This is a genomic window from Kribbella sp. NPDC004138 (assembly GCF_053603655.1).
Window position 1 is genome coordinate 282041 of record NZ_JBSGFZ010000007.1, and the last position, 44579, is coordinate 326619.

At 69.1% G+C, this 44579-nt stretch carries 49 protein-coding genes (1 of these 49 cut by a window edge); 27 read left to right on the plus strand and 22 right to left on the minus strand.

The features are described from left to right. The 3 genes in view from ACWEOO_RS12570 to ACWEOO_RS12580 are tightly spaced (at most 15 nt apart) and all read right to left on the minus strand, a layout consistent with a single transcriptional unit that may run on beyond the window. Positions 1-105, minus strand: partial view of an NADP-dependent oxidoreductase gene (locus tag ACWEOO_RS12570; protein WP_452143042.1) — the beginning only. Its footprint begins 939 nt before the window's first position; the window shows 105 of its 1044 coding nt (coding positions 1-105); it begins with the start codon at positions 103-105; the stop codon falls past the left edge of the window. Between the two features lie 15 nt (positions 106-120). Then, positions 121-861, minus strand: coding sequence for an SDR family NAD(P)-dependent oxidoreductase (locus ACWEOO_RS12575; protein WP_452143043.1), 741 nt, complete (start codon positions 859-861; stop codon positions 121-123). Then, complete coding sequence (locus tag ACWEOO_RS12580) at positions 861-1670, minus strand: TIGR03620 family F420-dependent LLM class oxidoreductase (protein WP_452143044.1); 810 nt, start codon at positions 1668-1670, stop codon at positions 861-863. The genes ACWEOO_RS12575 and ACWEOO_RS12580 overlap by 1 nt, the downstream gene beginning before the upstream one ends. Before the next feature lie 91 nt (positions 1671-1761). On the opposite strand from ACWEOO_RS12580, the gene ACWEOO_RS12585 reads away from it, so the two are divergent. Continuing rightward, positions 1762-2361, plus strand: a complete 600-nt coding sequence (locus ACWEOO_RS12585; protein WP_452143045.1) for a TetR/AcrR family transcriptional regulator — start codon at positions 1762-1764, stop codon at positions 2359-2361. A gap of 397 nt (positions 2362-2758) precedes the next feature. On the opposite strand, the gene ACWEOO_RS12590 is transcribed toward ACWEOO_RS12585, so the two are convergent. Beyond that, entirely contained in the window at positions 2759-4387 is a 1629-nt protein-coding gene (locus ACWEOO_RS12590) for an APC family permease (RefSeq protein ID WP_452143046.1), read from the minus strand. A gap of 136 nt (positions 4388-4523) precedes the next feature. Here ACWEOO_RS12590 and ACWEOO_RS12595 point away from each other — a divergent pair, with 136 nt between their 5' ends. The 3 genes from ACWEOO_RS12595 to ACWEOO_RS12605 all read left to right on the plus strand — a co-directional run bounded on the left by ACWEOO_RS12595 (position 4524) and on the right by ACWEOO_RS12605 (position 6479). Next, on the plus strand, positions 4524-5465 hold the full coding sequence (locus ACWEOO_RS12595; RefSeq protein ID WP_452143047.1) for a tyrosine recombinase XerC: 942 nt from the start codon (positions 4524-4526) through the stop codon (positions 5463-5465). Positions 5466-5549: 84 nt separating this feature from the next. Beyond that, positions 5550-6029, plus strand: coding sequence for an RrF2 family transcriptional regulator (locus ACWEOO_RS12600; RefSeq protein WP_355483615.1), 480 nt, complete (start codon positions 5550-5552; stop codon positions 6027-6029). Positions 6030-6080: 51 nt separating this feature from the next. Continuing rightward, positions 6081-6479, plus strand: a complete 399-nt coding sequence (locus tag ACWEOO_RS12605) for a VOC family protein (RefSeq protein WP_359930833.1) — start codon at positions 6081-6083, stop codon at positions 6477-6479. Positions 6480-6482: 3 nt separating this feature from the next. Here the strand turns inward: ACWEOO_RS12605 and ACWEOO_RS12610 are convergent, their stop codons facing one another. Then, complete coding sequence (locus ACWEOO_RS12610) at positions 6483-7076, minus strand: murein hydrolase activator EnvC family protein (protein ID WP_452143048.1); 594 nt, start codon at positions 7074-7076, stop codon at positions 6483-6485. Between the two features lie 285 nt (positions 7077-7361). On the opposite strand from ACWEOO_RS12610, the gene rpsB reads away from it, so the two are divergent. From rpsB to ACWEOO_RS12640, 6 genes are all read left to right on the plus strand, one after another. Continuing rightward, a complete protein-coding gene (rpsB, locus tag ACWEOO_RS12615) occupies positions 7362-8333 on the plus strand; it encodes a 30S ribosomal protein S2 (protein ID WP_452143049.1) in 972 nt (323 codons plus the stop codon). Positions 8334-8453: 120 nt separating this feature from the next. Beyond that, the gene (gene tsf, locus ACWEOO_RS12620) at positions 8454-9272 is read left to right on the plus strand and encodes a translation elongation factor Ts (protein WP_359930842.1); all 819 of its coding nucleotides are present in this window, start codon (positions 8454-8456) and stop codon (positions 9270-9272) included. Positions 9273-9321: 49 nt separating this feature from the next. Further along, a complete protein-coding gene (gene pyrH, locus ACWEOO_RS12625; protein WP_452143050.1) occupies positions 9322-10083 on the plus strand; it encodes a UMP kinase in 762 nt (253 codons plus the stop codon). Between the two features lie 94 nt (positions 10084-10177). Further along, positions 10178-10732 (plus strand): ribosome recycling factor, encoded by a 555-nt coding sequence (gene frr, locus ACWEOO_RS12630; RefSeq protein ID WP_355699360.1) that lies wholly within the window; start codon positions 10178-10180, stop codon positions 10730-10732. Beyond that, on the plus strand, positions 10732-11580 hold the full coding sequence (locus ACWEOO_RS12635) for a phosphatidate cytidylyltransferase (protein ID WP_452143051.1): 849 nt from the start codon (positions 10732-10734) through the stop codon (positions 11578-11580). The genes frr and ACWEOO_RS12635 overlap by 1 nt, the downstream gene beginning before the upstream one ends. Next, positions 11577-12167, plus strand: a complete 591-nt coding sequence (locus ACWEOO_RS12640; RefSeq protein WP_452143052.1) for a GNAT family N-acetyltransferase — start codon at positions 11577-11579, stop codon at positions 12165-12167. The genes ACWEOO_RS12635 and ACWEOO_RS12640 overlap by 4 nt, the downstream gene beginning before the upstream one ends. Here the strand turns inward: ACWEOO_RS12640 and ACWEOO_RS12645 are convergent. Together ACWEOO_RS12645 and ACWEOO_RS12650 are read right to left on the minus strand one after the other, a co-directional pair. Further along, the gene (locus ACWEOO_RS12645; protein ID WP_452143053.1) at positions 12157-13116 is read right to left on the minus strand and encodes an LLM class flavin-dependent oxidoreductase; all 960 of its coding nucleotides are present in this window, start codon (positions 13114-13116) and stop codon (positions 12157-12159) included. The two genes, ACWEOO_RS12640 and ACWEOO_RS12645, sit on opposite strands and share 11 nt — an antisense overlap. A gap of 28 nt (positions 13117-13144) precedes the next feature. Next, entirely contained in the window at positions 13145-13546 is a 402-nt protein-coding gene (locus ACWEOO_RS12650; protein WP_452143054.1) for a MarR family winged helix-turn-helix transcriptional regulator, read from the minus strand. Between the two features lie 61 nt (positions 13547-13607). Between ACWEOO_RS12650 and ACWEOO_RS12655 the strand changes: the two genes are divergently transcribed. The 5 genes from ACWEOO_RS12655 (at position 13608) to ACWEOO_RS12675 (ending at position 17323) form a co-directional block, all read left to right on the plus strand. Beyond that, on the plus strand, positions 13608-14486 hold the full coding sequence (locus ACWEOO_RS12655; RefSeq protein ID WP_452143055.1) for an LLM class flavin-dependent oxidoreductase: 879 nt from the start codon (positions 13608-13610) through the stop codon (positions 14484-14486). Positions 14487-14581: 95 nt separating this feature from the next. Next, positions 14582-15262, plus strand: coding sequence for a C39 family peptidase (locus ACWEOO_RS12660; RefSeq protein WP_355699290.1), 681 nt, complete (start codon positions 14582-14584; stop codon positions 15260-15262). Positions 15263-15345: 83 nt separating this feature from the next. Continuing rightward, complete coding sequence (locus tag ACWEOO_RS12665) at positions 15346-15651, plus strand: SelT/SelW/SelH family protein (RefSeq protein ID WP_452143056.1); 306 nt, start codon at positions 15346-15348, stop codon at positions 15649-15651. A 41-nt stretch (positions 15652-15692) separates the two neighbouring features. Further along, complete coding sequence (rlmN, locus tag ACWEOO_RS12670) at positions 15693-16811, plus strand: 23S rRNA (adenine(2503)-C(2))-methyltransferase RlmN (protein ID WP_355483639.1); 1119 nt, start codon at positions 15693-15695, stop codon at positions 16809-16811. Then, on the plus strand, positions 16811-17323 hold the full coding sequence (locus tag ACWEOO_RS12675; RefSeq protein ID WP_452143057.1) for a DivIVA domain-containing protein: 513 nt from the start codon (positions 16811-16813) through the stop codon (positions 17321-17323). Before rlmN ends, ACWEOO_RS12675 begins: the two co-directional genes overlap by 1 nt. Here the strand turns inward: ACWEOO_RS12675 and ACWEOO_RS12680 are convergent. Further along, a complete protein-coding gene (locus ACWEOO_RS12680; RefSeq protein WP_452143058.1) occupies positions 17307-18002 on the minus strand; it encodes an alpha/beta fold hydrolase in 696 nt (231 codons plus the stop codon). The two genes, ACWEOO_RS12675 and ACWEOO_RS12680, sit on opposite strands and share 17 nt — an antisense overlap. A 77-nt stretch (positions 18003-18079) precedes the next feature. On the opposite strand from ACWEOO_RS12680, the gene pdxY reads away from it, so the two are divergent. After that, a complete protein-coding gene (gene pdxY, locus ACWEOO_RS12685) occupies positions 18080-18931 on the plus strand; it encodes a pyridoxal kinase PdxY (RefSeq protein WP_452143059.1) in 852 nt (283 codons plus the stop codon). 104 nt (positions 18932-19035) lie between these two features. Here the strand turns inward: pdxY and ACWEOO_RS12690 are convergent, their stop codons facing one another. Both ACWEOO_RS12690 and ACWEOO_RS12695 read right to left on the minus strand, forming a co-directional pair. After that, positions 19036-19737 carry an alpha/beta fold hydrolase gene (locus ACWEOO_RS12690; RefSeq protein WP_452143060.1) on the minus strand — a complete coding sequence of 234 codons (702 nt, stop codon included), beginning with the start codon at positions 19735-19737 and terminating at the stop codon, positions 19036-19038. A gap of 11 nt (positions 19738-19748) precedes the next feature. Next, complete coding sequence (locus ACWEOO_RS12695; RefSeq protein ID WP_452143061.1) at positions 19749-20843, minus strand: LOG family protein; 1095 nt, start codon at positions 20841-20843, stop codon at positions 19749-19751. Between the two features lie 65 nt (positions 20844-20908). Here ACWEOO_RS12695 and ACWEOO_RS12700 point away from each other — a divergent pair, with 65 nt between their 5' ends. Further along, a complete protein-coding gene (locus tag ACWEOO_RS12700; RefSeq protein ID WP_452143062.1) occupies positions 20909-22198 on the plus strand; it encodes an aspartate aminotransferase family protein in 1290 nt (429 codons plus the stop codon). On the opposite strand, the gene ACWEOO_RS12705 is transcribed toward ACWEOO_RS12700, so the two are convergent. Then, a complete protein-coding gene (locus ACWEOO_RS12705; protein ID WP_452143063.1) occupies positions 22182-23666 on the minus strand; it encodes an FAD-dependent monooxygenase in 1485 nt (494 codons plus the stop codon). The two genes, ACWEOO_RS12700 and ACWEOO_RS12705, sit on opposite strands and share 17 nt — an antisense overlap. Before the next feature lie 91 nt (positions 23667-23757). On the opposite strand from ACWEOO_RS12705, the gene ACWEOO_RS12710 reads away from it, so the two are divergent. From ACWEOO_RS12710 to ACWEOO_RS12720, 3 genes are all read left to right on the plus strand, one after another. Continuing rightward, positions 23758-24411 (plus strand): TetR/AcrR family transcriptional regulator C-terminal domain-containing protein, encoded by a 654-nt coding sequence (locus ACWEOO_RS12710; protein ID WP_452143064.1) that lies wholly within the window; start codon positions 23758-23760, stop codon positions 24409-24411. A 239-nt stretch (positions 24412-24650) separates the two neighbouring features. Further along, positions 24651-24986, plus strand: coding sequence for a transposase (locus ACWEOO_RS12715; RefSeq protein ID WP_452143065.1), 336 nt, complete (start codon positions 24651-24653; stop codon positions 24984-24986). Beyond that, on the plus strand, positions 24983-25837 hold the full coding sequence (locus tag ACWEOO_RS12720; RefSeq protein WP_452143066.1) for an IS3 family transposase: 855 nt from the start codon (positions 24983-24985) through the stop codon (positions 25835-25837). The genes ACWEOO_RS12715 and ACWEOO_RS12720 overlap by 4 nt, the downstream gene beginning before the upstream one ends. 71 nt (positions 25838-25908) lie before the next feature. Here ACWEOO_RS12720 and ACWEOO_RS12725 read toward each other — a convergent pair whose 3' ends face one another. The 4 genes from ACWEOO_RS12725 to ACWEOO_RS12740 all read right to left on the minus strand — a co-directional run bounded on the left by ACWEOO_RS12725 (position 25909) and on the right by ACWEOO_RS12740 (position 29226). Continuing rightward, positions 25909-26790: an amino acid ABC transporter permease gene (locus ACWEOO_RS12725; protein ID WP_359941853.1), complete on the minus strand. Its 882-nt coding sequence runs from the start codon at positions 26788-26790 to the stop codon at positions 25909-25911. Beyond that, positions 26790-27437, minus strand: a complete 648-nt coding sequence (locus tag ACWEOO_RS12730) for an amino acid ABC transporter permease (protein WP_355483657.1) — start codon at positions 27435-27437, stop codon at positions 26790-26792. Before ACWEOO_RS12730 ends, ACWEOO_RS12725 begins: the two co-directional genes overlap by 1 nt. A 75-nt stretch (positions 27438-27512) precedes the next feature. After that, a complete protein-coding gene (locus ACWEOO_RS12735; RefSeq protein WP_452143067.1) occupies positions 27513-28439 on the minus strand; it encodes a glutamate ABC transporter substrate-binding protein in 927 nt (308 codons plus the stop codon). A gap of 58 nt (positions 28440-28497) precedes the next feature. Beyond that, positions 28498-29226 (minus strand): amino acid ABC transporter ATP-binding protein, encoded by a 729-nt coding sequence (locus ACWEOO_RS12740; RefSeq protein ID WP_359942009.1) that lies wholly within the window; start codon positions 29224-29226, stop codon positions 28498-28500. Positions 29227-29524: 298 nt separating this feature from the next. On the opposite strand from ACWEOO_RS12740, the gene ACWEOO_RS12745 reads away from it, so the two are divergent. Further along, a complete protein-coding gene (locus ACWEOO_RS12745; RefSeq protein ID WP_452143068.1) occupies positions 29525-32200 on the plus strand; it encodes a WD40/YVTN/BNR-like repeat-containing protein in 2676 nt (891 codons plus the stop codon). 77 nt (positions 32201-32277) lie between these two features. Here ACWEOO_RS12745 and ACWEOO_RS12750 read toward each other — a convergent pair whose 3' ends face one another. Then, the gene (locus tag ACWEOO_RS12750; protein ID WP_452143069.1) at positions 32278-33789 is read right to left on the minus strand and encodes an amidohydrolase family protein; all 1512 of its coding nucleotides are present in this window, start codon (positions 33787-33789) and stop codon (positions 32278-32280) included. A gap of 100 nt (positions 33790-33889) precedes the next feature. On the opposite strand from ACWEOO_RS12750, the gene miaB reads away from it, so the two are divergent. Next, positions 33890-35362, plus strand: coding sequence for a tRNA (N6-isopentenyl adenosine(37)-C2)-methylthiotransferase MiaB (miaB, locus tag ACWEOO_RS12755; protein WP_452143070.1), 1473 nt, complete (start codon positions 33890-33892; stop codon positions 35360-35362). Further along, on the plus strand, positions 35359-36021 hold the full coding sequence (locus tag ACWEOO_RS12760; RefSeq protein ID WP_452143071.1) for a phosphotransferase: 663 nt from the start codon (positions 35359-35361) through the stop codon (positions 36019-36021). Before miaB ends, ACWEOO_RS12760 begins: the two co-directional genes overlap by 4 nt. Here ACWEOO_RS12760 and ACWEOO_RS12765 read toward each other — a convergent pair. From ACWEOO_RS12765 to ACWEOO_RS12790, 6 genes are all read right to left on the minus strand, one after another. Beyond that, positions 36018-37820: a LamG-like jellyroll fold domain-containing protein gene (locus ACWEOO_RS12765; RefSeq protein ID WP_452143072.1), complete on the minus strand. Its 1803-nt coding sequence runs from the start codon at positions 37818-37820 to the stop codon at positions 36018-36020. The genes ACWEOO_RS12760 and ACWEOO_RS12765 overlap by 4 nt on opposite strands. A gap of 64 nt (positions 37821-37884) precedes the next feature. Then, positions 37885-38337: an NUDIX hydrolase gene (locus ACWEOO_RS12770; RefSeq protein ID WP_452143073.1), complete on the minus strand. Its 453-nt coding sequence runs from the start codon at positions 38335-38337 to the stop codon at positions 37885-37887. A 68-nt stretch (positions 38338-38405) separates the two neighbouring features. Beyond that, positions 38406-38804, minus strand: coding sequence for a hypothetical protein (locus ACWEOO_RS12775; RefSeq protein ID WP_452143074.1), 399 nt, complete (start codon positions 38802-38804; stop codon positions 38406-38408). Between the two features lie 44 nt (positions 38805-38848). Continuing rightward, entirely contained in the window at positions 38849-39595 is a 747-nt protein-coding gene (locus ACWEOO_RS12780; RefSeq protein WP_452143075.1) for an MBL fold metallo-hydrolase, read from the minus strand. A gap of 69 nt (positions 39596-39664) precedes the next feature. Beyond that, positions 39665-39907 carry an antitoxin gene (locus ACWEOO_RS12785; RefSeq protein WP_452143076.1) on the minus strand — a complete coding sequence of 81 codons (243 nt, stop codon included), beginning with the start codon at positions 39905-39907 and terminating at the stop codon, positions 39665-39667. Positions 39908-40030: 123 nt separating this feature from the next. Continuing rightward, positions 40031-40303 (minus strand): hypothetical protein, encoded by a 273-nt coding sequence (locus ACWEOO_RS12790; RefSeq protein WP_452143077.1) that lies wholly within the window; start codon positions 40301-40303, stop codon positions 40031-40033. Between the two features lie 121 nt (positions 40304-40424). On the opposite strand from ACWEOO_RS12790, the gene miaA reads away from it, so the two are divergent. The 4 genes from miaA (at position 40425) to ggt (ending at position 44513) form a co-directional block, all read left to right on the plus strand. Next, a complete protein-coding gene (gene miaA / locus ACWEOO_RS12795) occupies positions 40425-41429 on the plus strand; it encodes a tRNA (adenosine(37)-N6)-dimethylallyltransferase MiaA (protein ID WP_452143078.1) in 1005 nt (334 codons plus the stop codon). After that, complete coding sequence (locus ACWEOO_RS12800) at positions 41416-41919, plus strand: SigE family RNA polymerase sigma factor (RefSeq protein ID WP_452143079.1); 504 nt, start codon at positions 41416-41418, stop codon at positions 41917-41919. Before miaA ends, ACWEOO_RS12800 begins: the two co-directional genes overlap by 14 nt. A gap of 7 nt (positions 41920-41926) precedes the next feature. Further along, a complete protein-coding gene (locus ACWEOO_RS12805) occupies positions 41927-42610 on the plus strand; it encodes a hypothetical protein (RefSeq protein ID WP_452143080.1) in 684 nt (227 codons plus the stop codon). 91 nt (positions 42611-42701) lie between these two features. Next, on the plus strand, positions 42702-44513 hold the full coding sequence (gene ggt, locus ACWEOO_RS12810) for a gamma-glutamyltransferase (RefSeq protein WP_452143081.1): 1812 nt from the start codon (positions 42702-42704) through the stop codon (positions 44511-44513). Positions 44514-44579: the final 66 nt, after the last annotated feature.

Genomic DNA, 44579 nt, shown 5'->3' on the forward strand with positions numbered 1-44579 from the left:
ACCTAACTGCCCTTCCTGCAGTGGCAGCAGCGAACGACCTTCCAAGCCAACCGCCGCCCGCAGGTCGACAGCAGACCACCTCCGGCCGAACACAAGGTTCTTCAAGGGCTGTCGTCGGGGTCAGACCTGGCTGGCGCCGCCGTCGACGTAGATTTCGGCGCCGGTCATGTAGGCGCTGGCCGGCGTGGCCAGGAACAGGACTGTGGTGGCGATCTCCCCGGGGGCGCCCAGGCGGTTCATCGGGACGCCTGACGCGAGCCCCTTCAGGAGTTGGGCGGCGTCCTCGGGGCTGGGGGCCAGGCCCGAGAGGCCGGGCGTGTTGATCGGGCCGGGGGCGATGGCGTTGACGCGGATACCGCGCTCGACCAGCTCGGCCGCCCAGCTGCGGGTGAACGAGCGTACGGCGGCCTTGGTGGCGGCGTAGATGCTGAAGGCGGGCGCGGCCTTGACGTCGATGTTGGAGCTGGTCAGGATCACCGACGCGCCGGGGTTGAGCAGCGGCAAGGCCTTCTGCACGGTGAAGATCGTGCCGCCCACGTTGGTGTTGAAGGTCGTCGCATAGTGGTCCCAGGTGACATCGGGCAGGGCCGAGAACTCGCCGCCGCCGGCGTTGGCGAAGAGGATGTCCAGGCCCTGGCCGCGGGCGGAGATCGCGGCGTACACGCTGTCCAGGTCGTCGAGGTTGGAGACGTCGGCCTGGATCGGGGTGATGCTGTCGGAGGCCACAGCGTCCAGGGCCTCCTTCCGCCGGCCGGTCACGAAGACGTGTGCGCCCTCGCTGGCCAGCAAGCGGGCGGACGCGAGACCGATGCCAGAGGTGGCGCCGGTGACGAGGGCGGTCTTGCCGTCGAGCTGTCCCATCAGAAGTTCTCCTTGGTGAGTTCGGAAAGGTGGGTGGGAAAGAAGGAGTCGGACCCCAGGACGTGCAGGGCCACGTGGTCGGCGCCGGCCTCGACGTGTGCGCGGACGCGGTCACGGATCTCGGCGACGCCGCCGTGCGCGACCAGAGCGTCGATCAGGCGGTCGCTGCCGCCGGGGACCAGGTCCTGGTCGGTGAAGCCCAGGCGACGCAGGTTGTTGCGGTACGCCGGGAAGCCGATGAACATGCCGATCTCCGCGCGGGCGATCGCTCGCGCCTTGTCCGGATCGGTTTCGAGCACCGCGGCCTGGTGCGGTGCGATCAGCGGGCCCTTGCCGACGCGAGCACGTTCGCGGGCCACATAGGTGGGCGTGACCAGGAACGGATGCCAGCCGGCAGTACGTGCGACCGCCAGATCGATCATCTTGGGCCCGAGGGCGCCGAGCAGCAGGCGATCGGCGGGGATGTCGAGCTGATCGAGGTAGCGGCTCATTGAAGTGATGGGGTTGCCGTAGTGCTGGCCACGCGAGGCAGCGCCGGCGGCGTTGCCGATGCCCAGTCCAACCAACAGTCGGGAGGCGTCGAGTCCGGCGACCCTGTTCGACAGCTCTTCCGGTGACTGACCCCAGATGTTCAGGACGCCCGTGACGATCGTGCTGTGCGGCGCGGCCTTGAGCAGGTGCTCGACGTCGTCCAGGGCGCCCGTGCCGTCGAGACCCGGAATCCAGAAGGTGTCCCAGCCGGCGGCCTCGAGATCGGGCAGCGCCGGGTGGCCCCGGAACCGCATGCTCCAGAGCCCTAAGTGATTCATGGCGATCCTCCAAATTATGTACCGTTCGGTATGGAAAGGAACGTTAGCACCTTCCGGGATATTTCTGTACCGAACGGTTAGAATCAGTGGTGTGACGGTGAAGACACGAGGACGGCCGCGGGCCTTCGACCCGGACGCGGCGCTCGACCGGGCCATCGAGGTGTTCTGGGAGCACGGCTACGAGGGCGCGTCGCTGGCCGATCTGACCGACGCGATGGGGATCAACCGCCCGAGCATGTACGCGGCCTACGGCAACAAGGAGGACCTGTTCCGCCGGGCCGTTGCGCGCTACGCGGAGCACGACATGGCGTACGCCCGGGAGGCGCTCGCGGAGCCGACCGCGTACTCGACCGTCGAAAGGTTCTTGAAGGCGAACGCGGATGCGCTGACACAGCCCGGCCGCCCGGCAGGCTGTCTGTCGATCCAGGGCGGCCTGGCCGGCGGGAGCGACAACGGTCAGGTGGCGCAGTTCTTGGCCACGAGCCGCCTGGCCGGCGAGCAGCAGCTGGCCGAGCGCCTGGCCCGCGCGGTCGACGAGGGCGACCTGCCCGCCGGCACCGACCCGACCGACCTCGCGCGCTACGTGATGACCGTGAGCGAGGGAAACGCGGTCCACGCCGCCGCCGGGGCCGACCGTGCAAGCCTGTACGCCACGGTGGAGATCGCCCTGCGCGCCATTCCCAAACCCTGACTGCTGCGCTCTTCCCAGATCCTGGCGGTGCGCGCTCTTCCTGGGGCGTGGGCGGTGCGCGCTCGTCCTGGGCGTGCGGTGCGCGCCTTTCCCGCTACCTGGGCGCTGCGCGCCCTCCCCAGATCTCGGGCAGTGCATTCGGGCTCAGCGAGCAGCCCGCGAGACGGCGGCACCCGGGGCACGGGCGAGAGCGTCACGCTAGGCCGCCTGTGGCGGTGTGTTCAAGGTGCGCGTCATGATTGGCGGTTCGGTCTACAACCGCCGGGCGCTTCTGGCGTGGCAGGGTGGTCGGTGGCTTGGTCTGGCCGGGCTTGTGTCGTGGCCGCCTAGGGGCGACGCGGTCACCGGTTGGCGCGTCGGTCCGATTGTCTGCGGATGCGTGGCGGTTGGTGGGTGGTCAGTTGCGCATGTGTTTGCCGCGGGTGGGTTTTTGGGGTGCTTCGGGTGGGGTGCGGATGGCTCGGAGTTCGGTGGGGCGGTCGTGGTCGCGGATGGCTTGGAAGCCACCGGTTCCGGGGTCGGTGTCGCCGAGGTCGAAGTCCCAGCTGTCCTCGTTGGCGAGGCGGCTGTGCCAGCGGCCGTAGAGGCCGTAGATCGCGATGCCGATGACCATCCAGACGCCGAACTTGGTCCAGGTGCTGATCTTCAGGTTGAGCATCAGCCAGACCGTCGCGGCCAGCGACAGGAGAGGGATCAGCGGGACCATCGGCACCCGGAAGCCGCGCTCCAGGTTGGGCTCGGAGCGACGCAGGGTGAGGACGCCGATCGCGCAGAACGCGAAGCAGAACAGGGCTCCGATGACCAGCAGCTCCTCGAGCTCTAGGACCTTCGGGTAGAGCGTGAGGGCCAGTGCGGCGATGCCGGCGGCCGTTGCGGCGCGGGCGGGGGAGGAGTAGACCCGGCTGACCCGGCCGAGGCTCTTGGGGAGCAGGCCGTCGCGGCCCATGTTGAACAGGACCCGGCTCTGCGCGATGAGGACCACCATGATGACGGTCATCAACGCGAGCAAGGCGCCCAGGTTGACCACCTTCGCGGCCCATCCGACCCCGACCGCGGCCAGGGCTTCGGAGACGGGTGCGCCGCCGCCGAGCTTGCCGTACGGGCGCATGCCGACCAGGACGACGGCCATCGCGATGTAGAGGATCGTCACGGCGCCGACGCCGAGCAGCATGCCCTGCGGGACGGTCTTGCGTGGGCTGCGGGCGTCCTCGGACGCGGTCGCGATCAGGTCGAAGCCGATGTAGGCGAACACGATCGTGCTCGCGGCGGTGAAGATGCCCATCGTCCCGAACGAACCGAACGACGAGTCCAGGATCCAGCCCAGCAACGTCGGGCTCGCGGTCGCGGGCGCTGCCCGGGCCGGCGGGACGAACGGGTGGTAGTTGTCCATGTTGATGTGCGCGGCACCGACGATCACCACGAGCAGGATCACCGCGACCTTCGCGATCACGACGACGGTCAGCACCCGGGATGACAGCTTGGTGCCCGTCACGATCAGCGCGGTGAGGATCAGCAGCAGCAGCGGGGCGACGAGGTTCACCTTGGCCTCGGGGCCGAAGAACTGCGCCACACCTTCGGGCAGCGTTACTCCGAACCCGTCCAGGGTGGCCAGGAAATACGCCGACCAGACGCGGGCGACGATCGCCGCCGCGGTGACGAGCTCGAGGACCAGTGCCCAGCCGACCAGCCACGCCCACGCCTCGCCGAAGGTGACATAGCTGAACGTATAAGCGCTACCGGAAACCGGGATCGTGGACGACAGCTCGGCGTAACAGGCCGCGGCCAGCACACAGACGATCGCGGCGATGACGAACGACAGGATCACTGCCGGTCCGGCGACATTCGCCGCCTGGACGCCGCTGATGCTGAAGATGCCGGAGCCGATCATCACGCCCAGGCCGAGAACGACCAGGTCGCGACGACCGAACAGGCGCGGCAGACGGTGCCGCGCATCCTCGACTCGAGTGAACGCCGACTCGACCGGCAGGCGCCGGCCTACGGTCTGTCCGTTCGCTGAGGGGGCCATGGTCAGGGGTGCCTCCGTTGCTACTAGGGCAATCGGGCCGAACAGTAGTCGACCGTTGGGCTATCGACCAGACCTCCTCTGCTCGGCGTCCGCGCGGTGGCTTGCGATGCCGGGCCACCTCACGCATCGTCGAGGCATGACGCCGGGCGAAGTCAGTGGAAACCGTTCCTGGCCGGAGGGTTTCGCTGTGTTACTGGCTGACTACGAAAGGCATCTGACGGCGGAAAGAGACCTCAGCACTCACTCGGTGAGAGCCTACATCGGAGACGTCGCGGATTTACTCGAACATTTGATTCGGCTTGGTCACGATGATCTCGGGCAGTTGGACATCCGGGGATTACGGTCCTGGCTGGCCAAACAGCAGAGTCTGGGGAAATCCCGCAGCACGATGGCTCGCCGTGCGACGGCCGCCAGGGTGTTCACGGCGTGGGCGCAGCGGACCGGGCGGATCGATACGGATCCGGGAGCGCTGCTGGCGAGCCCCAAGGCGCACAAGAGTCTCCCCGGGGTGCTCGGCGAGGCCGACACCCGGGTCGTGCTCGACGCAGCCGGAGTCGCGGCGGACGACGGCAGTCCGGTCGGGCTGCGGGATCTCGCGATCATGGAGTTGCTCTACGCAACGGGTATTCGCGTCGGCGAGCTGTGCGCTCTCGATGTCGATGATGTCGACCGGGAACGCCGCGTCGTACGAGTCTTCGGCAAGGGGCGGAAGGAGCGGTCGGTCCCGTACGGGGTGCCGGCCGGTCAGGCGCTGGAGCGATGGCTGTTCGAGGCGCGGCCGAAGCTGGCACGCGAGGGGAGTGGGCCGGCGGCCTTTCTCGGGGCGCGTGGCGGCCGGATCGACCAGCGGACCGTACGGCGGATGGTGCACCAGCGGATCGCCGTCGTCGACGCGCCTGATGTCGGTCCGCACGGACTGCGTCATACCGCGGCCACGCATCTTCTCGAGGGCGGCGCGGACCTGCGGAGCGTCCAGGAGCTCCTCGGGCACGCGTCGCTCGCGACCACGCAGATCTACACCCATGTCTCCACTGATCGCCTTCGGCAGGCCTACCTGCAGGCCCATCCGCGGGCCTGAGAGGACGCGCTCGGGCGGTCCGGGCCGAGGGATGTTCGCGGGTGATGCGGCGTGTGGGCGCCGGGATGCGGCAGACTGCGGGACATGCGGGTTTCGGCGAAGTCTGACTATGCGTTGCGAGCTCTGATCGAGATCACCCAGCGATGGGTCGCGGGCGACCCGGCGGTCGTGTCGGCCGAGGAGCTGAGCCGGGCGCAGGGCATTCCGCACGGGTTCCTCCAGGGCATCCTCGCCGACCTGCGCCGGGCCGGCGTGCTGTCGAGCCAGCGTGGGCAGTCGGGCGGCTGGCGGCTGGCCGTCGACCCGAACGAGATCTCCGTCGCCGACGTGATGCGGGCTGTCGACGGCCCGATCGTGAGCATCTCCGGCGTCCGGCCGGAAAGCGTGACGTACAACGAGCATGCGGTCGTCCTGCAGCGCGTCTGGATCGCGGCGCGCGCCAGTCTGCGGGACGTCCTCGAGAACACCACGCTGGTCGATCTCGCCAAGAACAAGCTGCCGGCCGGCGTGGAGCGCCGCTCGCGCGACGAGGACGCCTGGCAGGCCCGGGTCCCCGGGAGCTGATCCAGTGTTACAGTCATGGCTTATATAAGCCATGACTGAAGGAGATGGGCGATGCAGCAGATCAAGACGTTCCTCATGTTCGAGGGCGGCGCGGAGAAGGCGATGAGCTTCTACCAGTCGCTGTTCGACGATGCCGAGGTCGTGTCGATGGTCAAGTACGGCGCCGAGGGACCGGGGCCCGAGGGCTCCGTCATGGTTGCCGTCTTCCGGCTGGCCGGACAGGAGTTCATGTGCAGTGACAGCTATCTGCATCATGGCTTCACCTTCACTCCTTCGATGTCGTTGTTCGTGGACTGCAGGGACGAGGCGGAGCTCGAGCGGTTGTACGGCGCGCTGAGCGAGGGCGGCGGCGAGCTGATGCCGCTGGGGGACTACGGGTTCAGCAAGAAGTTCGGATGGGTGAACGACCGGTATGGGGTGTCGTGGCAGCTGAACCTGCCGCACGAATGAGCCCTATTCACGCCTGATCAGCAGGCCGGCGGTCAGCGTGAGCGCTGCCGTGGCGGCGATGACGAGCTTGGCCGCGCGCCGGCTGCCGTCGGGCGGGTCGCCTGCCGGTTTGTCCGGCGGGTTGCCGACTGAGTTGACGGCTGGTTCGGCGCTGAGCGGAAGCAGGCGGATCGGGCGACGGGGGAGCAGGGTGAGGGGATTCAGGTACCGCTTGCCCTGCAGGAGGCCCCAGTGCAGGCAGGCTCGGGGCAGGCAATGGGAGCCCGCGGTGGACAGGCGGCCGATGACGGTGCCGGTGGTGACGGTGGCTCCGACGGCGACCTCGGGGACGACCGGTTCGTACGTCGTACGGCGGGGGCCGGTCGCGATCGTGACCACGCCACGGCCGGCGAGCGGGCCGGCGTATGTGACGCGGCCGGGAGTGGCGGCGAGGACGGGCTGGCCGATGCGGCCGGCGAGGTCGACGCCGCGGTGGCCGGGGAGCCAGGGTTTCGCGGGTAGCTCGAAGCCGCGCACGATCTCGGGGCGCGGCTGTAACGGCCAGGTGGCAGGGGGTGCGGGTGGGAGGGCGGCGAGGGTCAGGACGGCGAGGGTCATGCCAGGGAAGATGCCGTGGTGGGGGCCGGATTCGACCGGCCCGATCCGGAATTGTGGACAACGAGGGCCGGTTCGCGTCCGGCGGCCGTGGTCCCGTACACTTCCGGTGGCGCCACACCTAGGTGGGGCGACTACGCATGCCCGCACAAGTGCGTCGGTTCCAGCGGTCCCGGAGTGATCCGGGCGGAGTCGCGCGACGGGCATCAGGAGCTGCGGATCATCCGATCCGAGGCGAGACAACCGAGTAGACCCGGGACGACCCGGGTCGCAATAAGGAGACACCTCATGGCCGTCGTGACCATGAAGCAGCTGCTCGAGAGCGGCGTGCACTTCGGGCACCAGACCCGGCGCTGGAACCCGAAGATGAAGCGCTACATCCTCACCGAGCGCAACGGCATCTACATCATCGACCTGCAGCAGTCGCTGTCCTACATCGACCGCGCGTACGAGTTCGTCCGCAGCACCGTGGCGTCCGGCGGCGCGATCCTGTTCGTCGGCACCAAGAAGCAGGCGCAGGAAGCGATCGCCGAGCAGGCGACCCGGGTCGGGATGCCGTACGTGAACCAGCGCTGGCTGGGCGGCATGCTGACGAACTTCCAGACCGTGAACAAGCGGCTCCAGCGCCTCAAGGAGCTCGAGCTCATCGACTTCGACGACGTCGCCGCCTCCGGTGTCACCAAGAAGGAGCTGCTGCAGAAGCGTCGCGAGCACGACAAGCTGCTCAAGACCCTCGGCGGTATCCGCGACATGGCCCGGGTTCCGGCCGCCGTGTGGATCGTGGACACCAAGAAGGAGCACCTCGCCGTCGACGAGGCGCGCAAGCTGAAGCTGCCGATCATCGGCATCCTGGACACCAACTGCGACCCGGACGAGGTCGACTACCCGATCCCGGGGAACGACGACGCCATCCGCTCGGTCGGCCTGCTGACCCGCGTGGTCGCCGACGCCGTCGCCGACGGCCTGATGGGCCGCTCGGGCCAGGGCGCCGCCGCGGCCGGTGAGGAGCTGGGCCAGGAGGAGCCGCTGGCCGCCTGGGAGCGCGAGCTGCTGGAGAGCCAGAACAGCGCCGCTGAGGCGAAGGCCGCCGAGGCCACCCCGGCGACCGAGGCTGCCCCGGCGACCGACGTGCTGACCGAGCCGGTCGCGACCGACGCTGTGGTGACCGAGGCCAAGGCCGAGGAGACCCCGGCCGTCGAGGAGACCCCGGCCGTCGACGCGCCGAAGGCCGACGAGGCGCCGAAGGCCGACGAGGCCTGACAGCCCGTATGCCGCCCGGTTCACGCCGGGCGGCGCCGGGCTACGCCGCGAGGCCTCGAAGCGGGGCCTTGCGGGCAGCCCGTCCACCCAGCCGCACCAGACAAGACGAGAGAACGAGGAATGGCGAACTACACCGCCGCTGACGTGAAGAAGCTCCGCGACACCACCGGCGCGGGCATGATGGACGCGAAGAAGGCGCTCGAGGCCACCGACGGCGACTTCGAGAAGGCCATCGAGGAGCTGCGCATCAAGGGCGCGGCCAAGGCCCAGAAGCGTGGCGCCGAGCGGTCCGCCACCAACGGCCTGGTGGCCGCGGCGGAGAACGCGCTGGTCCAGCTGAACTGCGAGACCGACTTCGTCGCCAAGAACGAGCAGTTCCAGCAGCTCGCCGCCGACATCGTCGCGCACGCCGCGGCGAGCAAGGTCGGGGACGTCGAGGGTCTGCTCAACGAGAAGCTCACCGACGGCAAGTCGGTCGCCGAGAACATCGAGGCGCTGGCCGCCGTCATCGGCGAGAAGCTGGAGCTCGGCAAGGTGGCCGTCTTCGACGGCAAGGTCACGGCGTACATGCACAAGCGCGCCGCGGACCTGCCGGCCCAGGTCGGCGTGCTCGTCGAGTTCGAGGGCGACGACGTCGAGGCTGCCCGGGGCGCCGCCATGCAGGCCGCCGCGATGCGCCCGCTGTACACCACCCGCGACGAGGTCCCGGCCGAGACGGTCGAGAACGAGAAGCGCATCGCCGAGGCGACCGCGCGCGAGGAGGGCAAGCCGGAAGGCGCCCTGCCGAAGATCGTCGAGGGCCGGGTGAACGGGTTCTTCAAGGACGTCGTGCTGCTGGAGCAGCCGTCGGTCACGGAGAACAAGAAGTCCGTGAAGGCTGTGCTCGACGAGGCCGGTGTCACCGTGAAGCGGTTCGCCCGCTTCGAGGTCGGCGCCTGATCCCGCGAAGGATCTGAGCACACAGTCAACGAACGAGGAGGCCGGAATCGTGACGGAAACCCTGGGTACCGAGACGAGTCCGGCCTCTTCGCCGTTCTCGCCCGCCTATCACCGGGTGCTGGTGAAGCTCTCGGGTGAGGTGTTCGGCGGCGGCAAGCTCGGCGTCGACCCCGACGTGGTGAACTCGATCGCCAAGCAGATCGCCGACGTGGCCCGGTCCGGCGTCCAGGTCGCCGTGGTGGTCGGCGGCGGCAACTTCTTCCGCGGCGCCGAGCTCCAGCAGCGCGGGATGGAGCGCAACCGCGCCGACTACATGGGCATGCTCGGCACCGTGATGAACTGCCTGGCGCTGCAGGACTTCCTGGAGAAGCTCGGCATCGAGACCCGGGTGCAGACCGCGATCACGATGGGCCAGGTCGCGGAGCCGTACATCCCGCGCAAGGCCGAGCGGCACCTGGAGAAGGGCCGCGTGGTGATCTTCGGCGCCGGCTCCGGCATGCCGTACTTCTCCACCGACACGGTCGCCGCCCAGCGGGCGCTGGAGGTCGGCGCCGAGGCCCTGCTGATGGGCAAGCAGGGGGTCGACGGCGTCTACGACTCCGACCCGAAGAAGAACCCGGACGCGGTGAAGTTCGACCAGCTGTCGTACGACGACTTCCTGGCCCGCGGGCTCCGGGTCGCCGACGCCACCGCGATCAGCCTGGCCCGCGACAACGCCCTGCCGATCGTCATCTTCGGTCTCGAGGAGGGCAACATCGCCCGGGTGATCCACGGCGAGAAGATCGGTACTGTCGTCTCCCGGGGGCAATAACCGGGCGTAGCACGGCGTACCACTAGGATCGTTGGACACAGGCGAAGTAGGACCGGCCGCGCCGATGCGGCCTGAGGAAGCGAGGAATGTCGTGATCGACGAAGCTCTCCGCGATGCCGAGCAGAAGATGGCCAAGGCCGTGGAGGTTGCGAAGGACGACTTCGCCGCGATCCGCACCGGCCGGGCGCACCCGCAGATGTTCGCGAGCATCCTGGCCGACTACTACGGCAGCCCGACTCCGCTGCAGCAGCTGGCCGGTTTCCAGGTGCCGGAGCCCCGGACCGTGCTGATCTCGCCGTACGACAAGGGTGCGATGGCGGCGATCGAGAAGGCGATCCGCGACTCGGACCTGGGCGTGAACCCGGGTAACGACGGCGCGGTGATCCGGGTGGTGATGCCGCAGCTGACCGAGGAGCGGCGCAAGGAGTACATCAAGGTCGCGAAGACCAAGGCCGAGGAAGCCAAGGTCTCGATGCGCAACATCCGCCGGCACGCCATGGACCAGGTGCACAAGACCGTCAAGGACGGCGACGCCGGCGAGGACGAGGGCAAGAGTGCTGAGAAGCGCCTCGACGGGTTGACGAAGAAGTACGTCGACTCCATCGACGAGCTGCTCAAGCACAAGGAAGCCGAACTGCTCGAGGTGTGATGGGCGTCGAGAGCACGCCTGCGCCGAGCCCCAGCCCGAGCCGTGCCGGGCGTAATCTGCCTGCGGCGATCGCGGTGGGGGTCGGGCTCGGCGCCCTGATCCTCGGATCGCTGTACTGGCAGAAGGTCCTGTTCGTCGTTCTCGTGCTGGTGGTCGTCCTGGTCGCGGTCGACGAGATGATGAAGGCGCTGCGCACCGGCGGCGCGGTGATCCCGCGGGTCCCGCTGTTCGCCGGTACGGCGGCCATGCTCGTGGCGGCGTATTTCGGTGGACCGATGGCGCTGCTCGTGGCGCTCGGCATGACCGTCCTCGGGACGATCTTCTGGCGGATGCCGGGTGGATCGGTCGGATTCGTCCGGGACGTGAGCGCCGGGGTCTTCCTGATCGGCTACGTTCCGCTGCTCGCCGGGTTCGCGATCCTGCTGGTGCAGCCGGAGGCGGACGGGCCGGGGCGCGTGGTGACGTTCTTCCTGGTCGTGGTCGCCAGCGATGTCGGTGGCTACGTCGCGGGCGTGCTGTTCGGCAAGCATCCGATGGCGCCGACGATCAGTCCGAAGAAGTCCTGGGAGGGCTTCGCCGGTTCGACGCTCGCGTGTATCGGGGCCGGGATCGCGTCCGTCGTCTTCCTGCTGGACGGTGACTGGTGGGCCGGCGCGATCGTCGGCGCGGTCGCGGTGGTGACCGCGACGGTCGGCGACCTCGGCGAGTCGATGATCAAGCGCGACCTGGGCATCAAGGACATGTCGAACCTGCTGCCCGGTCACGGCGGCGTGATGGACCGGCTGGACTCCCTGCTCGCGACGGCGCCGATCGTCTGGCTGCTCCTTCATCTGCTGGTGAAACCGTGACCGTTGCTCCGGACGGACGGTCGCTGGTCGGCGACGTCGTGCGGCTCGATCGGATGCAGAAATCCGACATCGACGAGCTGTATGCCGCGATCGGCAACGAGCAGGTGTACGCCGGTGGGTTCGGCGGCGGGCCGGCCGCGATGCCGGCGAGCGCGGACGAGATGCGCGCGAAGTGGATCCCGGCCGCGGCCAAGCGGTTCGCGTACGTCGTCCGCCTGGTTGCCGACGGCACCGTCGTCGGTACGTCGAGCCTCGGCGACGTCGACGTGCTGAACGAGCGAATCCACCTCGGCTGGACGGGTTACGCGCCGGCTGTCTGGGGTACGGCGGTGAATCCGGCCACGAAGCTCCTGCTGCTCGAGCACGCCTTCGAGGTCTGCGGATTCGGTCGCGTGAAGATCCAGACCGGCTCGAAGAACACCCGCTCCCAGGCGGCGATCGCCAAGCTCGGCGCGACCCGGGAGGGCGTGCTGCGCCGGCACATGCTGATGGCCGACGGCTCGTTCCGCGACACGGTGGTGTTCTCGATCCTGGCCGACGAGTGGCCGGATGTGCGGAAGCGGCTGGAGGACCGGATCAGCCGGTGAGCTTCGCCAGCGCGGCGTAGTTCGCCAGCAACGCGCCGCGGTCGAAGGTGTTCGTGGTGATCAGCAGTTCGTCCGCCGCGGTCCGTCGTACCAGGTCGCCGAGCGCGTCGTCGACGTCCGCGGGCGTTCCGTAGATCTGGCCGCGGAGCGCGTTCTCGAAGAACTCCTGCTCCCGCGCGGTCATCGACTCCGGCACGTCGGGCTGCAGCGGGGGGAACACGCCACGGGTCCGCGAGTACGCCGCTGACCATGCCTCGGGCAGCAAAAGCTGCCGCGCGGCCTCGGTGGAATCGGCGATCGCGGCGGTGACAGCAAGAATGACGTACGGCTCGGACGCCCAGGCGGACGGCCGGAACGTGCTCCGGTAGTCCTCGAGCAGCGCGGCCGAGTCGGGGCGCGCGGCCAGCACCAAAGGCAGGCCCAGCGTCGCCGCGATGGAGGCGCCCTCACCGACGGCCAGGATGAACGGCGGGATGTGCAGCCCTTCGCCTGGTCGGGCGTGAACGTCCGAGGTGCCGGCGAGGTACCCGAGGAGCTCCTGCACCTGCGCGGTGAAGTCCTCCGCCGCGTCCTTGCCGACACCGAGCGCGCGCCGTACGCCGTTGGTGAAGCCGACCGAGCGCCCGAGCCCCATGTCGATCCGGCCCGGGGACAACGACTCCAGTACGCCGAACTGCTCCGCCACGACGAGCGGGTTGTGGTTCGGCAGCATCACGCCGCCGGTGCCGACCCGGATCCGATCCGTGCGGGCGGCAACAGCCGCGGCCAGCACTGTCGGGGCGGAGCCGACCACTCCTGGCACGCTGTGGTGCTCCGAGACCCAGAAACGCTTGAAACCAAGCTCTTCCACCTGCTGAGCGACATCGACGGTCGCCCGCAGTGTCTCCGCCTCGGACTCGCCGGCCCGCGTCCGTGAGCGGTCCAGGACTGACAGCGGCACGGAGAGCATGCAGAGTCCAACTGACGCGCTGGAGCCCTCATTCCCCCAGCAGCAGCCGCAACTCTTCGCGGAACCGCGCGCCGTCCGGGAGGGGAGTGAGGAACTCCCGTTCCACCTCCAGCCGGATCCGCTCGGCCGAAGCGAACGTCGACTCGCCCTGCGGCGTCAGTGCGACGACATTCCGCCGCCGGTCCTCGGCACTGCGCCGGCGTTCGACGAGCCCGCGGTCCTCGAGTCCGTCGAGCAGGTCGCCGATCGACGTCCGGTCCACCCGCAGCCGGGCCGCGACCTCCAGTTGGGACAGCGGCTCGCCGGCCGCGATCGCCGACAGCACGGCCAGGTCCCGCCCGGTCACGCCGTACGGCGCCAAGGCCGCGGTCTGCGCCTCGGTCAGCTGCGCGAGGACGTGTTTCAGCAGGTACCCGAGCCGGTCAGCCATACGTCAAATCTACCGGGCAACTGATCGTCAGTAATCCTGATCATCAGTTATCCTGACGATTATGGAACTGACGTTCGGTCTGAAGACCACCCCGATGCACGTCCCGTACGCCGACATCCGCCGCGTCTGGCTGGAGGCGGACGAGGAGCCGCGGATCCGCGACGCCTGGCTGTGGGACCACTTCCTCCCGCTCGCCGGCCCGAAGAACGGCGACGTCCTCGAGGGCTGGACCCTGCTGACCGCGCTCGCCGCGCAGACCACGCGGCTCCGTCTCGGCCTGCTGGTCACGAGCAACCGGATCCGCCCGCCGGCCGTCCTCGGCAAGATCGCCGGCACCCTGGACGTGATCTCCGGCGGCCGCCTGGTGATGGGGCTCGGCGCCGGCGGCACCCACCAACCCACGGGCCCGAATCCCGCGATCGAGGAGTACGCCGCCTACGGGCTGACGCTCGTGCCGCCGGGGGAGGGGGTCGAGCGGCTGCGTGAAACGATCGAGATCCTGCGCCTGATGTGGAGCGAGGACGAGTTCGACTTCGACGGCCGGTATTACACGCTCGAGCGCACCCGCAGCGCGCCGAAGCCGGTCCAGGCCGGCGGCCCGCCGCTGCTGATCGGCGGCTGGGGAAACCGGATGATGCGGCTGATCGCGGAGTACGCCGACATCTGGAACATCAGCGGCCCGCCGCACACCGACCTCGACACGCTGGCCGATCGGGCCCGCCGCCTGGATCTGGAATGCGAGCGGATCGGACGCGACCCGTCGACGATCAGCCGCTCGCTGCAGCAGATCGTCTCGTACGACGACCCGGCCGGGACCCGCGAGATCGTACGGAAGGCCGTCGGCCTCGGGTTCGACCACATCGTCCTGTCGCTGCCCCGGCCGTACCCGGACCGGGCGGTGCGCTGGCTGGTCCGCGAGTTCATCGAGCCTTTCGACTGATCTGGAAAGGGTTGGTGATTTTTTCACCACACTGCAACACGTCGTGTCAGGATCAAACCGGACGGCCCGCCCCGGTCGTCCAGTGAGGAGCTGACATGATTCCCACGACGAAGTTCAAGGCCGCCCTGTGCGGTCTCGCCCTCATCACGGCCGCGGCGCTTCCGGTGAACGCGGCCACCGCCGCACCGCAAGCTGCCGCACAGGCTGTGTCCGCGGAAGCGATCGCGGCGAGCAAGCCGGTCCCGAAGCTCGGCTACTCGACGCAGACCCTCAAGACGCTGAACATCGACTTCCAGTACCAGCAGACCGGCTACTGGTGCGGCCCGGCCGCGACCCGGATCGCGCTCTCGGCCCGGATCTCCCCGCCGAGCCAGCAGCAACTGGCCAACGAGCTGCCCACCACGACCAACGGCACCGACTGGATCGGTCAGGTCACCCGGGTGCTCAACAACCACCTCGGCACCGGCTGGTACGAGACCAAGGAGATGCCGAACGACCCGCCCACCCAGGCGCAGCGTGACCTGCTCTGGCGCGACGTCGTCCTCGACATCAACAACAACTACCCGATCGTCGCCAACATCGTCGCCCCGGCGAGCAACCACCCGCCGGGCTACCCGAACTACACGATCTACCACTACTTCACGGTGATCGGGTACGACGACAGCGACCAGACCGTCCTGATCGCCGACCCGGCCGGCTTCGCCCCCACCGCGACGTACTGGCTGACCTTCAACCAACTGGCCACCCTCATCCCGCCGAAGGGCTACTCGGCCTGACGCCCGCTTTGTGCACCAGATCTGTACGGCGATCGCGCTGAGACACCGATCTGGTGCACAACGTCGGCCGGTACGGTGAGGGCGTGAGTCGAGCGCCGCGGTTGGAGATCGAGTACTGCACGCAGTGCCGGTGGTTGATGCGGGCGGCGTGGACCGCGCAGGAGCTGCTGACGACCTTCCCGAAGGAGCTCGGCGAAGTGGCGCTCGTGCCGGGGACCGGGGGAGTGTTCGACGTCAGCCTCGACGGGGAGCTGTTGTGGTCGCGGAAGGCCGAGGGCGGGTTCGCCGAGATCCCGTTCCTGAAGCAGCTGGTGCGGGACCGGATCGCTCCGGACCGCAAACTCGGGCACTCCGACCGCAAGCCGGGTGACGCGGGTCATGGGATGTGAATTTGTGAAGCGTCCTGCCGACGGGCGACAATAGGTCGGTTATGTCTACCTCCCTGCCTCTTGTGTTCGATGAGCCGCGCCGCGCCAAGAAGCCGCCGCGGCACCTGGCCGACCTCACCGGGGAGGAACGGCGGACGGCGGTGGCGGCGCTCGGCGAGCCCGCGTTCCGCGCCAAGCAGCTGTCCAACCACTACTTCTCCCGGCTGGTGTCCGACCCCGCCGAGATGACCGACCTGCCGGCCGCGACCCGCGACAAGCTGGTGGCGGACCTGATGCCGCCGCTGCTGACCCGGGTCCGCGACCTGGAGTGCGACAACGGGGAGACCCGCAAGACGCTCTGGAAACTGCTCGACGGCTCGCTGGTCGAGTCCGTCCTGATGCGGTATCCGGGCCGCGCGACGATGTGCGTGTCCTCGCAGGCCGGGTGTGGGATGGCGTGCCCGTTCTGCGCGACCGGCCAGGGCGGCCTGACCCGCAACATGACGACCGCCGAGATCGTCGAGCAGGTCGTCGACGGCGCCCGGGCGCTCGCCCGCGGCGAGATCGCCGGCGGCCCGGGCCGGGTGTCGAACATCGTGTTCATGGGCATGGGCGAGCCGATGGCGAACTACAAGGCCGTGATGGGCGCTGTCCGGCGGTTCACCGATCCGTCGCCCGAGGGCCTCGGGATCTCCGCGCGCGGCGTCACCGTGTCGACGGTCGGGCTCGTGCCGCGGATCAACCAGCTGGCGACCGAGGGGATCCCGGTCACGCTCGCGCTGTCGCTGCACGCGCCGGACGACGAGCTGCGCGACGAGCTGGTGCCGATCAACAATCGCTGGAAGGTCGACGAGGTGCTGGACGCGGCCTGGGGGTACGCGCGGCAGACCAAGCGGCGGGTCTCGATCGAGTACGCGATGATCCGCGACATCAACGACCACGCCTGGCGGGCCGACCTGCTCGCCGAGAAGCTCAACGCCCGCGGCGACTGGGGCTGGGTGCACGTCAATCTGATCCCGCTGAACCCGACACCGGGCTCCAAGTGGACCGCGTCCGACCCGGCCGACGAGCGCGAGTTCGTCCGCCGCCTCGAGGCCGGCGGGATCCCGGTCACCGTCCGCGACACCCGGGGTCAGGAGATCGACGGCGCCTGCGGTCAGCTCGCCGCGAGCGAGTCCTGATGCTGAAGCCCGAGTTCCGGGTGCGCCGGCTCGGGCAGCGCTACGACTGCGGACAGGTGGACGCCCTGGTGGCGCGCATCCTCGCGACAGCCGAACGCCGGTCCGTCGGGCCGGATGTCACCCGCGACGAGATCCGCGGTGCTGCCTTTCGTACGCCGCTGCTCGGCCCTGGGTATCCGGTCGAGGACGTCGACGATTTCCTCGCCGAGGCAGAACGCTGGTTGCCCGGGCGACCGGCGGCTGAGCCCGCGGTCGCGGCGGAGACCGGAGGACGGCCGGCGCCGCAGTTCACCACGGTCCGGCTGCGTGAGGGGTACGCCGTGGACGAGGTGGACGATTTCGTCGACCGCGTGATGGCGACCGTGAACGGCCGCCCGGTCACCCGGCCGGTGACGGCGCAGGAAGTCCGCGGGGCGCAGTTCAGCCCGACGCGGCTCTCCGAGGGGTACGACATCGAAGAGGTCGACGCGTTCCTCGACACCGCGGAGGCATGGCTCAGCGGAGCTCGGTGAGGAGCTTCGCGAGCGCGGCCGGCTGGGAGAACATCGGCCAGTGGCCCGTATCCAGCTCGAGCAGCTCCCAGGACGGGGACGAGAGCTGCTCGACCACGGCCGACGAGGGGGTCGCACCGTCCATCAGGCACTTGATGTACGTCGTGGGCAGCTCGCCGATCGGCTTGGTCAACTGAGCCGGCTCGGTGATCGATCGGCCGGGATGCGGTGTACCACGCTCCAGAATCAACGCGACGCTCTCGTCGGACAGGTCCTGGCCGACATAGTCCTCCGCGGTCAGCGGCGGCCAGTAACCGTCGGCGCTCTCCATCTGGTCGCGCACCCAGGCCTGACCCTCCGCCGACCAGCCGTCCACGAAGGACTGCCCGTCGGCCGGGATGTTCGAGTCGACGTACACCACCCGGCGCAGCCGGTCGCCGATCCGGCCCGCCGCCTGCCCCACCGGGATCCCGGAGTAGCTGTGCCCGGCGAGCACGACGTCGCGCAGGTCGTTGTCCTCGACCACGGCCACGACGTCCTCGACATGCTGCTGCTGCCCCGCGTCCTCGCCGTGCCGCTCAGCCAGCCCGCTCAGGGTCACCGCATACACGTCGTGGCCCTCGGCTCGCAGCACCCCCGCGACCTCGTCCCAGGCCCACGCCCCGAGCCACGCCCCCGGCACCAACACAAAGTTCGCCATGCTGCGCACCGTAAACCACCCCGCCGACAAACCGACCCGCTTGCACGGGCGCCGGTCCGAACGGGCATGATCGAGCGGTGAAGATTCTCTCGATCCAGTCCGCGGTCGCGTACGGGCATGTGGGCAACTCGGCCGCTGTGTTCCCGCTCCAGCGCATCGGCGTGGAGGTGCTGCCGGTCTACACGGTGAACTTCTCGAATCACACCGGGTACGGCGCGTGGCGGGGCCCGTTGATCAGTCCGGACGACGTGCGCGAGGTCCTGCTCGGGATCGAGGAGCGCGGGGTCCTGCCGCAGATCGACGTGATCCTGTCGGGCTACCAGGGCGGCGAGGGGATCGCCGACGTCATCCTGGAGGCGGCGAAGCGGGTCAAGGCGGCCAATCCGGCGGCGGTGTACTCGTGCGACCCGGTGATGGGGAACGCGAAGTCCGGCTGCTTCGTCGCTCCCGCCATCCCGGTGCTGCTGCGCGACCGGGTCGTTCCGGCGGCCGACATCATCACACCCAACCAGTTCGAGCTGGGCTTCCTGACCGGCACCGAGCCGGACACCCTCGAGTCCACGCTGGCCTCGGTGGAGCTGGTGCGCGCGACCGGGCCGCGGACGGTGCTCGTCACGAGCGTCGAGCGTCCCGACCGTGAGGACGGCACGATCGAGATGCTGGCCGTCGACGACAGCGGTGCCTGGCTCGTGCAGACGCCACACATCCCGATGAAGGCGAACGGCTCGGGTGACGTGACGGCAGCGCTCTTCACGGCGCACTACCGCCGGACCGGCGATCTGGCCGAGGCGCTCGCCCGGACGACCTCGAGCGTCTTCGACCTGCTCACGCGCACGCATGAGTCGGGGGAGCGTGAACTGCAGCTCGTCGAGTCGCAGGACGCGTACGCCTCCCCGCAGATGCAGTTCACGCCGCGCCAGGTCGCCTGACTGGTTCGCTGACCCAGACCGCTGACCCAGACCGCTGACCCAGACCGCTGACCCAGACCGCTGACCCAGACCGCTGACCCAGACCGCTGACCCAGACCGCTGGCTCAGACCGCCGCGAGGATCCTCGCCAGCTCGGCCGGTTGGGAGAGCATCGGCCAGTGACCGGTCCGCATCTCGACCAGCTGCCACTGCGGTGACTTCAGCTCCTGCTGTACGTCGGGAGCAGGCTCGTCACCTGCCATGAGGCACTTGACGTACGTCGTCGGCAGCTCACCGATCGGCCTGGCCAGCCGTGCGGGCTCCGTCAGCGTCAGGCCGGGGTGCGGCGTACTGCGGGACACGAGCCGGCTGACAGCCTCGTCGGACAGGTCCTGGTCGACGAAGTGCTCCGCCCCGGCCGGCAGCCAGGTGCCGTCGCCTTCGAGCAACTGCTCCTCCAGCCAGGCCCTGTCGTCGTCCGGCCACCCGTCGGCGAACGAGAGGCCGTCAGCCGGGATGCTCGAGTCGACGTACACGACGTGGCGCAGCCGGTCTCCGATCTGCCCGGCTGCCTGCCCGACCGGGATCCCCGAGTAGCTGTGGCCGACCAGCACCACGTCGTACAAGTCGTTGCCCTCGATCACCGAGACGATGTCGTCGACGTGCTGTTGCTGCCCGACGCGCTCCGAACCCGGCCCCTGCCGCTCCGCCAGTCCGCTCAGAGTCACCGCGTACACCGCATGCCCGCCGTCCCGCAGCCTCTCCGCGACGGCGTCCCAAGCCCAGGCTCCCAGCCGAGCCCCCGGTACCAACACGAACTCACCCATAGAGACCATTTTCAGCCGACGAGGGCGACGGCGTCGTCGATGGTGTCGACGAGGTGGATCGACTGCGCGAGTGCGCGCTTGCCGGCGAGGGACTCCAGGAGCGGCCAGACGGGGAGTCGGACCGTCCAGTGGTCGATGCCTACCAGGATCAGCGGGATCTGGGTGGCGGCGTCGCCGTAGTAGTTGGGGGTGACGGCCTGGAAGACCTCCTGGACTGTGCCGGCGGCGCCGGGGAGGTAGATGATGCCGCCGCGGGCGCGGCCGAGGAGGACGTCTTCGCGCTGGGCGTTCGAGAAGTACTTCGCGATCGATCCGGCGAACACGTTCGGCGGCTCGTGGCCGTAGAACCAGGTCGGGATCGACACGCCGCCGTCGCCGGGGAAGCGGGCGCGCACGCTGAGCCCGGCTGCGGCCCAGGCGCCGATCGACGGCCGGAACGACGGTACGGCGGCCAGCTCGGCCAGCGCGGCCTCGACACCGGAGTCGTCGTACGACGCCAGCGACGCGCCGAGGTTCGCGGCCTCCATCGCGCCCGGCCCGCCGCCGGTGACGACCATCTGGTTGCGACGGGCAAGCGTACGACCGAGCAGCACCGCGGCGCGGTAGTTGTCGTCGCCGCGCAGCACGCCGTGACCGCCCATCACGCCGACCCACGGCTTGTCATCGGGCAGTTCCGCCAGAGCGTCCGCGATCGCGTGGTCGTGCAGCGCGGCGGCGAGCGTCCGGCTCGTGTCGCCCCGCTCGTCGTGCTGGCGGGACCACGCGTAGATCTGCGCGTCGGGCGTGGCGGCGTACCCGTGCTCGATCCCGGCGTACAGCTCGTCGGCGTCGTACAGCCGCCCGCGGTACGCGTCGAACGGCAGCGCCGGGATCGCCGGGAACACCAGCCCGCCGCCGTCGCGGATCCACAGCTCGGCCTTGTCCTCGAGTGCGCAGCCGAGGAACACCGATCCGGTCGGCGTCAGCATCAGCAGCTCCGCCGTCCGGCCGGTCAGATCCACCGACTGCACCCGCCACCCGGCCATCGCGGTGGCGCCCGCGGCCAGCAGCCGGTCGAAGTGCTCCAGGGACTCGATGTCCACATGCGGAATGCTCGGCAACGTCACGCTGAGCACACTAGCGATTGTCCGGCCCGATAGACGTGCTCTATCAGGTGAGGTAATGGTTGGACATGACACATGCGGAGCTCTGGGAGCGTCACAAGGCCGTTATGCCGGCTTGGCTCGCGTTGTACTACGAGGAGCCGATCGAGATCGTGCAGGGGTCCGGCCGCCGGGTCACCGACGGTGAGGGGAACACCTACCTGGACTTCTTCGCGGGGATCCTCACCAACGCGATCGGGTACGACATCGCGGAGATCTCCGACGCGGTCCGTGAGCAGCTCGGGTCCGGGATCGCGCACACCTCGACCGTGTACCTGATCCGCAAGCAGATCGAGCTGGCCGAGCAGATCGCCGAGCTGTCCGGGATCCCGGACGCCAAGGTGTTCTTCGCGAACTCGGGCAGCGAGGCGAACGAGACGGCCCTGCTGCTCGCCACCCAGAACCGCCGCTCCAACCAGGTGCTGGCGATGCGCAACTCGTACCACGGCCGCGCGTTCGGCACCGTCGCGATCACCGGCAACCGGGGCTGGTCCGCGAGCAGCCTGTCGCCGGTGAACGTGCAGTACGTGCAGGGCGCGTACCGGTACCGCAGCCCGTTCCGGGACCTGCCCGACGCCGACTACGTCAAGGTCTGCGTCGACGACCTGCGCAACGTCATCGAGACCACGACTGCGGGTGACGTCGCCTGCCTGATCGCGGAGCCGATCCAGGGCGTCGGCGGGTTCTCCTCACCGCCCGACGGCCTGTACGCCGCGTTCAAGGAGGTCCTGGACGAGTACGGGATCCTGTTCATCTCCGACGAGGTGCAGACCGGGTGGGGCCGGACCGGCGACCATTTCTGGGGGATCCAGGCGCACGGCGTCGTCCCGGACGCGATGACGTTCGCGAAGGGGCTCGGCAACGGGTTCGCGATCGGCGGCGTGGTGGCGCGCGGCGACCTGATGGACAGCATCAAGGCGAACTCGCTGTCGACCTTCGGCGGCAACCCGATCTCGACCAGCGCCGCGAAGGCCACCATCGACTACCTGCTGGACAATGACCTGCAAGCGAACGCCGCCAAGCGCGGCGCGCAGCTCGTCGACGGCCTGCGCGGCATCTCCGACGAGTTCCCCGAGCTCGGCGACGTCCGCGGCAAGGGCCTGATGCTCGCGGCCGAGATCGTCAAGCCCGACGACAACGCCCCCGACGCGGCCGCCACCGCCAAGCTCCAGCAGGAGACCAAGGACCGTGGTCTGCTGGTCGGCAAGGGCGGTCTCTACGGCAACGTCCTCCGGATGGCGCCGCCGATGACGCTGACCGAGGAGGAAGCCGCGGAGGCGGTGGAGATCATCCGCGACTCGTTCAACACGCTGCGCTGACGGTCGCGGGACCGAACCAGGTCGTCATCGCCTCGTCCAGCCCTTCGGCGTCCGGCTCGTCCGTGGCCCAGGCGACGTATCCGTCCGGCCGGATCAGTACCGCGGCCGGCGCGGGCACGTTGCCGACGCCGGGGATCGTCAAGCGCTCGGCGCCGCGCTGCGCCTGGACGCGGTCGACGCGGTCCGCCCACCCGTCGACGGACGGTACGACGCCGTCGTCGAAGGCCAGCAGAACGGGCCGGCCGGCGGTCAGTAGGCGATGGACGCGGGTGGCCTCGCCTCCGACAGTGAGGTCCGCATCCGGGACCCGACGTCCGGTCAGCGGGTGATCGCCCTTCACGTCGTACTCGAGGTCGAGGGCGGTGATCATCAGGCCGATCCGGAAGCGCACGTCGTCGACGTCGAGCAGCCCGGTGAACGTCTCGCGCAACGCGTTCACGTGCGCGCCGGGGCGTGACAGGGCGGTCTGCGCCCGGGTGTTCTGCAGCACGCGCGCAGCGACCGGGAAACGCTCGGCCTCGTAGCTGTCCAGCAGTTCGCCCGGCACCTGGCCGCGTACGACGGCCGCGAGCTTCCAGCCGAGGTTGACCGCATCCTGTACGCCGAGGTTCAGCCCCTGGCCGCCGGCCGGGAAGTGGATGTGCGCCGCGTCCCCGGCCAGGAACACCCGCCCCTCGCGGTACCGGTCGGCCTGCCGTGCCGCGTCGCCGTACTGCGAGACCCACCGCGGGCTGTGCATCCCGAAGTCGGTGCCCGCGACCTCGCGGAAGGATTCCCGGAAGTCCTCGAACGACGGCTCGTGCGCACGATCCAGGACCCGGTCGTACCGCTGCACCATCAGCCGGTGCCAGCCCGGCTGGAACTGGATCACCGAGAAGTCGCCGGGACCGCGCCGCTGCCCGAAGACCGTGCCGGCCGGCGGCTCGGCCAGCTCGACGTCGGCGAGCATGCCGACCATCGTCGCGTCCGTGCCGTCGAACCCGATGCCGGCCAGCTTGCGGACGGTACTGCGCCCGCCGTCGCACCCCACCAGGTACGAGCAGCGGATCAGCCCGCCGTCCGGGCCGCCCACCTCGACCTCGACCCCGTCGTCGTCCTGACGGATCCCGACCACCGGCGAGGACCAGCGGACAGCCGCGCCGAGCTCGGTCGCGTGGGCCTCGAGCTCGCGTTCGATGACCGCCTGCACGATGCCGAGCGTGAACGGGAAGCGGGTCGCGAAGTCCCCGAACTCCATCCGCAGCCCACCGAAGTGGCCCGCCTGGATCGGCCGTCCCAGCGGCAGCAGACGGTCCATCAGGCCGCGCTGGTCGAAGATCTCCATCGTGCGGGCGTGAATGCCGCCGGCCCGCGACTCGCCCGTCCGGGCCGGGAGCGCGTCGACCACCACGACGTCGATCCCGGCCAGCCGCAGCTCGGCGGCCAGCATCAGCCCGGTCGGACCGGCGCCGGCGATCACCACATCCATGAGCGTCTCCTTAACGTTCTTCAATTCTCTTTAACGCTGTTAAGGAAAACAAAACGTTGTTAAGCTTGTCAAGGACGAACAGGAGATCGACGTGAAGCTCGACGCCAGGACCATCGCCACCGCGGCGCTGCCGTTGCTCGACGACGGCGGGGTCGACGGCCTGACCATGCGCAAGGTGGCCACCGCGCTCGGCGTCCAGGCGCCGGCGCTCTACTGGCACGTCAAGAACAAGCGCGAGCTGCTCGACGCGATGGCGCGCGTGCTGTTCGTCAGCGCCGTCGACGGGCTGGAGGCGCCGCGAAGAGGGACGGACTGGCAGGAGTGGCTGGCCGAGCTGGCGGGCCGGCTGCGCAAGACCCTGCTGCGGTACCGGGACGGCGCCCGTGTGCTCGCCGGCACCAACGTCAGCGACGACTCCATGTGGCGGGTGACCGAGTTGACGCTGCGCACGCTCGAGGACGCCGGGTTCTCGGCGCGTGACGTCACGCGGGTGTTCCCGCTCCTGCTGCACTACACGATCGGCTACGTCATCGAGGAGCAGGCGCAGACCGGTGTCGACTACCCGGACGGCAACCCGTACCAGACGGACGAGATCAGGAAATCCGTCGACGCCGAGCGCTACCCGTTGACGGCGCGGATGGTCGTCGACCTCTTCGCGGCCGACCCGGACGCGGAGTTCGACCACGGCGTCCGGGTGATCCTGGCCGGCGTCCGCGCGACGTACGACCTCCGCCCCGGGAACTGAGAAGGCCCCTCCCGGGTTGAACCGCTCCCCAGAAGTTGGACTGAGAAATTCAGTTCCGACTCCTGGGGAGCGTTCGTATGGATGGACGTAGTTCTTTGTCCGTGGGGCAGCGTGAGCGGGCGGTAGCGTGGTTCGAGGAGGGCTTGGGGTATCGCTCGGTGGCGGGGTTGCTGGGTGTGGCAGTCTGGCCGGTCAAGCGGCTGTATCGCCGCTGGCAGGTCTGGGGCAGAGGAGCGCTGGTGACCAAGCCGACGAAGCGCTCGTACTCGTTCGAGTTCAAGCTGGCTGTGGTGAAGAGGTTCCTGGCTGGCGAGTCAGCGACGGTGCTGGCGGCCGAGCATCAACTGTCCGCGCCGGAGCTGGTGAAGAAGTGGGCACGGACGTATCGGCGCGAGGGTGCCGACGGGCTACGGCCGAAGCCGAAGGGCCGGCCACCGAAGGCTGGGCAGGGCCCGGACGCGCCGGTTCGGCTGGAGTCGGAGCTGGAACAGCTCCGCCGCGAGGTCGAGCGGTTGCGGGCAGAGAACGCCTACCTGGGAAAAGTACGGGCCTTGAGGGATCAAGAACGGCGGTGAAGGTTGCCGCCGTGGTCGCCCTCAAGGCTGAACATCGTCTGGACTTGCTGCTGCAGATCGCCGGGCTGGCCCGGTCCACGTTCTTCTACCACCAGGCCCGCCTGGCTCGACCGGATCCGCGCGCCGAGTTGAAGACCGCGATCACGGCCGTGTTCGAGAACAGCCACCGCCGTTACGGGCACCGGCGCGTCCACGCCGTACTGGCCCGGCAGGGCTGGCGGGTGGCGAAGAAGACCGTCCTGAAGCTGATGCGCCGACTCGGACTCCACTGCCCGGTACGGCGCAAGAAGCGCTACAACTCCTACCTGGGTGAGGCCGGCCGGACCGCTCCGAACCTGCTGAACCGGGACTTCACCGCGACCGCCCCGAATCAGAAATGGGTCACCGACGTCACCGAGTTCAGGGTCGGAGACCGCAAGCTCTACTTGTCGCCGGTGATGGACCTGTTCGACCACCAGATCATCGCCTACGCGATCGGCAACTCCCCGAACCTGGCCCTGACCAACAACTCGCTCCGCGAGGCCGTCGCGACCCTGGAACCCAGCCAGGCGCCGCTGGTGCACTCCGACCAAGGGTTCCAGTATCAACACCCCACCTGGCAGCGGCTGCTCGCCGACGCCGGCGCGACCCAATCGATGTCTCGCAAAGCCAACTGCTACGACAACGCCGTCATCGAGAACTGGTTCGGGCACCTCAAAGAAGAACTCTTCAACCACACCCGATACGCCTCCGTCGACGCGCTGGCCGAAGCACTGCACGAGTACGTCGGCTGGTACAACAACCACCGCATCTCCACACAGCTCGAGGGCCTGAGCCCGGTGCACTACCGGACCCAGACCCTCGCAGCCTAGAAACCCTCTATAACCTTTTACTTAACCAGTCCAACTTTCCGGGACCAGTTCAGGTCGGGAGGGGCCTTCGGTCAGATCTTGTCGTCGGCGTCCAGGGTGCTGGCGGCGTCAGGTGCCTCGGTCATCGGCGGCGGGGCGCCGGTGATCTTGCGGCGCCGCCGGGAACGGCCCTCGAGGTAGCGAGCGAGCAGGGACAGCAGCGAACACAGCCCGATGTAGATCAGCGCGACGACGATGTACGTCGGGATGTACGGGAAGCCGTACGTCAACCGGCCGCCCATCTGCTTCGCGACGTACAGCAGTTCGGCGTAGGTGATGATGAAGCCGAGCGCGGTGTCCTTCAGCAGCACGACCAGCTGGCTGACGATCGCCGGCAGCATCGCGCTGATTGCCTGCGGCAACAGCACGAGCCGGACCACCTGGTTCTTCCGCAGCCCGAGCGCGTACGCCGCCTCGCGCTGGCCCTTCGGTACGGCGGCGATACCGGCGCGGAAGATCTCCGCGAGCACCGAGCCGTTGTAGAGGGTCAGGCCGAACACGACCGCCCAGAACGGGCTGAGCCCGAGCTGGAACTGGATGTTGCCGAAGTAGAAGTAGAACATCAGGATCAGCAGCGGGACCGCGCGGAACAGCTCGACGATCAGTGTCGCCGGGGTCCGGATCCACTTGTGGTCGCTGATCCGCGCCGCCGCGAAGACCGCGCCGAACAGCAGCGCGAGCACCGCCGCGAGACCGGCCGCCCGCAGCGTGTTCAGCAGGCCGTCGAGCAGCTGCTGCTGGATCGACGAGTACTGGAACTGCCGCCAGAGCCGGCCCTCGAACTGGCCGTTCTGGTACATCCGGTTGATCAGCCACGCGAGCGCGCCGACCAGGACGACCAGGACCAGGATGTTGGTGATGCGGTTGCGGGCCTTCGCCCGCGGCCCGGGAGTCTCGTACAGGACTGTGCTCATCAGGCCACCGCCGTCCGTCGTTCGGCCCATCGTTGCAGGAAGATCAGCGGCACGATCAGGATCAGGAAGCCGATCGTGATCCACAGCAGCGTGAGCAGCTGGTTCTCACCGCGCTCGGACATCGCGGCCGGGATCGAGCCGGCCTCCGCGACCGAGAACCCGGCCGCGATCGTGGTGTTCTTCAGCAACGCGATGAACACGCTCATCAGCGGCGGGATGATCGCGCGGAACGCCTGCGGCAGGACGACGATCGAGAGCACCTGGTTGAACGACATGCCGATCGCGCGCGCCGCCTCGGCCTGGCCGGGGGCGATCGTGTTGACGCCGGACCGGACCACCTCGCAGACGAATGCCGAGGTGTAGATCGTCAGCGCGCCGACGCCGGTCCAGAACGGGCTCGGCAGCGCGAGCTGCATCTTGGCGGCGCCGAAGAACAGGAACGCGAAGACCAGCGTCAGCGGAGTGTTCCGCAGGACATTCACGTAGCCGGTGCCGATACCGCGCAGGGCCGGCACCGGGGAGACCCGGAACGCTCCCAGGATCGTGCCGAACACCAGACTGAGCACGCCGGACACCACGAACAGGCGGATCGTCAGCCAGAAGCCGTCCCGGAACAGCGGCCAGTTGTCGGTGAGGACCGAGAACATCGCGACCTTCCTCTTGCCTTCAGGAACAGAATCCGGCCGCGGCGCCCGTTGCGGACACCGCGGCCGGCTGATGGATCAGTACTTCTCGAGCGGCGGCGGCGTCGAGTTGGAGCCCGACTTGCCGAGCGTCTCGTCGTAGATCGCCTTCCAGGTGCCGTCGGAGGCCGAGGTCTCGAGGATCGAGTTCACCTTGTCCCGCAGCGCCTTGTCGGCCAGCGGCAGGCCGATGCCGTACTTCTCGGTGCTGAACGGCTTGCCGACCACGCGGAGCTCGTCGGGCGCCGTGGCGGCGTACCCCTTGAGGATCGCGTCGTCGGTGGTGACCGTGTCGACCTTCTTGTCCAGCAGCTGGGAGACGCACTCCGAGTAGGTCTTGAACTCGGAGATGTTGCTCGCCTCGGTCAGGTTCTCGTCCTTGACCCGCTGGATCGGGGTCGAACCGGTCGCGGAGCAGACCTTCTTGCCCTTCAGGGCGGTCTTGCCGGCGTCCATCGAGGTGTCGTCCTTGCGGACCAGGAGGTCCTGACCGGCGATGAAGTACGGGCCGGCGAACGAGACCTGCTTCTTGCGCTTGTCGGTGATCGAGTAGGTGCCGACGTAGTAGTCGATCTCACCACCGGCGATCGCGGTCTCGCGGTTCGCCGACGGGATCTCCTTGTACTCGATCTTCTCCGGGTCGAGCCCGAGGCCGGCCGACACCATCCGGGCCACCTCGATGTCGAACCCGCAGCGCTTGCCGTTGGCGTCCTTGTAGCCGAGGTTCGGCTGGTCGGCCTTGACGCCGACGATCAGGTTGCCGCGGGACTTGGCCTTGCTGAAGGTCTGGCTGCCGGCCACGTCCACGCCGCTCGCGGCGGTGAACTTGTGCAGCTCGCCGCAGGAGTCGGACGCGTTGCCGCCGCTGTTGCCGCCGCCGGCGCTCGGCTCGTCCTTGCCACACGCGGCGGCGGTCAGCGCGAGCGCTGCGACGCCGAACGTGGCGACGAGGGTGCGCATTCTCATGATCAGGTTCCCCTTCGTTTCGTTGCTGGTACAGCCCGCGGGCGGTGTGACTGCCGGATCAGTGCTTCAGGATCTTGCCGAGGAAGTCCTGGGCCCGCCTCGAGGTCGGGTTCGTGAAGAAGGTCTCCGGGTCGGCCTGCTCGACGATCTCGCCGTCGGCCATGAACACCACCCGGTTCGCCGCGGTCCGGGCGAAGCCCATCTCGTGCGTGACGACGACCATCGTCATGCCCTGCTTGGCGAGGTCGATCATCACCTCGAGGACCTCCTGGATCATCTCCGGGTCGAGCGCCGAGGTGGGCTCGTCGAAGAGGATCACCTTCGGGTCCATGGCCAGGGCCCGCGCGATCGCGACGCGCTGCTGCTGGCCGCCGGACAGCTGGGCCGGGTACTTCGCGGCCTGCGAGGCCACCCCCACCCGCTCCAGCAGCTCCATCGCCCGCTTCTCGGCCTGCTTCGGGTCGGTCTTGCGGACCTTGCAGGGACCGAGGGTGACGTTCTGCAGGATCGTCTTGTGCGCGAACAGGTTGAAGGACTGGAAGACCATGCCGACATCCGCGCGCAGCTTGGCCAGCTCCTTGCCCTCGCTGGGCAGCGGCTGCCCGTCGAGCGTGATGCTGCCGGAGTCGATCGGCTCCAGCCGGTTGATCGCGCGGCAGAGCGTCGACTTGCCGGACCCCGACGGGCCGATCACCACGACGACCTCGCCCTGGTCGATGGACAGGTTGATGTCCTTCAGGACGTGCAGTTCGCCGAAATGCTTGTTGACGCCGGTCAGCGCGACCAGACCGGTTTGCGTCAGCGTGTCGGAATCGCTCATGGCCAGAACCTAGCGGAGCGGGGGGCCCGGTCGCAGCGCTGGGTGGTACCACGGTGGTAACGATCTGCAATAAAGGCACGCTCCGTGCCAAGGTCGTCACGGATCGCCGAAATGCATGTTTTCCCTATGTAACTGATGGTCGGAGGACGATCACTTCCACGCCTGCGGGAAGTGGACGTATGGTCCCTCCGGCCCTCGCACGCCAGGGCTACGGGAGCGCCGCCACGTCGACGGCGACCCGCCAAGAACCACACCGGAGTGCGTCATGCGGATCTCGCTGACCAAACGCAGCCGTCAAGTCATCGCCGGCGGGCTGGGAACCGCCCTCGTCGCCGCCGGTATCGGCGCCTACGCCGGCCGCTACGAGCTGAAGGAAGAGTGGCTCAAACATCAGTGGGCCGGGCGGCACTACAACGCCGCCGTGATGGAGAAGGCGCTGATGATCGCCGGCGGAAACCCCGCCGAGATGCAGAGCGAGTCGAAGGAAGCCTTCACGATCGCCGACGAGTTCGAGCAGGCCCGGACCGCGCCGGGCGGCATCGTCGCACCGGGCGCGTACTCGGCCGCCTTCGCCCAGCTCACTGCCCTGCCGCACACGGGCGGTGCGTGGCGTGAGGTCACCAAGGTGCCGTACGACGCCGACGACGCCCGGTACCGCGACTGGTACTCCAACTCCAGCGGTGGCGCCGGCTACGTCACCGGCCGGATCACCGGTCTTGCCGCCGACGACGCCAACCACGTGTACGCCGCCGGCGCGAACGGCGGCGTGTGGCGCTCCAGTACCGGGGGCGGCAACTGGACACCGCTGAGCGACACCTTGCCGTCCCTGAGCGGCGGTGATCTCCAGCTCGCCGGTGACGGCTCGCTCTGGTACGCGACCGGCGAGGCGAACACCGGCGGTACGTCGTACGTCGGATCGGGCGTCTACCGCCTGGCGAATCCCACCACCGGCAGCTACTCGCCGTCCGACCGGGTCGGCGGCAAGGAACTCGAGTCGACCACCGTCGGCCGGCTGCGCTGGGGCGGCGGGCAGGTGTTCGCGGCGACCAACCGCGGCGTCTGGTACCACGACGCGTCGACGACCGCCGGCGCCTGGAAGGTCGCCTTCTACCCGAACCCGGACTTCATGCCGCAGATCAACGACGACGCCGGCAACGTGCTGGTGCCGGCCGGCAGCCAGACCGGCGGCGCGACGAACGCGGCGTACAAGAACATCGTCAACGACATCGCGATCGACCCGAAGAACCCCAAGCACGTGATCGCCGCGATCGGCTGGCGATCGGGTGACACCTACAACGGGTTCTACGAGACCAACGACTACACCGCCGGTCCGTCGAGCTGGAAGCGGCTCGACGTGGTGCTGGGCGGTATCAAGAACAGCACCGACGTCGGCTACACGACGTTCGCGTTCAGCAAGACCGGCGATCGTCTCTACGCGATGGTGCAGCAGCCGAGCAAGATCAACGGCAGCACGAGCCTGGCCGGCATCTTCGTCTCCAAGACCGGCAGTCCGTCGGGTCCGTGGAACAAGATCGCCGACCCGCAGATCCTGCACAACAGCGGCTCCGCTCTGGACCGCAAGGGGTACGCCGTCGGCGTCCAGGCCTGGTACAACCAGTTCCTGACCGTCGATCCGGCCAACGCCGACCACGTCTGGGCCGGGCTGGAGGAAGTGTTCGAGACGACCGACGCCGGCTCGCACTGGGCCACCGTCGGGCCGTACTGGAACTTCGGCTTCCCCTGCTGGAACATCGACGACTCGAAGAACACCTGTCCGATGGCGCCGCACTCCGACCAGCACTCGGTCGCGGTCGGTACGTCGGGCGGCAAGCCGGTCGTCTTCGTCGGCAACGACGGCGGCATCTACCAGCGGCCGGTCAACGGCCAGGTCAACGCGAACAAGAATGGCACCGACTGGAAGTCGCTGACCACCGACGGGACCATGGACGCCCTGCAGTACTACTCGGTGTCGGTCGGCAAGGACACCGAGCACGGCGGCGTCGTGGTGTCCGGCGGTTTGCAGGACAACGGTGTCTCGAACCTGTTCGCCGTACAGCCGAACGGCAGCAACAGTGATACCAAGATGGGCTCCAACTTCGGCGGTGACGGCGGCGACGGGGCAGCCGATCCGCAGAACGGCTGCAACCAGCTGCAGGAGTACGTCGCTCTCGCGGTCAAGATCACCAACAACTGCGCGCTGAACACGGGCGCGCTGAGTGAGGCCGAGGCGAGCTCGTGGAGTCTGGACCCGGGTGACCCGAGCCCGCGGTTCATCGCACCGATCGCGATCGACTCGGCGAACTCGAACGGCTTCATCGCGGGTGGTCAGTACGTCTACACCTCCACCAAGGGCTGGGGCATGCGCAGCGCGTCCGAGTGGACGAAGGCGTTCGATCTCGGAGCAGGGCACTCGGCGACGGCAGTCGCGATGCGCGGCGGCGTCGGCTGGGTCAGCTGGTGCGGCCCGTGCAACAACGCTGGCTTCACCCGCGGCCTGGCCACCAACGCCGGCGGCAGCTGGCACCAGGTGACCTTGCCGTCGGAGTTCCCGAACCGGTACCTCGCGGGCGTCGGCATCGACCCGGCCAACGGACAGCACGCGTACGTCGCCGTGAACGGCTTCTCGCGCCGCTTCACCGAGGGCCCGGGCGCGGGTGTCGGCCACGTCTACGAGACCAAGGACGGCGGCGCCACCTGGTCGGACATCTCGGCGAACCTGCCGGACGTCCCGACGAGCGCCGTCAAGCAGCTGGCGAACGGAGCACTCGTGGTCGGATCGGACCTGGCCACGTTCTACCGGGCGCCGGGCGCGACCAACTGGCAGGTGCTCGGCACCGGCCTGCCGACCACCACGGTGATGGACATCGAGTCCGGCCCCGACGGCAACGTGTACGCGGCCACCCACGGCCGCGGCATCTGGAGCATCACGCCACCCGCGTGACGCCCCAAGCCTGACTTTGAGCACCCACCAACCAATACTCGACGAGGATTTTGGTTGGTGGGTGCACAAAGCAGGTGTCAGGCGGGCCGGTGCGCGCCGCAGCAGCCGCCGGCGGCGAGGGTCGTGACGGCGGGTTCCTTCACGGCCGCCTCGACGTCGGCGAGCATCCGCTGGCGCTGGGCGGGGGAGATCACCCGGCCGCGGGTGACGACCGTGTGGATCCGGCGGGTGTTGCGGATGTCGGTGAGCGGATCCGCGTCCAGTACGACGAGGTCGGCGATCTTGCGTGGCTCGACCGCGCCCGTGTTCAGGCCGAGGAACTTCGCCGGCTCGACGGTGGCGGCGTACAGCGCCTGACGTGGCGTGGCGCCGGCGCCGACCAGGTGCTCGAGCTCGTCGTGCAGAGCGAACCCCGGCACGGAATACGGCGTGCCGGTGTCGGTGCCGGCCAGGATCGGTACGTCGTGCGCGAACAGTTCCCGGACGAACCGCTGCCGCCACGCCCACATCTGCCGCTGGTGGGAGATCTCCTCGGCGGTGCGGTTGGCGGCGTACAGGTTCTGGATGACGTAGTCGTAGGTGCCGATCGAGTCTGCACTGAGGTACTTCGCGAGCGCCGGGTCGAGCTGTGTGTAGTCGATCTGGTCGAGCACGTTGTGCATCGTGAGCGTCGGCGTGACCCGGGTCCGGTTGCGGCGGAGCGTTCCGAACACGTCGGCGGCGCGCGCCGGGCTGTAGGTGTTCGCGGCGATCCACTCGATCGCGTGCAGCTGCCGGAACCAGGCGTTGTAGTCGCCGGTCGGCACAGTGATCGCGAGCAGCATCCGCCGTACCTCGGCCTCGCGGGTCGAGACCGCCAGGCCGAGCGAGTGGATGTGCTCGATGCTGCGCTGGCCGGCGTTGCTGACCTCTTTCGAGGTGACCTGGTCGGGGCCGTGACCGTGGACGGTCAGACCGACCTTGCGGGCCTCGTCGACGATCGCGCGCCAGGACTCCCGGCTCAGCCGCGAGTAGACCTTGACGAAGTCGGCGCCCTCGGACTTCACCCGCCGTACGGCGGCCCGCGCCGCGGCGGCGTCGTCGACCACGATGACCTGGATCAGGTTCGGGTCCCACAGGGTGGGGTCGCCGTCGATGATGTTGCTCGCGACCACCATCCGCGGACCGAGCAGCGTGCCCGCCTCGATCCGGTCGCGCCAGTCGTACAGCATCGGGTTCGTGCCGGCCATCTCGCGGACGGTGGTCAGACCGTTGGCCAGATAGAGAGGTGGCGACACCCGCTCGTCCCCGAGGCTGTGGACGTGCATGTCGGCGAGGCCCGGGATGACGTACTTCCCGCTGAGGCGGATCTCCGCGGCCCCGCGCGGCACCGGGAGCCGCCCGACGCCGATGATCCGGTCGCCGCTGATCAGCACGGTCTGGTGCGGGTTCTTCCGGCCGGTGCCGACGTCGACGACGGTGACGTCGGTGAGGGCGGTGATGCCGGTACGGCGTACTGCGAACGCGGGGGTCGTGGTGAACGCGCCTCCGGCGAGCACGACGGCGCCGGCGGCGGTACGGGCGAGGAACTGACGGCGAGAACTGTTCATGCCCCTCACTATTGTCGCCGGGTGACCGATGGTCAGGGGTGTCAGCCCGCTGGCCCAGGTAGGGAAATCTCCACCGCGGCACGTACTCTTGGTGGCTGTCATGCGTACTTATGAGGTCCGCACCTACGGGTGCCAGATGAATGTCCACGACTCCGAGCGGCTGCGCGGGCTGCTGGAGGACGCGGGCTATGTCCGCGCGCCCGAGGGCGACGAGGCCGACGTGGTCGTCTTCAACACCTGCGCGGTCCGGGAGAACGCCGACAACAAGCTGTACGGCAACCTCGGTCACCTGGCGCCGGTGAAGGCCCGCAAACCCGGCATGCAGATCGCCGTCGGCGGCTGCCTGGCGCAGAAGGACAAGGCGTCCATCACGCGCAAGGCGCCGTGGGTGGACGTGGTCTTCGGGACGCACAACATCGGCTCGCTGCCGGTGCTGCTGGAGCGGGCCCGGATCGAGCAGGAGTCGCAGGTCGAGATCCTCGAGTCGCTCGAGGTGTTCCCGTCGACGCTGCCGACCCGGCGCGAGTCGCCGTACTCGGCCTGGGTGTCGGTGAGCGTGGGCTGCAACAACACCTGCACGTTCTGCATCGTGCCGGCGCTGCGCGGCCGGGAGAAGGACCGCCGGCCGGGCGAGATCCTCTCCGAGGTCGAGGCGCTGGTCGGCGAGGGCGTGCTCGAGGTGACGCTGCTCGGCCAGAACGTGAACTCGTACGGCGTGGAGTTCGGCGACCGGTATGCGTTCTCGAAGCTGCTCCGGGCGTGCGGGGAGATCGACGGGCTGGAGCGCGTCCGGTTCACGTCGCCGCACCCGCGCGACTTCACCGCGGACGTGATCGAGGCGATGGCCGAGACGCCGAACGTGATGCCCTCGCTGCACATGCCGCTGCAGTCCGGCTCGGACACCGTGCTGAAGGCGATGCGCCGGTCGTACCGGCGGGACCGCTACCTGAAGATCATCGAGGACGTGCGCGCGGCGATGCCGGACGCGGCGATCACCACCGACATCATCGTCGGGTTCCCGGGGGAGACCGAGGAGGACTTCCAGGGCACGCTCGACGTGGTCCGGCAGGCGCGGTTCGCGGGGGCGTTCACCTTCCAGTACTCCAAGCGTCCCGGGACGCCGGCCGAGTCGATGGACCACCAGGTCCCGCGCGACGTCGTCCAGGAGCGGTACGAGCGGCTGGTCGCCCTGCAGGACGACATGGCCTGGGCCGAGAACAAGCAGGTCGTCGGCCGGTCCGTCGAGGTGCTCGTGGCCGAGGGGGAGGGGCGCAAGGACGCCACCACCCATCGGCTCAGCGGTCGCGCCGCGGACAACCGGCTCGTCCACTTCGCCGTACCGGAAGGCGCCGAGACGCCGCGACCGGGTGACATGGCAACGGTCGAGGTCACGTACGCCGCGCCGCACCACCTGGTCGCGGACGTGTTCGGCGCCGTCCGCCGGACCCGTGCCGGGGACGCGTGGGAGAGGGCGCAGGGCGCACCGGCCGCCGCACCGGGGGTCATGCTCGGGATGCCGACGGTCGGCGCGAAGCCGATGGAGCCGGCAGTGGGCGGCTGCCAGGCCGGATGAACCTCCCGGCGGACGCGGAGCCGTTCGCCTTCGGCCGGGACGCGGACATCTACGCGATCGACGACGACTGGGTGCTGCGGCGGTACCGCAACGGTCACCCGATCCGCGACGAGGCCGACTTCATGCGGCACGTCGCGCAGCACGGGTATCCGGTGCCCGCGGTCCGCGACGTCGACGGCGCGGACATGGTCATTCAGCGCCTCGACGGACCGACGCTCGGCGACGCCGCGATGGCGGGTGAGCTCAGCGCCGTCGAGATCGGCCGGATCCACGCCGACCTACACCACCGGCTGCAGGCCATCCCGGCCCCGAGCGGTACGCCGGGTCACGTCGTCGTGCACGGCGATCTGCATCCGCTGAACGTGATCGCCACCGCCGGCGGCCCGGTCGTCATCGACTGGCGCAACGCCGAGGAGGGCACGCCAGAGTTCGACGTCGCGATGACCGCGATCATCTTCGCCCAGGTCGCCCTCGACCCGACCTACGAGGCCCTCACCGACCTCCTCCGCGACGCGCTGGCGACGTACCTCGCCAACTCCATCGACCCGACCCCCGGCCTGCCCGACGCGCTCCGCCGACGCGGCAACAACCGCACACTCACACCCGCCGAGCTGGCGTTGCTACCGGCGCAGGAAGCCCTGATCCGCTCGCACCTCTAGGCGTTCAGGAACTGTGAGGGCTCGAGGGGGCGGGTGACGATGCGGAGTTCGCCGATGTGGCCGGCGAAGCCCTGGTCGATCGTGTTGGCGTAGTGGCCGGCGCCGATCAGCCACGGTTGGCCGGTGGGGGCAAGACCGTTGGACGGGGTCGCCGGGTTACGGAGCAGCTCTGAGGAGTCGACGTACACGACGCTGTGCCGGCCGTCGTTCACGATCGCCAGGTGGAACCACTCGCCGGCGCGCTGCTCGTGGCCCCAGTTGGTGAACGTGTCGTTCTTGTCGGCTGGGTACACCGCCCACTGCACCTGCAGACCGCCGGAGAATCCGAGCTTCGCGGCCGGCTCGTCCGGGTCGCTGCCCGTCTTGCCCGCGTCGCGCCCGGTGCCGAGCCGCGTGAACAGCCCTTCCCACGCGTGGTCCTGCCCGTCGTCGGCGAGCTTCACGAACGCCTCGATCGTGTAACCGTTCGCGAAGGTCAGCGCGTTCAGCGGGGCGTCGTCAGCGGTCTTCAGGTAGCCGCCGCGGGCCGGGTTCTTGCCGCCGGGGAACAACCAGCTCGCATGACCTGGCTGATCCGGGTGGTACTCCGCCGATGCCGTCGGCAGGTCGGTGCTGAGCTGCGCCCGGGTCAGGTCGTTGCCGTGACCGGACTGGTCGGCCACCTTGTCCGCGACCGGCCCGTCGAAGCGCCAGTACGCCGCCGTACCGGGGATGACGAGCTGCTTGGCCGGACGCGCCGGACGGACCGGCTCCGGCGCGAACCCGGCGAACCGCTCCGCGAAGTCGACCGGCACGCGGAACCGGTTGACGTCGTCGCTCAGCTCGATCTCCGCCTCGGCGAGCTCGTTGCGCCGGGCCGGGTCCTGGGCCAGGATCCAGGGCGCGATCGTCTCGACGTCGATCGTGTTCCGGGCCAGGTCGAAGTGGTACAGCCGGACCATCCCCGAGCCGCCGTAGTACCGGTCCTGGTAGTTCGTGATGTGCAGGTGCACGTCGTTGCCGGCGGCATTCTTCCGGGTAACGCGGCCGGGCGGCCAGTAGTGGCCGTTGAGCGTGAGGAAGATCTGGTCGCTGCCGTCGACGAGCTGGTTCCAGACCCGGTTTCCGTGGTCGCTGAAGTACGCGACCGGGTTGCCGTGGTCGGCGTTCACCAGTTCGTGGATGGTCAGGATCACCGGCAGCTTCGGGTGCGCCTTGATCACCGCGCGAGCCCAGGCGAAGCTCGCGTCCGACGGCCGCCAGTCCATTGCCAGCAGCAACCACTGGCGACCGGCCGCGCGGAACACGTGGTACGAGTTGTAGCCGTTCGGCGTCGACCCGCCGTACGTCGGCATCCACCGGAACCGCCGCGGGCCGAACGTGTCCAGGTACGGCGACGGGCCGCGGGTGTCGTCCTTCGAGCCGTCGATGTCGTGATTGCCGGCCAGCACCGAGTACGGGAAGCGGGCGCGGTCGAGGATCCGGAACACCGGGTCGGCCTGCGCGAACTCGCTCGCCAGCGCGTTCTCCACGACGTCGCCGAGATGCGCGACGAAGACGATGTTCTGCTCGCCGCGCTGGTCGATCAGGTACTCGAACGTCGCGGTGAGCGGTGCGGCGTCACCGCGGTCCTGGTCGAACTGGTACTGCGTGTCGGGCACGACCGCCAGCGTGAACCGCGGGTGCTCCGTGTCGATCTTGGTGGGGCTCGCCGCGGCGGTCGTGGAACCCAGGACGCCGGGTGCTGCGATCGCGCCCGCCCCGAGTACGCCCGCCTGCAGGAGCCGTCGCCGGCTCGTTCCGTCGTACCGCTCGTTCATCGCCCCACGCTCCTGTGCTCGCTGACACCGCAGCGAACCTCATGGCGGGGGCCCGGCGGTGAACTCAGGCGAAACCCTGGGCGATCACGGCGGGAAGCGCGTCACCGGTCAACGACGCGAGCACCCGCGCCTCGTGCGGGACCACGGGATCCGGCAGGTCGTCCAGCGGATACCAGTCGAGATCGGCCGCCTTGTCCGGCTCCATCAGCCGCGGCTCGCCGCTCCACTTCTCGGTCACGAAGAAGAAGTCGACCCGCTCGTCGATCGGATCCCCGTTGCCGCCCGTGCGGTGCATCGCCGTCACCGGTTGGAGGTCCGACGGGTCGACGTCGATCCCGACCTCTTCCTTGAGCTCCCGCACCGCCGCCGCGAGCACCGACTCACCCCGCTCGACATGCCCTGCGGGCACCGCCCAGTACCCATCCATGTATCCGGTGTCGGCCCGCAGCAACAGCAACACCTCGTCCCCCCGCCGCACAATCACATAAGCCGCCGGCACCACCACAAACCGATCCATACCCGCACCCTAATCACCCCCACCCACCCGCCATCCCTCTGGGGCAGGACGGCACACGCCGGGGGACATCAGTTGCTCGGAGCCACGGTCTTGCTCATGACGCAGTGGTTCTTGCCCTTGGAGCGCTCGTAGGTGAAGCCGGCTTTTTCGAAGAGCGTGCGGGTGCCGTTGTAGAGGAAGGAGGCGGTGATCTTCTTGCCGCCCGTGTCCTGCGGGTAGGCCTCGACGCGCCCGCCGCCGGACTGGGCTATCAGGGTCAGGGCGCCGTGGAGGGCGACGGACGAGACGCCTTGGCGGCGGTAACTACGGTCGGTGAAGAAGCAGGTGAGGCGATAGTCCGGCAGTTGCTCCAGCCCGGCCTCGTACTCCTTGCGGTGGTAGATGTTCGGCAGCTCGGCCGGCGTCCCGTACTCGAGCCACCCGACCGCCCGCTCCCCGTCGAACACGCGTACCACCAGCTCGCCCATGAGCCGAGCGTACGACGCGTACCGGACGATCCCCGTCCGGAACGTCAGACGGTGTACGTGGTACCGGGGGAGGCGTACTCGATCGTCCCCGAAAACCTCTCGGCCGCGCGCGCAACCGCGACAGACGGCGTGAGCGAGCGGCCGATATGCGTGAGAATCAGACGCTTGGCGCGTGCCGCGACCGCCGTGTCGCCGGCCTGCTCGGGAGTGTGGTGCGCCGGCTCCTCGGTGGAGGTGTCCGCCTCGCAGAGCAGTACGTCGCAGTCGGTCGCCAGCGCGGTCAAGCTGTCGCACGGCGCACTGTCACCGGAGTACACAAGCGAGCGCCCACCAGTCTCGACACGTACGGCGTACGCGGGCATGCCGTGCTCGACCGCGCGACTGGTGAGCCGGACCGAGCCGACGGCAACCTGCCCGTCGTACAGCTCGATGACCTCGAACGCCGACTCGATCGGGCTCCGGGCCGGACCGTTGGTGAGGAAGCCCGCGAGCCGGTCCGCGATCCCCGGCGGGCCGTACAGCGGGATCGGCGCACGCAAGCTGATGTCGGCGTACAGCGCCCCGTAGTACGCCGTCAGCAGGTCGGCGCAATGATCCGCATGCAGGTGCGAGATCCAGATCGCGTCGAGCTCGTCGAGCCGCGCGTGCTCCTGCAGCGGACCGAGGGTCCCGCTGCCCGCATCCATCCAGATCCGCGTGCCGCCGGAGGCGACCAGATACCCCGAGCACGGGTTTCCGACCGCCGGGTACGGCGTGGCACACCCCAGCACGGTGAACTGCAGAGCTCCCATGCGCAAACCCTCTCCCGGACACGGCGAAGGGCCGCAAGCGGGGTGCTTGCGGCCCTTCGTGGGTGTGCGTCAGGCGGGGTTCTGCCGATCGGGGATGTCGTCGTTCTGGCCGTCCAGGTTGTCCAACCCTTCCTTGGCCTTGTCGACGCCCGTGTCGATCTTGTCGCTGTACTTGCCGCCCGTCTTCTCGTCGACGAAGTCACCGGCCTTGTCCAGACCTTCACCGACCTTGTCGCCGTGGCTGTCGACCAAGTCGGTGGCCTTGTCCTTCAGGTCCTCGGCCTTGCCCTTGAACTTGTCGAAGATGCCCATCTCGGGGCTCCCATTCCTGCGTAGTTGAGTGCTTACAGACAGCTAGCGTGATCTTCGCACCCCGAACGCCGGAACTGTGGGATCTCCGCGAGCGCCGTACCCAAAACGATGCCGGACAGGCTACTACTCGACGTCGCCGCCGCTGTCCGTCGTGCCACCGCCGGACTCGACGTCGCCGCCCGACTCCACGTCCCCGCCCGACTCCACGTCCCCGCCCGACTCCACGTCCCCGCCGGACTCCACGTCGCCGCCGGAGTCGGTACCGGGCTCGACATCGCCGGCGCTGAACTCGACGTCACCACCACTGCGCTTGGCCGCGGACACGTTGTCCGCCTCGTCCCCCAGGCCGAGCGCGTCCTTGGCCGCGTCCGACTCTTCCTCGAACGGATTCGTCACTTCGTTCCTCCCGTAGAAATGTTGCGAACTGCAGCGTTCCTACCGAACATTCCGGGTCATCCACAAGGCTGGTCCATACCTCTTGGCGAACTCTTCATCACGGTGCTGCCAGACTGGAGCGATGTCTGCTCCACTCGTCGTCGCGGTCGTCGGTCCCACCGCGGCCGGGAAATCCGACCTTGCCGTCGCGCTGTCGCAACGCCTGGGCGGCGAGGTGGTGAACGCGGACGCCATGCAGGTGTACCGCGGGATGGACATCGGTACGGCGAAGATCGGCACCGCGGAGCGCGCCGGCGTACCGCACCACCTGCTGGACATCCTCGACGTGACCGAGACGGCGACCGTGGCCGAGTTCCAGGCGCTCGCCCGGCAGGCGATCGACGACTGCATCGCGCGCTCGAAGGTTCCGGTGCTGGCCGGCGGCTCGGCGCTCTACGTCCGCGCGATCCTCGACGACTTCGTCTTCCCCGGCACCGACCCGGTGGTCCGCGCCCGCCTCGAGGCCGAGCTGGAGGCCCACGGCTCCGGCGCCCTGCACGCGGAGCTGCGCCGGCGGGACCCGAAGGCCGCCGACCAGATCCTGCCCAGCAACGGCCGCCGGATCGTCCGCGCGCTGGAGGTCATCGAGATCACCCAGGGCCCGTACGTCGCGACCTTGCCCGAGCACCGCTACGTCTACGCGGGCGCGGTCCAGCTCGGTCTCGACGTCCCGCGGCCGGTTCTCGACGAGCGGATCGGCCGCCGGGTGGACCGGATGTTCGACGCCGGATTCGTGGCCGAGGTGCGAGGACTGCTGAACAAGGGTTTGATTGAGGGGAAGACTGCCAACCGCGCCCTCGGGTATTCGCAGGTGATCGCGTTGCTGAACGGTGAGATCGACGAAGCGCAGGCCCGCGAGCGGACCGCCCAGGCCACCCGCCGGTTCGCGCGCCGGCAGGACTCGTGGTTCCGTAAGGACCAACGCATCACCTGGCTCCCGTACGACGCCGACGACCTGGTGGAGAAGGCACTCGAAGTGCTCAGTAGAACTGATGTGGCCCAAGGCAACCGCGAAGCCGTCCCCGGCGTAGTCGAGGTGACAACAGGCCCGGGCAACGACACTGGGGCCGTCGATGCGAGGGGGTGACCGTGAGGCCGAGTTCCGTGAGTACCTGCTCGCGGACCGCTCCAGGCTGATGCGTACGGCGTTGCTGCTCACCGCGGGGGATGTGCACACCGCCGAGGATCTGGTCCAGACCGCCTGCACCCGGGTGTACGTGCACTGGCACCGGATCAAGCACGAAGGCGCGGGCCCGTATGCGCACCGCATCCTGGTCAACGCCTTCCTGGACGAGCGCCGCCGCGCCGGCCGCCACCCGGAGGTGGTCACCGCCGAGGCGGTCGAGCCGCGACTGACCGATGTACCGGACCAGGCGGACACCCTCGCCATCCGGGGCGCGTTGCTGGACCTCGCGCCGCGGCAGCGGGCGGTCCTGGTCCTGCGGTACTTCCAGGATCTCGACGTCGCCAGCTGCGCGCGGATCCTGGACTGCACCGAGGGCACGGTGAAGAGCCAGACAGCCAAGGCGCTGAAGCGCCTCAAGGAACTGATGACGGAAGAGACGGGGAGTAGCTGAGAGCCCAGTGGACGAGGTCAAGAAACTACTGGAGGGGTTCGCGGACCGTGCCGCCGAAGGGCTGCCGGACGCGGATATCGACGCGGACGTCAGCCGTGGCCGGCTCGCGCTGCGCAGGATCAAGCGCCGGCGCCGGGTCACCGGGGTGCTGTGCGTCGCCGCGGCGTCGGCCCTCGTGCTCGCGATCGGCAACCAGGTGAAGTGGTGGGGCGGCGGCAACGAAGTAGCCGGCGGCACCGTCGAGCCGGAGACGTCGGCCGCGAGTCCCTCGACGGCACCGCCTGTGACGCCGCAGAGCAGCGAGCCGGTGTCGATGTTCGGCGCGTCCGTCGTCGAGCTGGTGGCGAACAAACAGCCCTGGAGCACGATCACCTGCTCGCTGGCGCCGAAGGGCTGGAGCGCCGAGACCCCGATCGCGACCAACCAGGTCGTGCTGTCCCAGCCGACGATGCGGACCGCGGACGCCGCCGCCAAGGTGATCCTGCAGACCGCGCCGCAGGCCCGCAGCCTGTCGCAGGTCCGGGTGACCGACGCGAGCGGCAAGACCTTCCACATCGGCACCCTCGGCGGCCGGCTGAGCGGTCAGGTGAAGCTTGCCGACCAGTGGCTGCTGGTCGAGCTCCCGGCCGGCACGGTCGAGTGGCCGGACGACGTGCTACGCCGCTTCATGAACTCCTGCACCGCGAACTAGACAGGACCTAGGCGCGCCACAACTGGCGCGCGACCCGCAGGTGGGATAGGCAGGGCTTGTCCCTGTCCCCGAGTCCGTGTGGGGGAAGTTCGTGAAGAAGCTGGTCGCAACCCTGTCCGCAGGCACTCTGATCCTGACTGCCTTCACCGCAACACCAGCCACCGCCGGGGCGCAGGCCCCACCCCGGCAGCCGACCTCGATCGGGTACGGCGGCGCCGTGTCCTCCGTCGATCCCGACGCGACGAACATCGGTCTCGACGTCCTGCGTCGCGGTGGCAACGCCGTCGACGCGGCCGTCGCCACCGCTGCCGCGCTCGGCGTCACCGAGCCGTATTCGGCCGGCATCGGCGGCGGCGGGTACTTCGTGTACTACAACGCCAAGTCCCACAAGGTGTACACGATCGACGGCCGGGAGACCGCGCCCGCGACGATGCCGTCGAACGCGTTCGTCAATCAGGCGACGGGCCAGGCGTATCCGTTCGCGCAACTCGTGACGTCGGGTGTGTCCATCGGCGTACCGGGAACGCTCGCGACGTGGGACCGGGCCCTCAAGCAGTGGGGTTCGCTGTCGCTCGGCAAGGCGCTGAAGCCGGCCGCGGACCTGGCCGACCGCGGTTTCGTGGTGGACCCGACGTTCCGCCTGCAGACGCTGGAGAACAAGGACCGCTTCGCGCAGGTCGTCCCGACCGCCAAGCTGTTCCTGCCGAACGGTGACGCGCCGCAGGTCGGCGCACTGTTCAAGAACCCGGAGCTCGCGGCCACCTACCAGCTGATCGGTCAGCAGGGACCGTCGGCGTTCTACAGCGGAGCGCTGGCCGGTGAGATGGCGGCCGTCGCCAAGAACCCGCCGAAGACCGCGGACGCCACGCTGCCGTTCTTCCCCGGCTACCTGCAGACCAGCGACCTCGCGGCGTACAAGACGATCGACCGCAAGCCGACGAAGGTCAGGTACGACGGCCTGGACGTCTACGGCATGCCGCCGTCGTCCTCGGGCGGCAGCACCGTCGGCGAGGCGCTGAACATCCTGCAGCCGCAGCACATCCGGCAAATGTCGACGACGCAGGCGCTGCACACCTACCTCGAGGCGTCCGCTCTGGCCTTCGCGGATCGCGGCGCGTACGTCGGCGACCCGGCGTACGTCGACGTACCGCTGAAGGAGCTGTTGTCGAAGGGGTTCGGGGCCGAGCGGTCGTGCCTGATCGACCCGCAGCACGCGGCGACCAAGCCGGTCAAGGCGGGTTCGCCCGACGGCGACTACTCGAAGTGCGGCAAGAGCAGTGCGGTCGAGGAGCGTCCGGACACCGAGGGACGGTCGACGACGCACATGGTCGCGGCCGACAAGTGGGGCAACGTGGTGTCGTACACGTTGACGATCGAGCAGACCGGCGGCAGCGGAATCACCGTGCCCGGGCGCGGCTTCCTGCTGAACAACGAGCTCACCGACTTCTCCGCCGTACCGGACCCGAAGGACCCGAACCGGGTCGAGGCCGGGAAGCGGCCGCGGTCGTCGATGTCGCCGACGATCGTGCTGCGCGGCGGGCAGCCGTACATCGCGCTCGGCTCACCGGGCGGCTCGACGATCATCACGACCGTCCTGCAGACGCTGACGAATCGGCTCGACCGCGGCATGACGCTGCCCGAGGCGATCGCGGCGCCGCGGGCATCGCAGCGCAACACCGCCTCGGTGACCGCGGAGCAGGCGTTCATCGACCGGTACGGCGCGGCGCTCGCGCCGTACGGTCACACGTTCACGCCTGCCGGTGCACCGGGAAGCTCGGCCTCCGAGATCGGAGCGGTCGCGGCGCTGGAGTTCTTGCCGGGCGGCGCGATCCTCGCGGCCGCGGAACCGGCCCGGCGCGGTGGGGGAGCGGCCGGAACGGCCTGGCCCTTCAGAGTGCGGTGATGATCGCGGCGACCAGGCCGGCGGGCTCGGCCAGGGTCGCCGCGACGTTCGGTTCGTGGACGGCGT

Bases quoted from the DNA above. Each gene is read 5' to 3' on its own strand.
- ACWEOO_RS12575 (WP_452143043.1), bottom strand. From the start codon at position 861: ATGGGACAGCTCGACGGCAAGACCGCCCTCGTCACCGGCGCCACCTCT.
- ACWEOO_RS12580 (WP_452143044.1), bottom strand. From the start codon at position 1,670: ATGAATCACTTAGGGCTCTGGAGCATGCGGTTCCGGGGCCACCCGGCG.
- ACWEOO_RS12590 (WP_452143046.1), bottom strand. From the start codon at position 4,387: ATGGCCCCCTCAGCGAACGGACAGACCGTAGGCCGGCGCCTGCCGGTC.
- ACWEOO_RS12595 (WP_452143047.1), top strand. From the start codon at position 4,524: ATGACGCCGGGCGAAGTCAGTGGAAACCGTTCCTGGCCGGAGGGTTTC.
- ACWEOO_RS12600 (WP_355483615.1), top strand. From the start codon at position 5,550: ATGCGGGTTTCGGCGAAGTCTGACTATGCGTTGCGAGCTCTGATCGAG.
- ACWEOO_RS12605 (WP_359930833.1), top strand. From the start codon at position 6,081: ATGCAGCAGATCAAGACGTTCCTCATGTTCGAGGGCGGCGCGGAGAAG.
- ACWEOO_RS12610 (WP_452143048.1), bottom strand. From the start codon at position 7,076: ATGACCCTCGCCGTCCTGACCCTCGCCGCCCTCCCACCCGCACCCCCT.
- rpsB (WP_452143049.1), top strand. From the start codon at position 7,362: ATGGCCGTCGTGACCATGAAGCAGCTGCTCGAGAGCGGCGTGCACTTC.
- tsf (WP_359930842.1), top strand. From the start codon at position 8,454: ATGGCGAACTACACCGCCGCTGACGTGAAGAAGCTCCGCGACACCACC.
- ACWEOO_RS12635 (WP_452143051.1), top strand. From the start codon at position 10,732: ATGGGCGTCGAGAGCACGCCTGCGCCGAGCCCCAGCCCGAGCCGTGCC.
- ACWEOO_RS12645 (WP_452143053.1), bottom strand. From the start codon at position 13,116: ATGCTCTCCGTGCCGCTGTCAGTCCTGGACCGCTCACGGACGCGGGCC.
- ACWEOO_RS12650 (WP_452143054.1), bottom strand. From the start codon at position 13,546: ATGGCTGACCGGCTCGGGTACCTGCTGAAACACGTCCTCGCGCAGCTG.
- ACWEOO_RS12655 (WP_452143055.1), top strand. From the start codon at position 13,608: ATGGAACTGACGTTCGGTCTGAAGACCACCCCGATGCACGTCCCGTAC.
- ACWEOO_RS12660 (WP_355699290.1), top strand. From the start codon at position 14,582: ATGATTCCCACGACGAAGTTCAAGGCCGCCCTGTGCGGTCTCGCCCTC.
- rlmN (WP_355483639.1), top strand. From the start codon at position 15,693: ATGTCTACCTCCCTGCCTCTTGTGTTCGATGAGCCGCGCCGCGCCAAG.
- ACWEOO_RS12675 (WP_452143057.1), top strand. From the start codon at position 16,811: ATGCTGAAGCCCGAGTTCCGGGTGCGCCGGCTCGGGCAGCGCTACGAC.
- ACWEOO_RS12680 (WP_452143058.1), bottom strand. From the start codon at position 18,002: ATGGCGAACTTTGTGTTGGTGCCGGGGGCGTGGCTCGGGGCGTGGGCC.
- ACWEOO_RS12690 (WP_452143060.1), bottom strand. From the start codon at position 19,737: ATGGGTGAGTTCGTGTTGGTACCGGGGGCTCGGCTGGGAGCCTGGGCT.
- ACWEOO_RS12700 (WP_452143062.1), top strand. From the start codon at position 20,909: ATGACACATGCGGAGCTCTGGGAGCGTCACAAGGCCGTTATGCCGGCT.
- ACWEOO_RS12705 (WP_452143063.1), bottom strand. From the start codon at position 23,666: ATGGATGTGGTGATCGCCGGCGCCGGTCCGACCGGGCTGATGCTGGCC.
- ACWEOO_RS12725 (WP_359941853.1), bottom strand. From the start codon at position 26,790: ATGAGCACAGTCCTGTACGAGACTCCCGGGCCGCGGGCGAAGGCCCGC.
- ACWEOO_RS12730 (WP_355483657.1), bottom strand. From the start codon at position 27,437: ATGTTCTCGGTCCTCACCGACAACTGGCCGCTGTTCCGGGACGGCTTC.
- ACWEOO_RS12735 (WP_452143067.1), bottom strand. From the start codon at position 28,439: ATGAGAATGCGCACCCTCGTCGCCACGTTCGGCGTCGCAGCGCTCGCG.
- ACWEOO_RS12745 (WP_452143068.1), top strand. From the start codon at position 29,525: ATGCGGATCTCGCTGACCAAACGCAGCCGTCAAGTCATCGCCGGCGGG.
- ACWEOO_RS12750 (WP_452143069.1), bottom strand. From the start codon at position 33,789: ATGAACAGTTCTCGCCGTCAGTTCCTCGCCCGTACCGCCGCCGGCGCC.
- miaB (WP_452143070.1), top strand. From the start codon at position 33,890: ATGCGTACTTATGAGGTCCGCACCTACGGGTGCCAGATGAATGTCCAC.
- ACWEOO_RS12760 (WP_452143071.1), top strand. From the start codon at position 35,359: ATGAACCTCCCGGCGGACGCGGAGCCGTTCGCCTTCGGCCGGGACGCG.
- ACWEOO_RS12765 (WP_452143072.1), bottom strand. From the start codon at position 37,820: ATGAACGAGCGGTACGACGGAACGAGCCGGCGACGGCTCCTGCAGGCG.
- ACWEOO_RS12770 (WP_452143073.1), bottom strand. From the start codon at position 38,337: ATGGATCGGTTTGTGGTGGTGCCGGCGGCTTATGTGATTGTGCGGCGG.
- ACWEOO_RS12775 (WP_452143074.1), bottom strand. From the start codon at position 38,804: ATGGGCGAGCTGGTGGTACGCGTGTTCGACGGGGAGCGGGCGGTCGGG.
- ACWEOO_RS12780 (WP_452143075.1), bottom strand. From the start codon at position 39,595: ATGGGAGCTCTGCAGTTCACCGTGCTGGGGTGTGCCACGCCGTACCCG.
- ACWEOO_RS12785 (WP_452143076.1), bottom strand. From the start codon at position 39,907: ATGGGCATCTTCGACAAGTTCAAGGGCAAGGCCGAGGACCTGAAGGAC.
- miaA (WP_452143078.1), top strand. From the start codon at position 40,425: ATGTCTGCTCCACTCGTCGTCGCGGTCGTCGGTCCCACCGCGGCCGGG.
- ACWEOO_RS12800 (WP_452143079.1), top strand. From the start codon at position 41,416: ATGCGAGGGGGTGACCGTGAGGCCGAGTTCCGTGAGTACCTGCTCGCG.